The following is a 42,225-nucleotide window of genomic DNA, read 5'->3' as shown; positions in this document are numbered from 1 at the left end:
TTACCTATTACCTATTACCTATTACCTATTAACAATTAATTATTAAGTTATATGTCATCAGCTTCGATAATAAAAGATTAAGGTAGGCGATACTGGAATAAACCGGTCAATGATGTCGAAGTGTCTATTAATGAAGGTATTACTGATAGGAGTAAAGACAAAACGCGATCACAGCAAATTGATTATCAAAGTAATATAAGCAAACTTTATATAAATAAAAATATAATTTATTTGAAACTTGATGCAGCTAACAAGATGCAACTAACTCTTATGCTGTTGTTATTATTCATGTTATAAGTAACCATGTATAATATTGATGCCCTCTAATTATGTCTACAATGTTTCAATGTTGTTTTGTTTGAATATCGCTTTGTTTGAAAATCAATGTATTTGAAATTAATTAAACGTAAATCGATATTTTTGAAGTTAACTATATAGTGTTTCGACAATACCAGTTGATAAATACAAGGAATGTGTGATGAAAGGCCAAGGAAGGAAAATATGTTATTAGTTATTGCAATGGCCGATGCTTATGGAGCCGGATTTGAATTTACTGAAACCGATTATATTGAAGAAAAGCATTGTCTTACAGAATATCATCGTCCTTGGCTAGATAACCGCCCTGCGGGTTCTTATACCGATGATACTCAGATGACGATAGCAATTTGTGAGTTAATGCTCAACGAGCAAAACGTATGGAACGAGTTATTAGTTGCTGAGTATTTTTTAAAGGTCTTTAAACGTGACCCAAGACAAACTTACTCAGATAACTTCTACCACTTTTTATTAAAAACAAAGTCCGCGGCTGAATTCATTGACACTATCTATGCAGATAGTGTGCGCAACGGTTCAGCCATGCGCTCGGTTCCATTAGGCTTAATAAAAGACAAAACCGAGATGTTAGAAAAAGCGCGAATACAAGCTGCTGTTACGCATAACACTCATGAAGGAATTATAGCCTCTCAAGCCGTCGCATTAGCTGTTTATTATTTTGTTAACAAACTAGGTAATAAACATGGTCTGTTTGAGTATGTCTGTTTACAGACCAATGAGTTTTTTATTGAAGATAAAGTCGATCGAACTGAATGTAATGCTATTGATACTATCGACGCAGTATTAACTGTATTATCTCAATCTAATTCCCTTTCAGAAGTTTTAGATAAAGCGATAAGACTCGGGGGAGATACCGACAGCGTTGCTTCTATTGCCTGTGGTATTGCATTTTTCAGTGATGAATATGATAAAGATTTGCCTGAGTTTCTATCACGAGACCTTGAAGACGGCCCGTTTGGTAAAAACTATTTAATACAATTAAACCAACAACTTTTGTCATGTTATTTGCCTTAGCTGCTATCCAAAAACTAAATAACCCCGAAAAACTAAACCAACAAAGATAAAACTGATGTTACTGATGTTAAATTTAAGCAATTAAAGTAACTGAAAATGACAGTCAATTCAGGCTAATGATAAAACTTGTATTTATTCGTAATATTTTATACTCATAAGACTTTTGTATAAGAAAGCAAGTTACAGGGGTTAATGTAAACCAAAATTTAATTTCGATGTCTACTTGATGGCTGGTCTTTATTTATGTCTTTTTTACTCAATAAACTTTTTAAAGATCATAAAGATAACACTGAGCCATTGGACATTACTGTTATATAGTGACGGGTCGGCTTGACTAATTATCTCACCGCCCTTACTCAGATAAATTCTTATATTTAATACTTCATATAAAAAAGGATAACGATGGCAGGATTAAGTTTATTAGCGTTACTAGACGATATTGTTGCAGTATTAGACGATGTTGCATTAATGAGCAAAGTTGCGGCTAAAAAAACAGCAGGTGTTTTAGGCGATGATCTTGCTTTAAACGCGCAACAAGTTTCAGGTGTAAAAGCCGATAGAGAGCTCCCCGTGGTTTGGGCGGTTGCTAAAGGTTCTTTAATAAATAAAGCCATTATCGTACCTGTTGCATTGCTACTCAGTGCTTTTTTCCCTTCAGCGATCACTATTTTACTGGTGATGGGGGGATTATATTTATGCTTTGAAGGTTTTGAAAAAATAGCACATTCTTTGTTTGCTCCCAATCAAAAAAAAGAAATAAATCAGCAAGTTAAACAACAACGTATCAAAGCAAATGCGGATAAAAATATTGACCTCGTTGCTCTAGAAAAAGATAAAATTAAAGGGGCAATACGCACAGACTTTATTTTATCAGCTGAAATCGTAGTAATTGCATTAGGTACTATTGCCGGTGCAGACATATTAACTCGCGTATTGGTGCTGATTGCTTTAGCCATTGGTTTAACTGTTTTTGTTTATGGTTTAGTAGCTGCGATCGTCAAACTCGATGACTTAGGCCTATATTTGCTTAAAAATGCAAATACTGAAAATGAAAACACGTTAAAAACGATACTAGGTAATTTTCTATTAGCTTTTGCTCCGTTATTAATGAAATTTCTAGTCATTGTAGGCACCATCGCGATGTTTTTAGTAGGCGGTGGCATTCTCGTTCATAACATCTCTTTCATCGCAGATCTTGTTCAGCATATTGAGCATTACTTTTTTTCTCTCAGTTATCTCTTTGAATATATTGCCCCAACCATATTAACAGGGCTAGTCGGTATTGTTGCGGGTGGTGTATGTTTATTATTACTAACGTTAGCTTCAAAATTACTATTATTATTAACTAAAAAATAATGAGTCAATAATGAGAACCTTACGTTATTTTCACAAAGCGCCATTACGCGTTTTGCGTATCGAAAAACTATCGCTTAGATTAAAAACTAGGCGTGCAATGATTAAGCTAAAGATTGCTTTAGCCCAGGAAAAACAAGAAACGATCTTGATGTTAACCACCTATAAAAATTATACACAAGGCCTAGCGAGCAAAGCTGAGATGAAAATGGCCAATGAGCAAATGGTTAATGTATTAAAAGGATTAGGTTTAGGGGTGTTTGCTATTTTACCGTTTGCCCCTATCACCATCCCAATTATTATAAAGTTAGGTCGATTAGTCGGTGTTGAAGTAATGCCAAGTGCTTTTATTGATAAGAAACAAATTGTTAAAAAACAAATGGTTAAGAAGGAAATTGATAAAAAATAATAAATGAGCAGCGATCTAGAGACACTTATTTTTAAAGTTCATATCTTAAAATTAAAAAGGCCAATTAGTGGCCTTTTTATATTTACAGAAACGATGCCTCAACAGAGAAAACTATTCAGAGAAATATTCAGAGAAATATTCAGAAAGTTATACCTCATCAGATAGTTAATTATAACTTGTAGGTATTCATATCAACTTGGTAATCTAATAAGGGTTCAACGACTTTTCCGTTAAACATACCTTCAAAAATAGCTTTAAGTGCATTGTCTTCATTGACCGACTCTCCCTTAAAATAAGTATGATCGGTACCAATACCATTTACATCGGTAACATCGATGTACGCCGCATTGGGGCTATTTAGTTTTTTGAGATACGAACCTAATCGCGCTTTTTGTTCTTTACCCGGTTTGATGCGTGATGCTCTCAGTGCTGAATCATTTTCATTGATCACAACATAAACTCTTTTCCTTACATCAAGCTTTTCTACCCAATTAGCATGGTCTTTATTATTAGTATCAGCAGCAACCAAGCAAATATTGTCAAACACCAATCCTGATGTTTGGTTTTCACTGGTTGAAAGCGTGTGTTTCAAAACGTAGTTTCCCATACTGTGACAGAGTAAATTGATTGTAACAGAGCAGTCAGATGCCATTAATTTGGTAAAAAGAGAAGCTTCTGCGTTTGGGTTATTAGGATGTTTTCTAAACGCCTCTTTTTGTCGCCTAAGTTGTAAAGAATGCGTCAGTAATAAATGCAGTTGTTGAATAATGCCAATGGTGCGATTAAGTGCACCAGCTGAAACTCGTGCATCAGATTTGTCACTAAGGTATGCGCCGGTACCGGAAATAACACCTCCTCCATTCGCAGGCCAAGTAAATGGCACAACAATTACATTATATAAAGATTCAATCTCATAAGCGGCTTTTAAAACATCCTCGACATCATTGTTATAACCATGTACAAAAAATAAAATAGACTTTTGCTTTGTGCTAGCACGTTCAAAGAGTTCGCAGGCGACCTCAAGGCTGGCATACCATTCCTTGTCAGTATCAATATCAAGATGATATTTTGATTTTAGTTGTTTGACTTTGCTGGCCGTCAGTTGGTCATCAAGCGGCTCTACTTTCCATCCATTTTCTAATTTATCGACCCTAACTAAACGCAATTCATTAGGTCCTTTTACATTAGGAGATTTACCAAAACATCTCAAATTGCTTGCTTTAGATAGTTTACGATTAGTAATTAAGTACATAACACTCTCCTTATGATTGTCTCTAATTAAACTAATATCTTGCAAACAAAAAGAGCTGGCTCATATCTTCATTAAATAACTATTTTTGACTATCATCTGCATTATGTAGTCACTGTACACATGATATGATTTTTCAACCTCTTTATAACAACTCCGACGTTCTAAATATGTCATTGACGAATCACTGTCTGCATTGAAAACCTACACCTATCAATCATCAAGTGCAGGTTACCAAGTCACATATAAATAATTTATTAGTGATTTTATTTATACATTTAATGCTTTCTCTTCAAAACAATACTTAAATAGGTAGAAAATACGATTAGCTAAAGATCGCTAAAGTGCGGTCATTTATTAATAGTTAGGGTCATTTGAATAAATTGAATTGAGTGAGTAAAAAGTAAATCATGATTAAAGACCATGGAAAGATTAATTTGTTAATGTATAATGAACGAGTGTTCTATTATTAATTTAAGAAATCAATATGAGTAAAAATGCTAAGTTTGATCGTACAGAGGTTATTGAAAAAGCGACTAATTTGTACTGGGAAAAAGGTTACCATGGTACATCTATGCGTAACTTACAAACGGCTATTGATCTACGTCCAGGTAGCATATACGCGACTTTTGGTAGCAAAGACAATTTATTCAAAGAAGCAATACATCACTACGCTGCAAAAACAGGTAACTTATTACAAGATTGTTTAGATCAATCTGCAACACCATTAACAGGTCTAAAATTATTCATTAAGAAACTTATTATAGATAATCTAGATGGCAAACCTAGTTGTATGTGCATGATTGTGAAGTCGCTGTCTGAATTAACTGAAAATGATAATAAAGAGCTTTTAGATGAAGTAAAAGAAATACTCTCTAATATAGAAAATAGACTGGCGGGTATTATTACAGATGCTATTGATGCCGATGAGTTAGACAAAAGCAAAGATGCAATGGAGCTTGCAAGTTATCTGCAAGTTCAAATCATAGGTTTAAGAACTTATGCTCAGCTAAACAATAATAAAGAAATAGTTAACAAGTTTATTGATGAAATATTTGTGGGCGCACCTTTCCATTAATATGCACATAAACTTTTAAACGACATTTAAGCCCGTTTGGTGATGAAACGGGCTTTTTATATTAAGTTATTTATCTTTTTAACTTCTCCAAATAAATTGAACTACATTGAACTACCTTGAATCACTTTAAACTGCCTTGAACAAACTCAAATAGCTAATCCCCTTTTAACCTAAACTAATAGCCTAAAGCCAATCTATTTCTCTTGTGTTCATCAGCATTTTTATAATTATTGAAATAATGATACGAATTAAAATGCTAATTAAACGATAAACAAACACATTTTGAACGTTTGTTCAGAAATCACTTGAACAGTCGTTCATTGTTGTTTATAGTATCTTCACTTAAGAGAATTAACTTCTCATTAGAAACTAATTTCAATAATGATTGATCACTAGAGAGAGTAAAAGAATGAGCGAATTTAAAATCCATACAGTAGAAACAGCTCCAGCAGACAGCAAAGCAATTCTTGAAGGTGCGGTTAAACAAATGGGCGTTGTGCCTAACCTTTTTGGTACGATGGCTGAATCTCCAAATCTTTTAAAAGCCTACACACAATTACATGAATTATTTGCAAGTACTTCATTTAATGCAGAAGAGTTAACGGTTGTATGGCAAACAATAAATGTTGAACATGAATGTCATTACTGTGTCCCTGCACACACTGCAATCGCACATTCAATGAAAGTAGATACTGCCATTACAGAAGCTTTACGTAATGACACTGCTTTACCAACTGCAAAACTGCAAGCGTTAAAAGACTTCACATTAAGCATGGTACGTGACCGCGGTAATGTGCCAGCAGCAGCAATGGAAGCATTCTTCGCAGCAGGTTACGGTCAACAACAAGTATTAGAAGTTATTCTTGGTTTATCTCAAAAAGTGATCAGTAACTATGTCAACCATGTTGCTCAAACACCTGTAGATACAATGTTTGAATCATTTGCTTGGAAGAAGTAATTACAAACGTGATAACGGTTTGAAACTTAGCAAACTATTGCTTTAGTTTTAGGGTACTTGTTGATATCAACAAGTACCCTTTTTTTATAGCTGAATATAATTAGGACTTTTATTAGCTCCTGTAAATAATATCGATTCATACATTGCATCGATACCCATACAATTTTTATACTGATAAGTAAGTCAGTAATAATTAATTCTTCGAACCATCGGACGTAAACCTCTATTCCCTCCCTACTTCGCTTAATATCGATATATTGTTAAACACACTTGTAAATATGAATACACAGTCAAGGGGCGGTATCTAAATTGCGAAGGTAAGCTTACTTCTATCTATTCAACTGATTAAGGGGCGACAGATAATTTTAACTAATTGATTAGTTTATTATTATTGGTAGAGTGTGACTCATTAAATATAGATTGAGCTTTGAGCTGGCATGGTTATTTAATTTAAATTGAAAAAACAGTCATCAATGTATTAATGATATTGTCATGGTTAATACGTTACTATCAAATGAAACAGTACTTAGATTCAAATAATAAAAATGAAGGTTTATGATAAAAAACAATAAGCCAATGAAGATAACATTGGCACATATCAATGATACACACTCTTACTTTGAACCCCAGGCATTGCAATTACAACTGAATATCGACGGGGAAAAGCTCTCTCCCTATGTTAGTAATGGTGGCTTTTCACGCATTGCTACACGAGTTAAACAACTTAAAGCTAACGCACTAGCAGATAAGCGAGATTTTCTATTTGTGCATGCCGGTGATTGTTTTCAAGGCACACTGTATTTCTCTTTGTTCAAAGGTAAAGCAAATGCCGATATGCTCAATGCATTAGGTATTGATATGATGACGATTGGTAACCATGAATTAGATATGGGCAACGAACCTGTTGCGACCTTTCTGGATCGGATCACGTTTCCATTGTTAGCGGGTAACTGGGACTTATCGAACGAATTAACCACTAAATCTCATCAGTTAAATGGTCGGTCAAACTTACTTTCTTATCAACCAGAGGATCAGACTGCACGCTGGATCACGCGTATTGTAGATGGCGAGCCGATTGCAATATTTGGACTTTCAATCGATAAGATGGCAGATATTGCCAATGTAGACCTAGATACGCCCTTTGTTGATGCTTACCAAACAGCTATTAATACTGTTAAATCGATTCAAGCAACCGGTATTAATAAAATCATATTATTAAGTCATCTAGGTTTTGAGGGCGATTGTGATTTAGCAGATAAAGTAGATGGTATTAGTTTAATTGTAGGTGGTCACACTCATGTATTACAAGGTGATTTCAGTACTTTAGGGTTTAAAAAAGAGTCTGAATACGGTTTAAAAATTAATGATACTTATATTGTTCAAGCAGGATGTCATTCACAGGTACTTGGCCACTGTGAAATTGACTTTGCCGCCGACGGTTCTGTAACTGCTTTTAATGGTAAAAACGAGTTATTAATAGGTCGTCGCTTATGTATTGATAAAACCTTGTTGACCACACATGAGGATCAGCTCCATAACAAAGCCAGCCTTTATCTCGCGCAACATGAAAATGTGGTTGTGTGTAAAAAAGACCTACAACTGCAAAGTTTGCTACTTGATAAATATATCCCCAGAGTACGCGAGTTACAAAGTACAGTGATTGCAACTATCGCTGAGAGTATGCGTCATATTCGTATACCGGATGTGGAGGGAGGAAGCGAAATTGCGCCTTTAGTCGCTCAATCATTTGTGCATATGATGAATAACAATGGGCATCAAGTTGACTTTGCAATCCATAACGCAGGTGGCGTGAGATCCTCTTTAAATAGCGGTAATATTTCAGTAGCAGATATTGCAGGTAAATTGCTGCCTTTCGTTGTGCCTATTGGCGTTTATCGTATCAAAGGAAAATATATTGCTCAGGCCTTAGAGGGAGCTATTAATAATGCGATCAATAATGGAGTGATGGGAAGTGGTTCGGGAAGTTATCCTTATACTCATAACCTGAGTTTTCGCTATTATAATGAACGTCCAATGGGTCAACGTATTGCTAAACTAGTTATTTATACAAAAGAAAGCGGTTGGAAAAAGGTTGACCATGAGACCTTTTATTATGGCAGTTCTTCTGCTTATACAATGAAAGGTAAAGAAGGCTACGATGCATTGACCATGATGGAAGGTGAAGGAATTATTACCCAACATTCAATGGCAGACTGCTTTATCTATTTTATTAAAAATAGCACAAGCAGTCTGCTCCTTAAGTCTGTATCAAAAGAGCAGTAAAGAGCGACAATAAAGAAGATCAACTTCCTTTTTCATCTTTGCTTGCTCGGCAATTTATGGCTTAATTATTTACTGGGATTAATTTCAGTCAAAATAGTTAAGCTTTAATTGCAAGTGCAATACCACCGCATATGCCAGCATTATCACCTAACAGCGGAGGTACGATATAGTGATCAATATGCGTTAAAATTTCTGCTTTATGAACATAACCGTTCAACATTTCTTTCACTTTTTGTCTAATTAAAGGAAATAAATGGGCTTGTTTCATTACCCCTCCTCCCATAATTATCTTTTCTGGAGAGAGGATCAAAATATAATTAACCAGTGCTTGTGCTAGGTAATAAGCTTCCATTTCCCAAGCTTGATGTTCAGCGGGTAATGTATTTGCCAAATTACCCCAACGATTTTGAATAGCAGGGCCAGCGGCTAATCCTTCAAGACAATCACCATGAAATGGACAAGTGCCATGATAAGTATCGTCTTGATGCCTTTTTACAATAATATGCCCCATTTCAGGATGCAATAAACCATGCACCCTATTTCCTTCGATCACCGCACCAGCTCCAATTCCAGTACCAACAGTGATATACAATGAAGATGATAGCCCTTTTGCAGCCCCCCACTTTAACTCTCCAAGTGCGGCACCATTAACGTCGGTATCAAAACCGATGGGTATATCAAAATGTTGTTTCAATACGCCTATTAAGTTGTAGTCACTCCAATGTGGCTTGGGCGTTTTTGTAATGTATCCATAGGTAGGAGAATCAATATTGGGATCAATTGGTCCAAAAGAACCCACACCTAATGCTTGTATAGGTTTATCTTTAAAAAAAGAGATCACTTGCGTAAGTGTCTCGTCTGGGGTTGATGTTGGAATGGTCACTTTTTCTAAAATACGACCTTCTTCACTACCTATTGCACAAACAAATTTTGTGCCACCTGCTTCTATTGCACCAAATAACGGCATGACAACCTCTTCTGTTTTGTATTCAATTTGATTTTTATTTAGCTATTATTTATCTTTTACTTTTTAATTTAATACGAATATCTGGTTGGTGATTATTGACTATCAACTATTAACCATTGAATATTGAAACATAGACTCTTCGTCTAGTCACCTAACCTACCTCTAAACTTGAACAGTGCACCTAATCTGAGCTATAACGCTGACTTTTTTATCGTTAATCAGAAAAAATTAACATTATAAATTTAATTTCTATGATGAAACTACATTTAACGAATATTTAACTAGGATACAATTTGAAAAATTATCAGTTACTATTCCTTAAATAACAACTGATTACATTAACAAACTCCCGTGATACTACAAGCTTAAGCTCGATTAATACTTTGCAGTAACATGCGCATTTTAGATGTTTTTATTACAAGGGTTTCACATGATTTCCGTCGCGTTAGTTGATGATCATCTTATGGTACGTTCAGGCTTTGCCCAATTATTGAGTGTTGAAGCAGATATAGAAGTACATAGCCAACATGGTTGTGCTTTAGATGCTTATCAAGCACTCGCAAATACTAAATTAGATGTTGCTGTTATTGATATTTCAATGCCCGATGAAAGTGGCCTGGTGTTATTAGGAAAGTTACGCAAAGTACAACCAAATTTTAAAGCGATTATTTTATCTATTTATGACTCAGCCTCCTTTGTAAGCCAAGCTATTGAAGCAGGAGCCTGCGGTTATTTATCGAAACGTTGTGGTCCAGGGGAATTAGTTGCGGCTATTAGAACGGTGGCTAAAGGTGACCGTTATTTATGCGCGGATGCATTATTTAATTTAAGTAATGCAGCATCAACACCATCACCATTGAATGTGTTAACAAAGCGAGAAACAGAAGTATTCAACCACCTTATTCAAGGTAAAGATGTGAAGCATATTGGTAATGAGCTTTTCATTAGCCATAAAACTATACACGTACATCGAGCGAATATTCTTAGTAAGTTAGACCTTCAAAATAATGTTGACCTTATTCGTTTTGCACTTCGGCATAAACTATTGGCAGAATAAGCAAATGGCTATTAAGTCCCCTTTACCTGAAAGCAAACAAGATGTTTTCAATCATTACATTATTGGTGAACACAGCCTCTCTAAGCTCGCTTTTGTTTATATATTTAGCTTTTTAATTTATAGCATTAGCTGGTTTTGTTTATGGAACATTAGCCGTTACTTATCAGCGGATATTTTATTAGCGGGTTTATTGCTGCCAACAGGGTTAAAACTAATCACATTCACCCTTGCCCCTCGTAGCATGTGGCACCTTTTTATAATTAGTGAACTGTTCATTGTTACTAGTTTGCTTTATCTCTTGAGCGAAAATGAACACGAAAATTTATTATTCATGTTTGTTTTTTTACCCTACATCATTGCCATACCGTTTAGCCACTATTGGAAGTATTTAGATACTTATTGGCAAAAGTTGCTTGCGCTATCTGCTCTTACTATTCTTTACAGTTTACTTTGTGGCTTAGCCATTTTACTGCTTGTGACCCCCTTAAATTTACCCTTTAGTTATGTATTTTCAGCGACCATGTCCGCATTAACTGGTGGGATTTTACTCGCTCCATTTTTGTACCTGCTTTATGACTATCTTCAACATAAAATATGGTTACCATTAAGTCCGATTCTGGTTCATCAAGAGATCCGCCTACGGCCGTCTGCCATCATCTGGGGAATAGGCTTTTTTAGTATCGGGCTGATTGCTGAATTAACGCTATTAGAAACAATGAAACCCTTGGTGCTGTTAATTATATTACTACCAAATATCTTTATGGCCTATAAATACGGTTGGCAAGGTGGCGTTTTAGCGGGTGTAATTAACAGCATACTATTAACCACCGCGAGACAGATCACAGGTACCTTTGAATCAGATCAAGAGTTACAAATTTTTATGACTAGCCAAGCATTAGTTGGATTAGGTTTAGGGATCGCAATCAGTAGGCAGTTTTTATTATCTGAGCAACTACATCGTGTTAACTCTGATTTAGCAATGGAGCTTTCTAACAAGCAACAGTTAACACAGCAACTCGTGCAAGCGGAAGAAAATATTCGCAAGTCTGTGGCTCGTGAATTACATGATGAAATTGGCCAAAATATTACAGCGATTCAAATCCAGGCGATGCTTGCTGGCAAAGTGAGTCAGGATAAAAATAGTCAAGATATCGCAACGACTATTAACACGTTAGCATTAAGAATACACAGCTCTACAAGGCAGCTATTGACTCAGTTGCGCCCTCATTCCCTTGATGAATTAGGCTTAGAAGATGCCATTAGGCAGCTGAGTGCAGAGATGCGCTTTGCAGATAGGCATATCGATTTTAAACTAAACTTTGGTTTATCGGCTACTAAGCTTGATGATATTACCGCCGTTACGCTATACCGTATCGTGCAAGAATTATTAAACAATGTCAGTAAACATGCGCAGGCAAGTGAAGTGCAGTTAAGTTTACTGCCCGGTGAAGTGTTTACCTTAGAATTACGAGACAATGGGATAGGTCTCCCCGATGACTGGCAAAGTAATGGACAAGGTCTTAAAGGCATTAAAGAACGGACCAGTGCATTGGGGGGGGAAATAAGAATACAAACCCGAGAAGCAAAAGCAGCTGAACTTCAACAACCGACAATAAGGTTAACAAACCTAGCAACCTCTTACCCTGGCACGCTAATAGTCATTCATTTACCCGTCAAAGCCTTTTCCACCGCAGACTAAAATGACAACAACTAAAGCTATTAATAATGAGCTAATAGACCGTAAAGTAGACAACTAATATGTTACCTAGACCACAACTTTTCGCCTTACACAGCAAAACTAGGAATTTTTCTTAGACATTTAAAAACTAGTCTCACTCTTTCACCAACACCATTGAGTACCATCGTTTTCAGTTAGGAGAATTTACACATGATGGGTTTTTTAACCTCTGAGCAACCCGCTAAAACGATAACTAATCAAGTACAGATTAATGCCACTTATCAATACTGGCGATTGCACTTAATGTTATCTATGTACCTCGGTTACGGCATGTTTTATTTTACGCGTAAAAGTTTGAACTTTGCGATGCCAGCTTTACTTTCCGACCTTGGGTTAGCACATTCTGATATCGGTTTTTTAGGGACACTTTTTTATATTACTTACGGCCTATCTAAATTTTTTTCCGGGATGGTCAGTGATCAATCAAAGCCTAGTTATTTTATGGGATTGGGGTTGATCGCAACGGGCATGATTAATATTGCCTTTGGCTTGAGTTCATCGTTATTCATGTTTGCCACATTGTGGGTAGCGAATGCGTTTTTTCAAGGTTGGGGATGGCCACCTTGTGCCAAGCTATTAACCACTTGGTACTCTCGTTCTGAACGTGGTTTTTGGTGGTCGATTTGGAATACATGCCACAATTTAAGTGGCGCGTTGATCCCCATCGTTATTGGATTTATAGCGGTCTCCTGGGGATGGCGTTATGGGTTCATTATTCCAGGGAGTGCGGCGATATTAGTTGGTATTGTTTTATGTTTCAGAATGCAGGACAAACCGACCAGTTTAGGGCTACCCAGTGTCGGTGAGTGGCGAAATGATGCACTTGAAAAACAACACGAACAAGAAGGTAAAGGATTAAATTTTAAAAAAATTCTGACTGTTTATGTATTAGGTAATAAGTATATTTGGATTTTATGCAGTTCTTATTTTTTGGTTTATATCGTACGTACCGCTATTAATGATTGGGGAAACCTTTATTTAATGCAACGACATGGTTTTGAACTTTTTTCAGCGAATGCGGCTGTCTCCATGTTTGAAATAGGCGGCTTTCTTGGTTCATTATTTGGAGGTTGGGGATCAGACCGATTTTTCCGTGGCAACCGCGCTCCGATGATTTTGATTTTTGCTTTGGGTATTTTTGCTTCTGTTTCTGCCCTGTGGTTAACACCTGTAGATAATTTTGTGGTGCTATCTGGATGCTTTTTTTCCATTGGTTTCTTTGTGTTTGGCCCTCAAATGATGATTGGAATGGCCGCAGCAGAATGTTCACACAAAGATGTAGCAGGGACAGCAACAGGGTTTGTAGGATTATTCGGGTATCTAGGCGCAGCACTTGCTAGCTACCCGCTTGCATTAATTATTGAACGATTTAATTGGGAAGGTTTTTTCAGTGTAATTACGTTATCAGCAGCTTGTATTGGCTTACTGATCTTACCTTTTGTAAAAGCACAGGATGTGCGAGATAACGCGAATGGCTAGTCATTTTTTTGATCTTAGTTGCTAATACTTGTGCTTTCTCACTAATAAAAATCAGATTGTTTTAACACCATTATTCATATTTGTATTAGCAGAATAGTTGAACGGAATAACGAGACTAAATGCTTTGGCATTATTTATTCAAGAAGTGAAATATTAGTTTTTTATCAAAAAAAGGAAGGGAAGAATATGAAAATTAGCACTCAACGTACATTATTAGCCGCTTGTGTTTTAGGCTCCACAATGACCATTGCACCACAAGCCGTTGCTGAAGGTCGACTGGTTGTTTACTGCAGTGCAACCAATGCAATGTGTTCTGCAGAAACCAAAGCATTCTCTGAAAAATATGATGTTAAAACCTCATTTGTACGCAACGGCTCTGGTAGTACATTTGCTAAAATTGAAGCAGAGAAAAAGAACCCTCGTGCCGATGTTTGGTATGGTGGTACGCTAGATCCACAATCTCAAGCAGGTGAAATGGATTTACTGCAACCTTATAAATCTCCGCAGCTTGAGTTCATTATGGATCAATACAAAGATCCAGCTAAGCGTAAAGGTAATTACTCATCTGCCGTTTATATGGGTATTCTTGGTTTTGGTGTGAATACTGAACGTCTTGCAGAGAAAGGGTTAGAAATCCCACGTTGTTGGAGTGACCTGACTAAGCCAGAGTACAAAGATGAAATTCAAATTTCTGATCCACAAAGTTCAGGCACTGCCTACACTGCATTAGCAACCTTTATCCAACTTTGGACTGAAGATAAAGCGTTTGATTACTTCAAAGCATTAGATAAAAACATCTCTCAATACACTAAATCAGGTGTAACACCATCTCGTAACTCCGCGCGTGGTGAAATCGCAATCGGTGTAGGCTTCTTACATGACTATTCACTTGAACAATCTAAAGGTGCACCACTGGAGCTTATTTCTCCTTGTGAAGGAACAGGTTATGAAATTGGTGGTGTGAGTATTATTAAAGGTGCTCGTAACCTAGATAATGCAAAACTTTTTGTCGATTATGTATTATCAAAAGAAGGCCAGGAATTAGCTTGGAACAAAGGTCAATCTTTCCAAATTTTAACCAATACAACGGCAGAGCAATCACCTAATGCACTGGACCCTAAAAAACTAACCTTAATTAATTACGATATGAATAAATACGGATCATCTAGTGAGCGTAAACGTTTAATCGATAAATGGGTAAACCAAGTAAAAATGGGTGAATAACCTGCACTTAGATGAGCAGTATTAGTACTGCTCATTTCTCTTAACATTTTATGTTAATTCTACTCTCAATCATGATTACAAATTACATTTCCACTTGCAGTGAGCAGATAGGGAATACTTAATCTAACAAATTGATTAAAAATAACTTTTTATTAACTCGGTACTTTACAATGAATGATATAACAGATAAATCATCTACCCGTCACCGGCCAACTCCTGAACATCGAGATCCTATTTTTTACTGGGTTTTAGTGCTACTTGCCGGCTTTATATTCCTACCCAGTTTTTCACTCGATTATGGGGTGTTCGATTCCACTTTTGAAGAAATTAACATGGCCATGGGCTGGAGCTCAGCTAATATTTCTTGGTTATGGTTTATCTTACCGCTCGGTTTATTACTTCGTCCTCGTAAAATCCAAAATAAATATGCCAAAAAACAACACTGGTTTGATATTGTTTTTTCTATTTTATGTATGTTTATAACATTACTTTCGTCTTGGTATACTGAACAAGGTTTAGGTTACTCCACGATTGTTTTATTCATTGGCCTTGGCGCAGTCATGACTCTCGCCTTTTCACGAATGGAATATCTTGGTGGCGATGTATTTATTATTGCTTCACTCATTTCCATCATTATATTGATCTCTACTTTTATCATTTATCCAAGTATTGCCATTTTTGTACCGATGTTTCAGGATGATGCGGGTAATTTTGTACTGTTCCAGTTCCTTGAAATACTTACTAAATCGCACATTATACAAATTATATTAAACTCGGTTATGTTAGGCACATCAGTTGGTATCGGAGCCACTTTTTTTGGCCTCATTTTTGCCATTTATACTACGCGTATTGCAAAACGTTCTGCTTTTATAGCGCGCATATTTTCTATTCTACCGATTGTTACTCCACCCTTTGTTGTAGGTTTGGGCGTAACACTAATGTTAGGTCGTTCTGGTTACATTACCGAATTAATGGTCGACTGGTTCGGCTTGGAACAAACTAACTGGTTATATGGTTTTACTGGTATTTGGATGGCTCAAGTACTTGCTTTTGCACCTATGTCTTTCATGATCATTGACGGTGCAATGAAATCTTTACACCCTTCATTAGAAGAAGCTTCATATACATTACGTGCTAACCGTTACCAAACCTTTTTTCAAATTGTGATGCCATTATTAAAACCTGCATTGGCTAACTCCTTTTTAATCATCTTTGTACAATCGCTGGCTGACTTTAGTAATCCCTTAGTACTGGGCGGTAGTTTCGATGTTTTAGCAACGCAGATTTATTTCTACATTGCAGGTGCGCAACTTGATTATGCATCGGCGAGTACATTAGGTGCAATTTTACTATTATTCTCTTTAGCTATTTTTGTCGTGCAGTATCTATGGATTGGTAAACGTTCATACGTGACTATTTCAGGTAAGTCTTACCGTGGTGATGTTCAGCCACTACCACCATCGTTGAAACTAGGTGTATCAGGTCTCCTGTATTTTTGGATGGCCTTTAACGTACTCCTTTATGGCAGCATCTTTTATGGCAGCTTTACTGTTAACTGGGGTGTCGATTACAGTCTTACATTTAATAACTATATCAACCTATTTGGTATGGGGATGAGTGAAGGAGCTTGGCCTTCTTTAATTACTACCATGACTTATGCTGGTATTGCCGCACCAATCACCGCTTTCTTCGGTTTATTGATTGCATACATAGTGGTTAGACAACAATTCCGTGGCAAAAAAGTCATTGAGTTCTCAACCATGCTTTGTTTTGCTGTACCTGGAACAGTTGCTGGTGTGTCTTACATATTAGCCTTTAATGATGCCCCTATTTATTTGACGGGAACGGCCGCTATTGTGGTGATCTCAATGGTGATGAGGAATGTCCCCGTTGGGATTCGTTCTGGTATAGCAGGACTCGGACAATTGGATAAATCATTGGATGAAGCCTCATTAAGTTTACGTGCTAATTCTTTAAAAACGATTACCCATATTCTATTACCGTTATTAAAACCAGCTATTTTATCGACACTGATTTATAGCTTTGTGCGTGCAATGACCACAGTAAGCGCCATTATATTCTTAGTTACACCGGAAACTCGTGTTGCCACTTCTTATATTTTGAATCGCGTTGAAGATGGTGAATACGGTATCGCTATTTCCTACGGGTCAGTGCTGATCGTGGTGATGCTAGCAATTATTTTGATTTTTGACTTCCTTGTTGGTGATACTCGTGTATCTCGTTCTAAAGCAACCAACCAAGAATAATGACTGGAGTAACGACTAATGGAAAACAGTAAAATGGAAAATGAAAACTTTGTAGTATTAAAAAATATTTGCAAAAAATTTGACGATAAAGAAGTCATCGGTAACTTAGACCTAGAGATCAAAAAAGGCAGTTTAGTCACCTTATTAGGTCCTTCTGGTTGCGGGAAAACGACGGTGTTGCGTTTAGTGGCCGGTCTAGAAAAGCCCACCAGCGGTCAAATATTTATTGATGGCGAGGATGTCACCAATACTTCGATTCAACAACGTGATATCTGTATGGTGTTTCAGTCCTATGCATTGTTTCCGCACTTATCATTACACCAAAATGTTGCCTATGGATTAAAGATGTTAGGTATCTCTAAAGCTGAAACTAAACAACGTGTTGACGAAGCATTAAAATTAGTCGATTTAGAAGGCTTTGGTGAGCGTTATGTGGATCAAATATCGGGTGGTCAACAACAACGTGTGGCACTTGCCCGTGCGTTAGTATTAAAACCCAAAGTATTGTTGTTTGATGAACCACTCAGTAATTTAGATGCGAATTTACGCCGTAGCATGCGTGAAACTATTCGTGAACTGCAGCAACGTTTTAATATTACTTCTTTGTATGTAACGCATGACCAAACCGAAGCGTTTGCCGTGTCGGATACCGTGATAGTGATGAAAGATGGCGAAATTATGCAGCAAGGTTCTCCTACTGAGCTTTATAAAAATCCAGCGTCAATGTTTATGGCAAACTTTATGGGTGAAGCTAATATCTTCCCTGGTCAGTTTGATGGCGAACAAATTAATATTAATGGTTACAAGACCCCTGCCGATCCGACCATGGTTGAAGGTTTTAAAAGTGGAAACTATTTAATTGGTGTTAGGCCAGAAGCTATTCTTTTAACTAATCAAGGTGATGAAAGTCAACGTTGCCAAGTAAATAAGGTTGCTTATATGGGGGCGATGTACGAAGTGAGTGTGACTTGGCAAGACCATGAAATATTATTGCAGCTTAACTCTTCGCAATTCAATGCGTCTTTAGCTGAGCGTGCTTTTTTAACAATTAATCCCACTGGCTTATTTTTATTGCCTGCCGATGCTAAATAGTTAGATTATAAAATATAAAAAGGCCAAGTAGGAGGTTATCTTACTTAGCCTTTTATAGTACTTCTATAGTACGTACGCCCACTCGACGCCTAAGCTTTAAACCTATTTTGGTTTTTTAGCTAATACTGCATCAATATCTGCAGCTGAATGACGCTCAGGAACTTGTTCCCACTCCTCACCCCAAGAACGATTTATGATACGTCCCCTTTGCACACCTTCACGCGCTTCAAGCAGTTTAGCCCAACGTAAAACGTGCGTGTAAGTGTCAACTTGTAAAAATTCTGCAGCATCATATAAATTACCAAGTACTAAATTTCCGTACCATGGCCATATTGCGATATCAGCAATCGTAAACTCTTCGCCCGCTACATAGGTATTGTTAGCAAGTTGTTTATCTAAAACGTCTAATTGACGTTTAGCTTCCATCGCAAAACGATTGATCGGGTATTCAAATTTTTCATCTGCATAAGCATAAAAATGACCAAAGCCACCACCTAAGAAAGGAGCTGAACCCTGCGCCCAAAATAACCAATTAAAAGTCGTTGTTCTCGCTGCCCCTTGTGTTGGTAAAAAGTGTCCAAATTTCTCTGCTAAATGAACCAAAATTGAAGCAGATTCAAAAACATTAACAGACTGAGCGCCCGATTTATCCACCAGCGCTGGAATTTTAGAGTTAGGATTTACACCTACAAATCCTGAAGAGAATTGTTCGCCTTCACCGATATTGGTCAAGTAAGCATCATACTCAGCTTCTTTAACACCTGCGGCTAGTAACTCTTCAAGAAGAATAGTGATTTTTTGTCCGTTAGGCGTGCCTAATGAATAAAGTTGCAGCGAATGATTACCTACAGGCAATACTTTTTCATGAGTTGCGCCAGAAACAGGACGATTAATGCTCGCCCATTTATTACCACCCGCGGTGTTTTCAACCCAAACTTTAGGCGGTGTATATTGTTCGGTCATATTAATTCCTTAGCAATGTAATGATTAAACCTTAGGATAGTTTGATGGGAAAAATGCCCGTTTAGCATCCTCATCAAACTCTTTCTTAAATGTGATGTCTTTACCCATTTCTCTAGCTCGTGCAGCTGCTGGACGACTATTAATACTATCAAACCAACGTTTAAGATTAGGGTAAGGTGTTAGCCCTTCTTCACCCAATACAACGGCCGCTTTATCAATCCAGCCCCAAGCTGAAACATCAGCAATAGTATACTCTTCGCCAACAATAAATTCACGACCCGCTAAATGTGTATCTAATACTTCATAATGACGTTGTGCTTCGCGTAAATAACGGTTAACTGCATAATCATTACCTTCAGGTGCAGCATGACGGAAATGAACACATTGACCAGAATATGGACCAAGACCAGAAGCAATAAACATTAACCAAGACAGCATTTCAGCACGATCACCTGGTTGGCCAGCTAATTTTCCAGTCTTTTCAGATAAGTACATCAAAATCGCATTTGAATCAAAAACACGTGTGCCATCATCTTCAATAGCAGGTGCTTTTGCATTTGGATTTATTTGGCGATATTCAGAAGTATGTTGCTCTCCTTTTAAAGTATCAAGTGCAACTAACTCAAAGGGAAGGCCAGTTTCTTCTAAAAATAAAGCCACTTTCATCGGATTTGGTGTTTGGTGAAAATAAAACTTGATCATGTCATGCTCCTTTTTATGAGCATAATATTGAAACACAGATAGAACGATCGTTCAATACAATTTAAAAGATTATTAAAAATTAATATTGAAAGTGATACATTTAACATTAACTGTATAAATAAACAGTTAAGTAAGAATGCAATGAAAAGCGGATAATCACATTAACCTACTGATTTAGTATAATTTGTTCAATTAATAAACATTAATGCTTCAAATATGTGTTAAATGTTTGAGAGTTTACTATTAAAATCAAAATTACCCATTTAACTGTATGTATATACAGTCATCATTGCAATTTATGACGAGAGTAATATATGGCATTAATTACTAGGTATTAATGATTAGTTAGTAGGTATTGAACATTGGTAACTAGGAATTGAATGTTAGACATTAACAGTGATATTTATTAACACTAGGATTTGATATTAACCGCTATTACCCTTTTAGGTGATAGCGGTTAAGTTATAGGAGTTAGGTTATGAAGGTTAAATCAATGAACTTTAAATTGAAGCAGCAACAGTCTCATCTTCAGTTCGAGATAAACGATAGTTAATCAAGCAAACCACCACGATGATCGCAATCCCGGCTATATTGATGTAAAGATAAGGCACTAACATAGTAAAACCAGCAATCAATAATAATCCACGCGCAAGCAACGGTAGCTTAGTGGCTAAACGCCCTTCTATAGTGCCAGCAAATGCAACGATTAAACCAATGGTTAATACGATAGCAATAACAAAGTCGACATTTTGACCATCCATCCAAATCAATCCAGAAAAAGCCATCATAATAGGGATAATGAAAAACCCTTGTGCTAACTTAAATGCTTGAACTGCGGATCGCATCGGCGAAGTATTAGCGATACCTGCAGCGGCAAAGGCTGCCAATGCAATAGGTGGCGTTACATTAGAGGTTTGCGATAGCCAAAATACAATCATGTGCGCCGCTAATAAACCTACACCTAACTCAGTTAAGCTTGGCACCGCCATAATAGATAAAACGATATAAGCTGCGGTTACTGGTAATCCCATTCCAAGGATCACCGCTGCGATTGCAATCAAGCCCAATACAGACCATAAGTAACCGCCTGACAATGCCATCAAGAACTGTGTAAATTGTAAACCAATTCCTGTTTGTCCTACCACACCGACTACAATACCCGCAGTACCACAGGCTACAGAAATAGGTAATGCTAATAAAGCCCCTTCCTTCATGCCTTCAAAGAAGACTCCTACGGTGATACGGCTATGTTTTCTACACGTGGCAGCCACCAAAATAGCAACACAGCCCGAAATACCGACCAAAATAGGAGAATAACTCATTAACAGTAAGCTAGTGATTAAAATTAATGGCACCAGGAAATGCCAACCATTTTTTAACACTACGGAAATCTTTTCAGTTATTTCCATGCCTTGTAAGCCTAATTTACACGCCATTAGATGAACATAAAGCAAGGTACAAGCAAAGTATAAAATAGCAGGAGCAATCGATACTAATAATATTTCACTGTAAGGTATCCCCGTAAACTGAGCCATTACAAACGCGCCCGCTCCCATAACAGGTGGCATGATTTGACCACCGGTAGATGCAGCCGCTTCAATACCTGCCGCTTGTTCTGGTTTATAGCCTAACTTTTTCATCATCGGTATGGTTAATGCGCCTGTAGTCACAGTATTAGCAATAGCAGATCCTGAAATTGAACCTAACGCGGCTGAAGCAATAACACTCGCTTTTGCCGGACCACCACGATATTTACCTGCAATCGAGAATGATGCGTCGATAAAGAATTTACCGGCTCCAGTGACCTGTAAAAAAGCACCAAACAATACAAAAATAAAGACCACACCGGCAGCAATTGCAAGTGGTGCGCCATAAACACCATTGGTTGAATAGATATGGAATCTAATGATCTCCTCAATCGCAAAGCCTTTGCTTGCCACTGACCCAGGTAGGTAATTACCAAAAATCGCATAAACTAAAAATAATGCAGCGATAAACACCATGACTAGACCAACCGTTCGTCTTGTTGCTTCCAGTAATAATACTAAAATTATTAAACCGGATATCTGGTCAAGTGTGGTTAGGCCATCTAATAAGAATGAAATATCATCATAATCAAAGGCAACAATATGGTAAGAAGCCCAAGCTATTGCGGCAATAAAGATGAAGTCTATGACTCGTCCAATTAGGTATAACCCTGTCGAACGTTGTGATTTAATCAGTGGTAGGGTAAAAAACACTAGGATTAATACCCAACTTAAGTGAATAGGTCTAAATATGGTAGCGGCTAAGTCAGCTGTTATTCCTTGCCATATTTGAAAGATTGATAATGATATAGCTGCTAGTGCAGCAATTAATACTATTTTGTCTGAAATCCATTTACACGTAGTAGTAGATTCACTCATGCTATTCTCCACAGGGTCACCAAATATTATTAGATTTATAGATTGGTTCTTGATTACGTTAATGATTAAATCAAGTTAAAAGACTGATGTTAAAAGTTGTACTTACCGTTAATTGTTGCTTGTTACATGTAATCTATTTATTGTTTTACACAAAATAAAACGGCTAATAAATGCCTATTAACCGTTTTATTAATTATTCTCTCAAAGATTATTCACGTTGAACTTGTTCTTTAAGCGAAATCTATCGAGATTATTGCATTTGTTCTTTTAAGTATTTAAGTGAACCGGGGTGTAAATCAATCCCTTTTAATTTGTTCATGTTTTCTAATGTAGTGAATTTAGTCACACTGATCACTTGATTAATTTTACTCATATTTTCAAAAGCAACTTTAGTCATTTTGTAAGCTAAATCAGTATCTAAGTTTTTATTAACCACTAAGATGTTCCACACTGCTGGTGCATTAAATGCGTTTACACCTTTATAACTACCAGCAGGTACTTCGATTTCTTGGTAAGAAGCATTACTTGCTGTGACTGCTTTCAGTTCTTCAGGCGTAAAAGATAAAATACGAATGTTGTGAGTAAAAGCAAGCTCTGTAATAGCACCTACGCCAATACTACCTACGATAGCACCAGCATCAATTTGTCCTGCAGAGATTGCACTGGTAGTCGCAGTGTAGTTAAGTGACTGCGCATCAATATCTTTTTCCGTAATACCCAAAGCAGCAAGAATATTAGTTGAACTTACACGTGTACCTGAACCCGGCGCACCTAGTGAAATACGCTTACCTTTAAGGTCTTGAATAGATTGAATTTTAGAATCTGCAGGCACAATAAACTGCACAACATTTGGATATAAAGCAAACAGTACAGAGACATCCATTTTACGTGGGAAAGGTTTAACACCCTCATGCGCTTGTAGCACAACATTACCCATGGCAATACCTGCAAGCTGCTTGTTTGTTGACACTTTGATAGTATTTTCAACAGATGCTGCCGTTACTTCCGCACGCATATCAAAGTCTTCTATATTTTCACTCCAGATTTTAGCCAGTATGCCACCGAGAGGATAATAGGTGCCACTTTGACTACCCGTACCGATGGTGTAGTTTTCCGCCATCGCATTGAATGAAAATAAACACGCTAATCCAATTATTCCGTTTTTAAAAATTTTCTGCATTTTAATTTTCTGCATTTTATTAATCCCTTTTAGTCTATTTGTATCTTGTTATCAATTTGTTATAGATGTGTAACCCGCAAAAGATTACCACTTAACTGTAACTACACAATGGTGTCATGTCACAAAGTTGTGGTTAGTACTGTTAGGCGCTTAGCTTTCTCAATAGATAATACAAAAATCGCACAAATTGAGCATTAAAAAGTCAGTTAAGGTGATTAGAAATGAGTAGTAATCGAAACAGTGAAGGTGAATGCAGTAAGCGGGAATACAGTAAAGCTGAATACAGCAAAACTCAGAGTTATTGACAGGAACTGGTTGGAACAAAGAGCGCATTACAGTGCGGCGTATTGCGTCACTATGGCAAGTATGTCAGGGTGAGTTAATCGTTATCAGTTAGTTGAATAAAGGAAGTTAAATAAAGCATATTCTATAAAGTAAACACAATAAAACGAGTAGCCTTGCTATTCAAAGCAAATGCAGTGCTAACACTTTATCTATCTCATTAACATTTGCATTTGGTTTGATGTAGTCACCGCAAGCCAACACTTAAATAACGACTTAACTGTGCTTAATTACTTTTCCCAATCCGGTATTTCACCATAGTATTGTTTACAATAATCGATAAAAGCACGAATTTTAGGCGCCACTTGACGCGAACTTGGATAAATAGCCCATATCGCCGTTTCAGTAATAAGTGGGTAATCTTCTAAAATTTGAATAAGCTTTTTGTCTTGCAGTTGTTTAAAAGCAATCCATTTAGAACAAACAGTAATGCCTAAGCCATTAACACATGCGTCACGAATCGCTTCCCCATTGTCTGCACTTAAACTCCCTTTCGCCTTAATAGCAATATCGCCATTTTTCCCTTTGAATGTCCAATGATCTAACCCCATTAAAGTAAGGCATTGATGATCTTTTAAATCCTCTGGAGAACTTGGCATACCATATTTTGCAAGGTAGTCAGGTGATGCACATAAAATACGGCTGTCTGAGGTTAATTTTCTTGCAATTAAACTAGAATCTTTAAGTTTTGAATTGCGTATAGCAATGTCAAAGCCACCTTCTACCAAATCAACAATAGAATCTGATAACTTTAAATTAATATTCAGTGAGGGATGAAGCTCAATAAAACCTGTCAAAGCTGGAATTAAATGCATACGACCAAATGAAGCAGGTGCAGTTAAACGTAGTGTGCCTTGTAAAGCATTCGCTTCAAAACCTAAGGCTGCATGTGCAGAAACAACACTGGCAATAACATCTTCCGCATAGGGTAAAAAGGCTTTACCTTCTTCTGTTAATGACACTTTACGTGTTGTTCTGTGCACTAACCTTACTTGTAAGCTTTCTTCTAACTTATTCATATGATTACTAGCCACCGCGGCTGATAACCCCAATGCTTGCCCAGCCAGACTAATATTATTTGTTGCTGCTACACGTAAAAAAAGTTTCAAATGTTCAATATTCATAGGCCCTACCATTATCAACAAAAAATATAAAGTGATTCTCTATGTTGCTATATTATCAAATTTGATGATAAATCATATACTGTTTGCACTTAATAAACGGAGACAAAATACAATGAAAGAAATGATACTTAATAATTACGGTGATCAAGCCATTTTTGAAGCAGTTAATATCGACAAACCAACAGTTAAAGAAGGTCATGTTGTATTAAAAGTCGCCGCTACGAGTATTAACACGGTTGATACCATGATTAAATTAATGGGTTCTGATTTACCATTATCCCCTGCTCTCCCTGCGGTATTAGGAATGGACTTTGCAGGAACAGTAGAAGAAGTTGGTGCAGGTGTGACTAACGTTAAAGTAGGCGATGAAGTCTATGGATGTGCTGGAGGTTTAGCTGATTTACAAGGTGCACTTGCAGAATACATGCTTGCAGATGCTAACTTAATCGCATTAAAACCTAAAAACTTAACGATACGTGAAGCTGCGGCTATTCCACTTGTTGGTATTACTGCCTATGAAGGTTTAATGCGTGCACAAATTAGCCAAGGTAAAAAAGTACTTGTTCATGGTGGTTCTGGTGGTGTTGGTCATATTGGTATTCAATTTGCTAAATATTTAGGGGCTGACGTTTATGCAACGGGTGGCGGTGATAAGCAATTAGCTTTAATTAAAAAATTAGGCGCAACAGCAATTAACTACAAAACAGAAAAAGTAGAAGATTATGTTGCTGCGCATACTGAAGGTAATGGTTTTGATATTATCTTAGATACAGTTGGCGGCCTTAATATGCTCAATTCATTTGATGCTGCTGCAATCAATGCACAAGTTTCAACCACAACATCAATGTTAGAAATAGATTTAACCACAGCACATCTTAAAGGGTTATCTTTACACGTTGTATTTATGTTGATCCCAATGCTGCATAACAAAAAGCGAGCAGAACATGGGCAGATATTAAATAAAATAACAGAAATAGTTGAAGCTGGTGGTATGACGCCTGTATTAGATGAAAATCAATTTTCATTTGAACAAGTCGGCGATGCTTATGCTCGTTTATCAAGTGGTGCAGGTATGGGTAAAGTCGTTGTAGAGGTTTAATTTTTTTCATAAATGACTGAATACTTATGGACAATTCCTTACAACTTATGGATTGTCCGACGAAAAAGCTAGGTGTTAATGGCTAGCTTTTAATACCATTAATTTAGATTTATACGATATACAAATGACTCAATCAATGAGCAAGTTGGAGTAACGAATATGCCAAAAACAATCTTATTAACAGGTGCTAGCGATGGTATCGGATTAGAAACCGCGAAAAAACTAGCTGTTTTAGGTCATCACTTGATCATTCATGGCCGCAACAAAACTAAAATAGAATCTGTCAAATCAAAGTTAATGGCCCTGCCTAATGTATCGAGAATTGATACTGTCATTGCAGATTTATCAGATCTTCGACAAGTAACTACTTTTGCTAAAAAAATCATCAGTGATTATACAAAATTAGATATCTTAATTAATAATGCCGGTCTATTTAAAGTAGCGAATCCTCTCACTGCAGAAGGATTAGATGCACGCTTTGTTGTTAACACCATTGCCCCCTACTTATTAACGCAATTGCTGACTCCGTTACTTGGTAAAGATGGGCGTGTTGTCAACTTATCGTCTGCAGCGCAAGCACCTGTTAATATGCAAGCATTAATAGGAGACGTTAGATTAGAAGATATGCAAGCCTATGCACAAAGTAAATTGGGTATTAGATTATGGTCTGCTGCTATTGCTTTAATTGAACAAGCTCCCACTTGTATTTCAGTGAATCCAGGCTCATTACTAGCAAGTAAAATGGTTAAAGAAGGCTTTGGCATTGACGGTAATGATTTAAGTATCGGCGCAGATATTTTAGTCCGTGTTGCACTTGATGAAGAGATGCTACTACATAATGGAGAGTACTTTGATAATGATGCGGGTAGATTCAGCGCCGATATTCATGAAACAGAACTAAACAGAATGGCGAAACAACTTGTGAGTACAATGGATAAAATGGTCGAAGACTACCAAGTTTAAATCACTGTTATTAAACATTTATATTATTAAACATTAATCTTAATATTGCACTTTATAGGTGTTCTATTGTCGTCAAGGTACAAAATGTGGTGATAGAATCATTTATTCGACCTTATTAATTCGATTATATTCACTAAATAAGAATAAGGTCGATGGTTCTGTTGCTGATTTTAAGAGACTGTAATAAAAACTGTGTAACTGCTTATTTATAATCCTACTATTTGGTAAAGAATACGCAGTTATGGATCAGATGCAATTAGAAGCGTTCGCTCGCGAAGCCGCTAAATCATTAAAAACCATATAGCTTTGAATTATTTATTTTTTTGAGTGTTAAGTTTAAGTACTTTTCTTAATTTAATATTAAGAATATTGATTAATATGCAGCTCTCTCTAATATGGTAACTCTTTTTGCGCCATTTTTAATATTAATAAGTTTGGGTAATAACATTACCTAGTCCATAATTGCATCTTATATCACTTTATTTTTAGAGGAATATTGATGAGCATTTCCATACCATTAAAAGTTTACTGTTATACATTCCTCATTCATCGACTTAAAAGCCACTCATAGCCATTATGCAGACTTCACTTCTAAAAAATCTAATTTCAACCGTTGATACCGCGGCAAATGTTGCTAAGCAAAAAATATTCATTATTGGGTTACCACGTACGGGTACAACCAGTATTAGTGTCGCCATGCTGGAGCTTGGTTTTAAAGTTGCACACACCGCGTTTACCAAACACACCTTTGAATTAGCAGATGTTATATCTGATGCCCCGTGTTTTTCTGATTATCAACAATTAGATACACTGTTTCCCGGTTCAAAGTTTATCTATTTAGAAAGAGAGTTATCGCAATGGATCCCTTCCATGCAACGTTTATTAGTAAAAATGGCACCTCACTTATTAACTAAAACCGGTCACTTTAGTCCCGTTTTAAAACGGGCTTTTAATATTTCCTTTGGTGAAAATCATCAATTAAGGGGGTCAGAAAAGCATCTTACAGAATGTTACTTATGTCATCAAAAACAGGTTCACCAATATTTTGAAGGCAGTAAAAATTTATTGACCATTAATTTGAGTCATGAAAATAGTTATATCGAGCTTTGTACTTTTCTTTCATTGGATTACAAAGATGGCTCCAAATTTCCACACCTGAACAGAGGATCACAAGTAGCCAATTGGAAAGCCTACAAACATACCAGTAAAGTGAGCAGTTTCAGCGCTGGAAAAGAGCATCGACAATTCTTTGATTACATTAACAATGATTGATTACATTGATTAAGGCTGATGTCCTTGTACATCCACATTTAAATCTTAATTAAGAACGCTACAATTAGTTATAGTAAGTTATAAAAAGTGCTAAATAGCGACACCTTCAAATACTACATCTTCAAGTAAAAGGCTTTCGTTAACTCAATAAATTCTTTTGAATAAGCTTGGCCATCATGAATAACAAGTTCATTTTTTAGCCATTCTGGCGTTAACATTGCTGAATTTAATCCCCGTTTCTTTAATGAATTTTCATTTAATCGATCTGTTTTTAGTAAATCTAGTTTATCTGAAACGGATAAATTTAAAGTACCTTTAGTTGTCGACTGTTTTGTTAATTCAATTAAAACACGGATAGCCGGTTTACTGCTTGTGGTTTTAACGTAAGTTAATCGCGTTAACGATAGCTTCAAAAAATGTTCTGCATCTGTGTTTTGTAATAAATTGATAAAACTGAGCCCTTCTTCTTTTGGTAATACAAAGTTTGCTGTGCCTTGTTCTGTTAATAACAGCGCACAGTAACTTAAAAGATTGTTGTGTGATAAAGCAGAAGTATGTCTCGCTACCGCACGTTGAGAATTAATAGATTGCGCCCCATTATTAAAATATGGCGGATTACAAATAATCGCATCGAAGTTCGAGTGCGCTGTCACTTCATATGTAAAGTCTTGGATTGATTGATGATGAATGCTTAAACGGCTTGCCCATGGACAATTAATTGCATTTTCCTGTGCCGCTTTAAATGCATTTTTTTCAATTTCGACAGCGCTAATATCTGCAAGAGTGTTTCGTTGTGCACACATAATGGCCAATAACCCGGTACCGCATCCAATATCTAGGATCTTTTTAGCTGAGTTTATATTTGCCCACGCACCTAACAAAATGGCATCGGTACTCACCGGCATTCCACATTGATATGCATTGATATGAAATTGTTTAAAGGTAAAGTCTTTCGCCATTTATTTATTATCCTATTGGCACAATGCCATTTACCATCGGTTATTAATTTGTCATAAACTTGTCGTGCTTAAGTATTCATTTTAATCGGTGCTTATTATAATGACCATGAGCCATTTTGACATGATAAGTTTTATAGTATCTGCTATCATCTTGGCTTTATTATTCCCAGCAGATTTATCTGCTCACTTTGACTTTTTATAGGATATTTTCATGAGTCTTGCCGACAAAGTATTAGCTGTAAACAACGATTTACCTATTCGTACAGACCAGCCAGTCCACAGTGGTAAAGTGCGTTCAGTTTATTGGTTAACAACTGAAGATAGCAAACGTTTAATTGAAGAAAAAGGCTACAATGTAGCAGCAGACGCGCCTCTAGCAATTATGGTTATCAGTGACCGTATTTCTGCATTTGACTGTATTTGGCACGGTGAAGGTGGTATGAATGGTGTTCCTGGAAAAGGGGCTGCACTTAATGCAATCTCTAATCACTGGTTTAAACTATTTAAAGAACAAGGTTTAGCAGACAGCCACATTTTAGATATCCCACACCCCTTCGTTTGGATTGTACAAAAAGCACGACCAATAATGATCGAAGCGATTGCTCGCCAATATATTACTGGTTCAATGTGGCGAGCTTACGAAAAAGGTGAGCGTGAATTTTGTGGCATTCAAATAGCCGATGGGTTATCTAACAATACAAAATTACCTGAATTACTGATCACTCCTTCTACTAAAGGGATTTTAAAAGGTATTCCAGGTGTTCAAGAAGCTGATGATGTTAATATTACACGTCATAACATTGAAGATAATTTTCAAGCATTTAATTTTACTTGTGCAGACCATATCAACGACTACGAGAAACTTTTAAAAGAAGGTTTTGATTTGATTAGTGCAGAATTAGCTAAGCTTGATCAAATTTTTGTTGATACAAAATTTGAATTTGGTTACGTAACAGATAAATCAGGTAACGAAAAATTAATTTACATGGATGAAGTTGGGACACCTGATTCATCGCGTATTTGGGATGGTGCTGCTTACCGAGACGGTAAAATTGTTGAAAACTCTAAAGAAGACTTCCGTCAATTATTACTTAAGCATTTCCCAGATCCAGATATTTTATTAAATAAAGAGCGTATGCCTGAACGTTTTGCATTGGCAAAAGATAATGCGTTACCTGAATCTGTATTAATGCAAATATCTGAAACTTACACAGGTATTGCAGAAAAGATCATTGGTAAAGAAATTGTACTTTCAGAGAATCCAAAACAAGAAATCATCGATATTCTTCGTGAGCAATACAATCTAATCGACTAATACTAGCTAATCTACTAGTAAAGGTTAATATCAAAGCAGAACTAGGTTCTGCTTTTTTTATCGCTATCGTTTGGAGAAATGATTATGTCTACTGGGTGGGTTATTTTTATTGTGGTGATTGTCTTAGGGATCATCCTTAGCAATATTTTATTGTTAAAACAAAGCGCTAATATGAAACTACCAGATAGTGTAGTGAAAGCGATCAAAGATAAAAAAGAAAAAGAAGCATTAGAGCAACAGAAACAACTTGAAGAAGAACAGGCTCAACAACAAAAAAATCAGGATAACAAATAGCGTTAAAAGTTATAAGATAAATAGTGTTATCAGAAATAACATATTTAAAGAGCTACAGTGCATAAAAATAAAAAAAGCCTAACTCGTGATAAGTCAGGCTCTAAATTTTTAAATACAACTTTTATAAAGGTTTAGTCTGAATATCATTTTCTAAAATAACACTGCGAATATTATCAGTGATACTTAAATATAACTCAGTCACTTCCTGGTCAGATAATTGTTTTTTATCAGCGTTTAACCACGTTAAAGATGTATCCCCACCGGTTAATTCACCTAATTGAACAAAGTACTCACCTTCCTCCAAGTTAATTGGATTCAAGTTTCTTTTCTGCCAATATTGTGCATCTTGAGATTCAAATTTAACGAGGAAGTAACCTAGATTCTTATCATTATCAACAGGACTAAAGCTCATTAACTGCAATAATGCAGGCAGTTTACGCCATACTTCTGTAAATTCTGCATCAATAATCCAAGCCGTTTGATGACTTTCATCAAAACCAAGTTTAATCGGTAAAGGCTTATTGTCAGCCGAGATTAACGCTTCAGATTCTTGCTTCAAGTAGGCAAAATTTAGCATGTCATTGATAAAGCGAATTTCTATACTACGTTTATTGCGGCCTTCTAAAATTTCTTTAACCGGCTCATTATCGTTTGACTGTTGGTAACTTGTTGCGTCAACAGATAAAGAAATACTTCGCCCATCTCCGCCTTCCGCTAATTGTAATTGATAAGCACCTTCTTCACGCACTGTATTCTTGCTTAAACTGCCATAACTACGTTGGTTAACAACAAGGCCTGTATCAATGCTTAGTGCTGTTCTATCTGCAACGACATTCTTAGCATCTTTAGATGCTAAATATTGTAGTGCTAAGTCCCACACTTTTTGTTCAATATTGGTTTCTTGTTTAAATGCATTAAACCAAACTTTACTCTGGGTAAGATCAGGATCCAGTAAAACACCATCAAGTACAGCCATCAATTGACTTGGAGGGCGAACATCTACATCTTTACCACTTAATCCTAGCTTTTCTTGCTGCGTTGAAAGTGCTTGAATATCAAAAGTAGAACGATTTTCTAATGTTGAAAAATTTCCGTTATCAAATTTTTCAATGAGTGTCGCTTGTAGATAATCATCATTACCTTCCGCTTGTGTTCTAGTATCAAACCTAGCACAGCTAGTGATCGCTGAACTTAGGATCACCAAACTAGCAATTTTAGTCAGTACGTTGTTTTTTATCATGACAGTAATTTTGCTTCTATTAAGGCATTTCGAACAATACCCTGATACTGCTCAGATAATGTTGTTAATGGTAAACGTAACGTAGGAGTAGGAATTAAACCTAGCTCCGCACAGGCCCATTTAACTGGAATTGGGTTTGCTTCATGATAAAGGTTGGTATGAATAGGCATTAATTGAGCATTGATAGCTTGTGCTTTTTCAACTTCACCAGCCAGCGCATGTTCGCACATTTCAGCCATTTCAACGGGAGCAATATTGGTTGATACAGAAATGACTCCATGACCACCTTGTAACATAAAGTCACACCCTGTTGCATCATCTCCACTATAAAGTACAAAATCCTCAGGCAAAATTGCTTTTAATTCAGCAAGGCGTTGTAAGTCACCGGTTGCTTCTTTAATACCAATAATATTTGGAATTTTAGCTAAACGCGCAACTGTTTCAGGCAACATATCGACGGAAGTTCTGCCAGGTACGTTATATAGGATTTGTGGTAATTCACACGATTCAGCAATCGCTTTAAAGTGAAGGTATAAACCTTCTTGAGTTGGTTTATTGTAATAAGGAGTTACATTTAAACCTGCAACAATGCCACTATTAGTAAATAATTTGCTTAATGCAATTGCTTCCGATGTTGAATTAGCCCCATTACCTGCAATAACAGGAATTCGACCCGCAGCATAAGCGATAGTACGTTCAACAACTTTAACATGGTCATCAACACTAAAAGTTGCTGACTCACCAGATGTCCCTACAGCAACTATGGCTGCAGTTTTTGATTTAATATGGAACTCTACAAGTTCTTTTAATGCATTATAATCAATTTCGCCGGTCTCATCCATTGGGGTTACGAGTGCTACGATACTACCTGTTAACATGTAAATGCTCCTTTTATTGAGCGTCTAATGTTACTTTTGCAAGCCTTTAAAAACAAGAAGAAAAATCAACTGATTACTTCTCTGAGCGAATATTTATAACATTGTTGCAGATGCTCACCTTTTTCTACGTTAATCACATGATAATTGCGCTAATATCAAACGCATAGTCTTTGCTGTCCAACAATCTTCACGTATCATTAGTAAACATTTCGTAGAATATTTATTAAAGAGGAAAAACCGAATATGCAAGCAGATATATTTGATGTAACCGTGCAAGATTTTCAAACTATAATTGCGCAAGGTTCAGTAAATAAACCTGTGCTGGCTGTTTTTTGGTCAAGCCAATGTACTATCTGCGGTGCTTTGTTACCTTTGCTTGAGCAACTACAAAGAGAACATGCTAATGGCTTTACACTCGCCAAAATAAACTGCGAGACAGAGCAACAAATTGTGCAGCATTTTGAAATTAAAAGTGTGCCAACGGTATATATGTTTGTAAATGGACAAGGAGTTGATGGCTTTGCTGGAGAGCAAACGACCGACTTTATAAATAACTTCATCAAGAAACATCTGCCCGACCCAGCACTGGCATTGCTAGGTGATGCACAAACACTATTTGCTCAAGGTAAATTAGGTGAGGCGAAAGCAACCATTATACAAGCACAAAAGCTAAGCCCTGAAGATAACCAAATTAAACTTGCAACGGCACAAATTTATTTAGCCTTGGGTGAATTTGAAAATGCAAAACCTATTTTAGCGGCTATTCCTATGGCAGATCAAAATATGATTTATCATAATCTGATGTCAGAGTTACAACTCGCAGAACAATCAGCACAAACGCCAGAAATAACCGCATTGGAAAATGCGTTAATGGATGCTGCGGATAAACAACCGATTCAATACCAACTTGCTATTCAATACCATCAAGCCAAACGTTTTAGTGAAGCACTTGCTCTTTTATATAGCTTGTTATGTCACGACTTAGGCTATGAAAATGGCGATGCTAAAAAAAACATGTTAGATATTTTAGCCTCCGTAGATGATGCAGCTTTGGTTTCAGAATACCGTCGTAAACTTTATAGTTTGTTGTATTAGCTATCAGTTTCGAAAGCTTCCAAGTTTAAATAAACGGATACTTAATAAAATTATAGTCTCAGATAGTATCCGTTTAAACAGTATCCACATAACTGGGCTCCAAACATTTCAAATTCTTATTTTACTTAGTAAAACCCGTGCGATATAAAAATGCTAAATTTGTATATTTTCACAGTTCCAGTGTTCATAAGATAAAGTATGAATCTAGCGCGCTAATTATTCAAAAACAGATCCTAAAATTGATTTAATGCGTATAGCAGCATAGATAAAAAATTTACTAGAGGCTGTAATGAACATATTCATATTAGATAAAGATATTAAACAGTGCGCTCAATACCATTGCGATCAACACGTTGTAAAAATGATCTTAGAAAGTGTACAACTACTTTGTACTGCATTAAATAAAAAAGGATTTGTTACCCCTTATAAGTCGACACACATTAAACATCCCAGTGTATTATGGGTAGAGGAGTCATACGACAATTTTATTTGGTTACGCGATTTAAGCGTCGCTTTAAATGATGAGTATAAGTATCGTTATAATAAACAACACGACCATAAGTCGATCGCCGTTTTACCAATTATTGAGCAATATACTTTTCCTGCTATCGGTTTAACTCCCTTTCCCCAAGCAATGCCAGACATTTATAAAGTCGAAGGTAATGCTGTCGAGGCTTACCGACAATTTTATCGTGGTGATAAAGCAAAGTTTGCAAAGTGGACTAAACGCGCTGTGCCAGATTGGTTTGAAAGCATTTAAATGTTAACTGTTTATAGTTAACATTATGTAAATTAACTAAATTAACTAAATTAACTAAATTAAATAAAGGTTACATTGATATATTGCGCCAAATTCTGTTGTTCAATATTCTCTAAATAGGGAATTTCAGCAAGTAGTGGCGCGTTAATGAAATCTGTTAAAGTGCCAATATTTTGCTGCACATAGGGCATTTCCGCTTGTAGATGATTGGCAATCCAACCAGCTATATTTAGCCCACTTTGTAGAATGCTCTGAGCAGTTAATAACGCATGGTTTAAACATCCTAGTTTTAAACCCACCACTAAAATAACCGGCATTTCATTTGCAACGACCCATTCTGAAAATAACTGATGCTTATTAATTGGCAAGTGCCACCCACCCGCACCTTCTACAAATAAGCATTGAGGCAACTGCTGTTGTAAGAATGTTAAACCTTGATCTACCGTACTGAGATTAATACGCTGATTAGTTTCACTGGCGGCAATATGTGGGGCGATAGGTTGCTGGTAAGCAATCGGATTAACCGCGGTATAGTCTACTTGTAAGCTACTATTTTGCTGTAAAATTAACGCGTCGTCATTACGTAACCCTTGTTCAGTTTGACTACAACCTGCCGATATAGGTTTATAGGCCAAGGTGCTTTTACCTTGTTCATTAGCCGCTTGCAATAATGCTTTGGTACAAATAGTTTTACCCACGTCTGTATCTGTTCCGGTGATAAAATACGTAGTAGAAGCAAGTTTTGTGTTGATCCTAGCAAGCGTACTGAGGTCAGTTTTTGATCGTGTTGCGTCTAAAGTAAATTGTGGCATTGTTTACTCATTTTTTAAAAGGTTGTTAAGAAGCGATGCTAGCAATATCGGCATTAGCTTATTTTTGTGCAACAATATAACAAACTTGATAACTCAAATTATAATAATCGTCTTGGTCTTTAAATGGTTGATAACCAAGTTCTAATTGCTTTAATAATTGCCTATTTGATGTTTGCTTGGTGTCTCTATCATGTACATGATTAGCCCCAATCCCTTTTAGCGCCTTGAGCACACTAATAACATCTGTGTATTTTTTAATACGTGTTTCTGTGAAGATATTAACTCGCTGATAACCGGCTAGTTTTACAGCAATCAAAACCTGTTCTTTAGTTAAAAAGTGATTAACGTGTACCGCGCTATCAACACTTTTCCAAGCTTGTTGAAGTTCAAAGAGTGATCCATCAAGTAAGGTAGAAAAACATAAGTTGCCACCGTTGTTAAGGGCTTGATTAGTTTGTTGTAATGATAAACTTAGTTGCTCACTCCACTGTAATACTAGGTTTGAAAAAATCAGATCAAATTGCCCTGTGGTAAACGGCTGAGCATCAATATCCCCTTCTATATAACAACATTGAGATAGTTTTCTTTGCGCAGTTTGTTGCAACATCTGTGGAGATAAATCAAAACAGGTAAGTAATGCTTTAATGCTCATATCACGTAATAAAGCAGAAAAATAACCCGTGCCACAACCTAAATCTAGTATCGAAGTAGATTGCTTGGCCGTAACAGGCATCAGGCCAAATAGATGGTGCCCTATCTCTCTTTGTAACTCTGCAAATTGATCGTAATGATCGGCCGCTTTTGAAAAAGAGGCTTTGACTGCTTCTTTGTTTATCGCCTTTTTACTTGTATTAGCTAAAACCATGTTTGCTTGATTAATAGAATCTTTTACAAACTGTCGTTTTACGCGTTTTTTATTAGAAGTTATTTGCATCAATAGCCTGTTTAATCTGTTTGACAAGTATTTCAATATCTTGTTTTAGATGCTGACTGGTAAGCGTTATTCTTAATCTAGCACTGCCTTTGGCGACTGTTGGCGGTCGTATCGCCGTTGTCCAAAAGCCTTTATCTTTTAAGTATTGACTAACCGCTAAGGCAGTATCGCTCGATCCAATTAATACCGGTTGAATAGCAGTATTTGAAGGCATTAAAGGAATTTCGTAGTGTGCAGATAAGTGCTTAAAGTAACGAATTAATTCACATAACTGGTCACGACGCCACTGCTGTGTTTGTGCTAAATGAGCAGCCTGGCCAATGCAATACACCATTGCCGGCGGTAAACCTGTTGTGTAAATATAAGGTTTTGAAAAGTTATTAATATAATCGATAAGTTGCGATGAACCAGAGACAAAAGCGCCACCCACACCTAGGGCTTTACCGAAAGTGGCCATATAAATATTTACATCGCTGTTATCAAGCTGCTGGTCAACAACCGTACCTTTACCCTCTTTACCTAATACGCCTAAACCGTGTGCATCATCAATCATTAACCAAGCTTTATGCGCGCTGCATTGTTGTTTAAGTGCGTTGATAGGGGCACTATCGCCATCCATACTAAATACCCCTTCTGAAATAACGAGCTTGTTTTCGGTTTGTTGGTGGGTATTTAAAATGCTGGCAAGGTGTTGCATATCATTATGCTTAAAACGTTGCATTTTAGCAGCACTGATAGAGCCGGCTTCCATCAAAGAAGCATGATTTATTTTGTCTTGAACTAATAAATCATTTTTTGAGAGTAGTAATTTTATTAAAGCTTGATTCGCCGAGTACCCAGAGCTAAAAAGTGCAACTGCTTCTAACCCTAACCACTCTTGCAGTTGCTGCGTCACATCGTGATGCACTTTATTATACCCAGTCACCAAATAGGAACCACCGCTGCCAATACCAAATAAATCAGCACCTTTCTTCCAAGCATTAACCAATAACGGATCTGAAGCTAAGCCCAAATAGTCGTTGCTAGAAAAGTTAAGGTACTGTTTTCCGTTAACTTCAATATAACGTGCTTGCTTACCCGTGATTGGAACAGAAGCGCGGTGCAAGTGTTGCTGTTTACGCTGAGCAAGTTGCTCTGCAATAAAAGAAAAAGCCATGTTTATACTTTACTGGTTGCATCGTAAAATAATTCATCTTTCTCGCTATGTCGAATAATAGCGGCATCTACTGTTTTTTCGGCTTCGTAAGGCGATAGGTTTATCTCTTCTTTATTGATACCTAACTTATTAAACAAACGCATATCAGAGTTTTCATCTGGATTTGCAGTCGTTAGTAATTTGCAACCATAGAAAATAGAGTTAGCACCGGCCATAAAACATAATGCCTGTGTTTGTTCAGACATATCTTCCCGACCCGCTGATAAACGAACATGCGATTTAGGCATCAAAATACGCGCGATAGCAATGGTTTTAATAAACTCAAAATCATCAAGATCTTCTACACTATCCAATGGTGTGCCTTTCACTTTCACTAGCTTATTAATCGGTACACTTTCAGGTTGTACGGGTAAATTAGCTAATTGTACTAATAAGCCTGAACGATCTTTGCCTTCTTCACCTAAACCAACAATACCGCCGCTACATACTTTCATACCGGCACTACGAACGTTGTCCAAAGTATCTAACCTTTCTTGGTAGCTACGTGTAGTAATAATTTCACCGTAATATTCAGGTGAAGTATCTAAGTTATGATTGTAATAATCTAAACCGGCGTTGGAGAGTTGTTGTGCTTGATTATCATCTAACATACCTAAGGTCATGCAAGACTCTAAGCCTAACGATTTAACCTCTTTAATCATTTCTACTAGATAAGGCATATCGCGTTGTTTTGGGTTTTTCCATGCAGCGCCCATACAAAAGCGAGTAGATCCCGTCGCTTTTGCATCTTTAGCAGCCTTGATCACTTTTTCGACTTCCATTAACGTTTCTTTTTCAAGACCCGTATCATAACGTGCACTTTGCGGACAGTACTTACAATCTTCAGGGCAAGCACCGGTTTTTATCGATAATAAAGTACTAACTTGAACTTGGTTATTAGGAAAATGAGCACGATGTATTGTTTGTGCTTGAAACATTAAATCCATGAAAGGTAATGCATATAACGCATTCACTTCTGCAACAGACCAATCGTGTCGAATTTGTGTTTCATTAACCATGTTACTTGAAATAGCATTGTGCATTGTTATAACCCTGTGCAGAAAAATATTTGGTTAGTTTAATGTTGAAAGTTACACTGTCAACTTTAAAGCTTACTTTTACTTTACATGTGGTCACAAAATGAACGATAAACAGATAAATAAGCAAGAAATCGACTTATCTTATGATAAACAGCATATTTGGCATCCTTATACTTCGATGACAGCACCTATTCCATGTTATCCCGTAGACAGTGCAAACGGATGTACTATTTCACTAACGTCAGGTGAAGTATTAGTTGATGGTATGTCATCTTGGTGGGCTTGTTTGTTTGGTTATAATGTTAAAGAATTAAACGAAGCAGCCACCCAACAACTCGCAAAAATGTCACATGTGATGTTTGGCGGCCTAACTCATCAACCTGCTGTTGAGCTTGCAAAAACATTAGTAGAGATCACTCCAAAGGGGCTAGAAAAAGTATTCTTTAGCGATTCAGGTAGTGTTGCTGTGGAAGTCGCTATGAAAATGGCACTACAATATTGGCAATCACTCGGACAAAATAAAACTAAATTTATTGCACTTAAAAAAGGCTATCACGGCGATACCTTTGCAGCGATGAGTGTGACTGATCCTGAAGGTTCGATGCATGAACTATATCAAGATTTTGTTGCTAAAAACTACTTTACTGAGCAACCCAGTATTAACTTTGACCAACCTTGGCAACAAAGTGCAATGGACGATCTTTCTACTCTTTTAGCAGAAAATCATCAACACATCGCAGCTTTAATTCTCGAGCCTATTGTCCAAGGTGCTGGCGGCATGCACTTTTACCATCCTAATTATCTCAAAGCAGCAAGATCTTTATGTGATCAATACGGGGTGCTGCTGATCGCCGATGAAATTGCAACGGGGTTTGGTCGAACCGGTAAACTATTTGCTTGTGAACACGCAGACATCAGCCCTGACATTCTATGTCTAGGCAAGGCTATCACTGGTGGATATATGAGTTTTGCTGCAACGCTTGCTACTACAAAAGTTGCCACAACGATTAGTGAAGGTAAAGCCGGAGTATTTATGCACGGACCTACTTTCATGGGAAATGCTTTAGCTTGTTCGGTTGCCAACGCCAACCTTAAAAAACTCTTAAGCACAGATTGGCAACAATTAGTTTTCTCTATTTCGTCACAATTAAATAGTCAGCTTTTACGCTGTGAACAATTACCAAGTGTTAATAAGGTGCGCGTATTAGGTGCAATTGGTGTGGTTGAATTGCACCGAGCTGTTGATATGGTTAACATTCAAAAACAGTTTGTAAACTTAGGCGTTTGGATCCGCCCCTTTGGTAAGCTTATTTATGTGATGCCACCTTACGTAGCATCCAAGCAGCAAATTAATAAACTATGTGATGCTATTTACCAAGTATGTAAAAAAATCGATGAGTAAAAATATTATTAGCTTTAACTTTTCTCTTCGTCTTGTGTTTATCAATAATTAAACACCATTAAGAGAATAAAAGCTTGTAGTTATCGAAGCAGACTATTTAATGCGCTTTTATAGGGTAATAGTGGCATTAATATAGAATGAGAGACTTGTATCTAAAACTGGCCAAGGTAATATAAGCAGCTATCAATATTTTTAGTATAAAACAGTTAAGACTGTGATTATGGAGCACTATTTAAGATGTCAAAAACACCCATTGTTGATATTTTCAACAGCAAATTTGCATTAGGCAGCCAAGTGACAGTAAAAGGTTGGATCCGAACTCGTCGTGATTCAAAAGCTGGCATCTCTTTTCTAAACATTTATGACGGTTCATGCTTCGATCCAATTCAAGCTGTTGTACCTGCTGAATTAGAAAATTATACTACCGACGTATTAAATTTATCGGCAGGTTGTAGTGTTGCGGTCACTGGTGAGTTAGTTGAAAGCCCAGGAAAAGGCCAGCAGTTTGAATTACAAGCAACATCAGTGGTTGTTCATGGTTTTGTACAAGACCCAGATACTTACCCAATGTCAGCTAAACGTCATAGTATTGAATATATGCGTGAGCATGCACACCTTCGCCCGCGTACTAATATGTTTGGTGCAGTTACGCGTGTACGTAACTGTTTATCTCATGCAATTCATAATTTCTTTTATGAGCGAGGATTTAATTGGATCAGTACGCCGATCATCACAGGTAGTGACTGTGAAGGTGCTGGTGAAATGTTCCAAGTAAGTACTTTAGATCTAGAAAATTTACCACGTGATGCTGAAGGCAAGATTGATTACAAAAAAGATTTCTTCGGTAAAGAAACGTTTCTAACCGTGTCTGGACAATTAAACGCAGAAACTTATGCTTGTGCGTTAAGTAATGTCTACACTTTTGGTCCAACTTTCCGTGCCGAAAACTCAAACACTACACGTCACTTAGCTGAATTCTGGATGGTAGAACCTGAAATTGCTTTTGCTGACTTATCAGATGCAGCGCAATTAGCTGAAGATATGTTGAAATATGTATTCAATGCAGTGTTAACAGAGCGTGCCGATGACATGGCCTTTTTTGCTGAGCGAGTAGATAAAGAAGCAATCACACGTTTACAAAATATGGTTAACTCTGAATTTGTACGTATGGATTACACAGACGCGATTGATATTCTACAAAAATGCGATAAAACCTTTGAATATCCTGTTGAATGGGGCGTAGATTTACAATCTGAACATGAACGTTACCTTGCTGAAGAACATGTTGGTGCGCCAATTATTCTACAAAATTACCCGAAAGATATTAAAGCTTTCTACATGAAATTAAACGCTGATGGTAAAACGGTAGCAGCAATGGATGTATTAGCACCGGGGATTGGTGAAATCATTGGTGGTAGTCAACGTGAAGAAGACTTAGTAGCTTTAGATAAACGTCTTGAAGAGATGGGATTAGATAAAGAAGATTACAGCTGGTACCGTGATTTACGTAAATACGGCACGGTTCCTCATGCTGGATTCGGACTTGGTTTTGAGCGTTTAGTGTCGTACGTAACGGGTGTTCAAAATATCCGTGACGTTATTGCATTCCCACGTGCTCCAGGCAGCGCTGAATTCTAAATTACGTCAGTAATTTGTTCTAGTAAAAAATCAAACCAGCTTAACGGCTGGTTTTTTTACAGCTAAAATAAATCTATTAGTAATATAGTAAGCCAGTAAACCAGTAACCCAG

At 36.8% G+C, this 42,225-nt stretch carries 35 protein-coding genes; 21 read left to right on the top strand and 14 right to left on the bottom strand.

Annotation, left to right across the window (positions count from 1 at the left end; translation table 11 throughout):
* Positions 1 to 501: 501 nt before the first annotated feature.
* The 3 genes from H5084_RS15820 (at position 502) to H5084_RS15810 (ending at position 3,109) form a co-directional block, all read left to right on the top strand.
* Positions 502 to 1,347, top strand: coding sequence for an ADP-ribosylglycohydrolase family protein (locus tag H5084_RS15820; protein WP_182691425.1), 846 nt, complete (start codon positions 502 to 504; stop codon positions 1,345 to 1,347).
* 402 nt (positions 1,348 to 1,749) lie between these two features.
* Positions 1,750 to 2,703 carry a DUF808 domain-containing protein gene (locus H5084_RS15815; protein ID WP_182691423.1) on the top strand — a complete coding sequence of 318 codons (954 nt, stop codon included), beginning with the start codon at positions 1,750 to 1,752 and terminating at the stop codon, positions 2,701 to 2,703.
* 10 nt (positions 2,704 to 2,713) lie between these two features.
* Positions 2,714 to 3,109 (top strand): hypothetical protein, encoded by a 396-nt coding sequence (locus tag H5084_RS15810; RefSeq protein ID WP_182691421.1) that lies wholly within the window; start codon positions 2,714 to 2,716, stop codon positions 3,107 to 3,109.
* A 169-nt stretch (positions 3,110 to 3,278) separates the two neighbouring features.
* Here H5084_RS15810 and H5084_RS15805 read toward each other — a convergent pair whose 3' ends face one another.
* Positions 3,279 to 4,361, bottom strand: coding sequence for an alpha/beta hydrolase (locus H5084_RS15805; protein ID WP_182691419.1), 1,083 nt, complete (start codon positions 4,359 to 4,361; stop codon positions 3,279 to 3,281).
* Positions 4,362 to 4,845: 484 nt separating this feature from the next.
* Here H5084_RS15805 and H5084_RS15800 point away from each other — a divergent pair, with 484 nt between their 5' ends.
* From H5084_RS15800 to H5084_RS15790, 3 genes are all read left to right on the top strand, one after another.
* Positions 4,846 to 5,436: a TetR/AcrR family transcriptional regulator gene (locus tag H5084_RS15800; protein ID WP_182691417.1), complete on the top strand. Its 591-nt coding sequence runs from the start codon at positions 4,846 to 4,848 to the stop codon at positions 5,434 to 5,436.
* Between the two features lie 409 nt (positions 5,437 to 5,845).
* Positions 5,846 to 6,394, top strand: coding sequence for a carboxymuconolactone decarboxylase family protein (locus tag H5084_RS15795; protein ID WP_182691415.1), 549 nt, complete (start codon positions 5,846 to 5,848; stop codon positions 6,392 to 6,394).
* Between the two features lie 555 nt (positions 6,395 to 6,949).
* Complete coding sequence (locus tag H5084_RS15790) at positions 6,950 to 8,677, top strand: bifunctional UDP-sugar hydrolase/5'-nucleotidase (protein ID WP_182691412.1); 1,728 nt, start codon at positions 6,950 to 6,952, stop codon at positions 8,675 to 8,677.
* 97 nt (positions 8,678 to 8,774) lie between these two features.
* On the opposite strand, the gene H5084_RS15785 is transcribed toward H5084_RS15790, so the two are convergent.
* On the bottom strand, positions 8,775 to 9,644 hold the full coding sequence (locus H5084_RS15785) for an ROK family protein (protein WP_028870176.1): 870 nt from the start codon (positions 9,642 to 9,644) through the stop codon (positions 8,775 to 8,777).
* Positions 9,645 to 10,074: 430 nt separating this feature from the next.
* Between H5084_RS15785 and H5084_RS15780 the strand changes: the two genes are divergently transcribed.
* The 6 genes from H5084_RS15780 (at position 10,075) to fbpC (ending at position 18,501) form a co-directional block, all read left to right on the top strand.
* Positions 10,075 to 10,701, top strand: a complete 627-nt coding sequence (locus H5084_RS15780; protein WP_028870175.1) for a response regulator — start codon at positions 10,075 to 10,077, stop codon at positions 10,699 to 10,701.
* A gap of 4 nt (positions 10,702 to 10,705) precedes the next feature.
* A complete protein-coding gene (locus tag H5084_RS15775; RefSeq protein WP_182691410.1) occupies positions 10,706 to 12,400 on the top strand; it encodes an MASE1 domain-containing protein in 1,695 nt (564 codons plus the stop codon).
* 189 nt (positions 12,401 to 12,589) lie between these two features.
* Positions 12,590 to 13,918 carry an MFS transporter gene (locus H5084_RS15770; protein ID WP_037072235.1) on the top strand — a complete coding sequence of 443 codons (1,329 nt, stop codon included), beginning with the start codon at positions 12,590 to 12,592 and terminating at the stop codon, positions 13,916 to 13,918.
* Between the two features lie 186 nt (positions 13,919 to 14,104).
* Positions 14,105 to 15,142, top strand: a complete 1,038-nt coding sequence (locus tag H5084_RS15765) for an ABC transporter substrate-binding protein (protein WP_028870172.1) — start codon at positions 14,105 to 14,107, stop codon at positions 15,140 to 15,142.
* A 170-nt stretch (positions 15,143 to 15,312) separates the two neighbouring features.
* Positions 15,313 to 17,409 (top strand): iron ABC transporter permease, encoded by a 2,097-nt coding sequence (locus tag H5084_RS15760; protein WP_182691408.1) that lies wholly within the window; start codon positions 15,313 to 15,315, stop codon positions 17,407 to 17,409.
* Between the two features lie 18 nt (positions 17,410 to 17,427).
* Positions 17,428 to 18,501 carry a ferric ABC transporter ATP-binding protein gene (gene fbpC, locus H5084_RS15755; protein ID WP_211235694.1) on the top strand — a complete coding sequence of 358 codons (1,074 nt, stop codon included), beginning with the start codon at positions 17,428 to 17,430 and terminating at the stop codon, positions 18,499 to 18,501.
* 102 nt (positions 18,502 to 18,603) lie between these two features.
* Here the strand turns inward: fbpC and yghU are convergent, their stop codons facing one another.
* The 5 genes from yghU to H5084_RS15730 all read right to left on the bottom strand — a co-directional run bounded on the left by yghU (position 18,604) and on the right by H5084_RS15730 (position 25,217).
* Positions 18,604 to 19,464 carry a glutathione-dependent disulfide-bond oxidoreductase gene (yghU, locus tag H5084_RS15750; RefSeq protein ID WP_182691406.1) on the bottom strand — a complete coding sequence of 287 codons (861 nt, stop codon included), beginning with the start codon at positions 19,462 to 19,464 and terminating at the stop codon, positions 18,604 to 18,606.
* Positions 19,465 to 19,488: 24 nt separating this feature from the next.
* Complete coding sequence (locus H5084_RS15745; RefSeq protein WP_182691404.1) at positions 19,489 to 20,166, bottom strand: glutathione S-transferase family protein; 678 nt, start codon at positions 20,164 to 20,166, stop codon at positions 19,489 to 19,491.
* 500 nt (positions 20,167 to 20,666) lie between these two features.
* The gene (locus H5084_RS15740; protein ID WP_182691402.1) at positions 20,667 to 22,571 is read right to left on the bottom strand and encodes a TRAP transporter fused permease subunit; all 1,905 of its coding nucleotides are present in this window, start codon (positions 22,569 to 22,571) and stop codon (positions 20,667 to 20,669) included.
* Positions 22,572 to 22,821: 250 nt separating this feature from the next.
* On the bottom strand, positions 22,822 to 23,766 hold the full coding sequence (locus H5084_RS15735) for a TAXI family TRAP transporter solute-binding subunit (RefSeq protein ID WP_245600454.1): 945 nt from the start codon (positions 23,764 to 23,766) through the stop codon (positions 22,822 to 22,824).
* Between the two features lie 557 nt (positions 23,767 to 24,323).
* Positions 24,324 to 25,217: a LysR family transcriptional regulator gene (locus tag H5084_RS15730; protein WP_182691400.1), complete on the bottom strand. Its 894-nt coding sequence runs from the start codon at positions 25,215 to 25,217 to the stop codon at positions 24,324 to 24,326.
* A 112-nt stretch (positions 25,218 to 25,329) separates the two neighbouring features.
* On the opposite strand from H5084_RS15730, the gene H5084_RS15725 reads away from it, so the two are divergent.
* The 3 genes from H5084_RS15725 (at position 25,330) to H5084_RS15715 (ending at position 28,551) form a co-directional block, all read left to right on the top strand.
* Entirely contained in the window at positions 25,330 to 26,316 is a 987-nt protein-coding gene (locus tag H5084_RS15725; protein ID WP_182691398.1) for a zinc-dependent alcohol dehydrogenase family protein, read from the top strand.
* A gap of 159 nt (positions 26,317 to 26,475) precedes the next feature.
* A complete protein-coding gene (locus tag H5084_RS15720) occupies positions 26,476 to 27,279 on the top strand; it encodes an SDR family NAD(P)-dependent oxidoreductase (protein ID WP_182691396.1) in 804 nt (267 codons plus the stop codon).
* Between the two features lie 576 nt (positions 27,280 to 27,855).
* Complete coding sequence (locus H5084_RS15715) at positions 27,856 to 28,551, top strand: sulfotransferase family protein (RefSeq protein WP_182691395.1); 696 nt, start codon at positions 27,856 to 27,858, stop codon at positions 28,549 to 28,551.
* Between the two features lie 113 nt (positions 28,552 to 28,664).
* Here the strand turns inward: H5084_RS15715 and H5084_RS15710 are convergent, their stop codons facing one another.
* Complete coding sequence (locus tag H5084_RS15710; RefSeq protein ID WP_182691393.1) at positions 28,665 to 29,510, bottom strand: tRNA1(Val) (adenine(37)-N6)-methyltransferase; 846 nt, start codon at positions 29,508 to 29,510, stop codon at positions 28,665 to 28,667.
* Positions 29,511 to 29,721: 211 nt separating this feature from the next.
* On the opposite strand from H5084_RS15710, the gene H5084_RS15705 reads away from it, so the two are divergent.
* Positions 29,722 to 30,825, top strand: coding sequence for a phosphoribosylaminoimidazolesuccinocarboxamide synthase (locus tag H5084_RS15705; protein WP_182691391.1), 1,104 nt, complete (start codon positions 29,722 to 29,724; stop codon positions 30,823 to 30,825).
* 84 nt (positions 30,826 to 30,909) lie between these two features.
* Positions 30,910 to 31,119, top strand: coding sequence for a DUF2897 family protein (locus H5084_RS15700; protein WP_037072231.1), 210 nt, complete (start codon positions 30,910 to 30,912; stop codon positions 31,117 to 31,119).
* 121 nt (positions 31,120 to 31,240) lie between these two features.
* On the opposite strand, the gene bamC is transcribed toward H5084_RS15700, so the two are convergent.
* The gene (bamC, locus tag H5084_RS15695; protein ID WP_182691389.1) at positions 31,241 to 32,359 is read right to left on the bottom strand and encodes an outer membrane protein assembly factor BamC; all 1,119 of its coding nucleotides are present in this window, start codon (positions 32,357 to 32,359) and stop codon (positions 31,241 to 31,243) included.
* Positions 32,356 to 33,237 (bottom strand): 4-hydroxy-tetrahydrodipicolinate synthase, encoded by an 882-nt coding sequence (gene dapA / locus H5084_RS15690; RefSeq protein ID WP_182691387.1) that lies wholly within the window; start codon positions 33,235 to 33,237, stop codon positions 32,356 to 32,358. The genes bamC and dapA overlap by 4 nt, the downstream gene beginning before the upstream one ends.
* A 243-nt stretch (positions 33,238 to 33,480) precedes the next feature.
* On the opposite strand from dapA, the gene H5084_RS15685 reads away from it, so the two are divergent.
* Together H5084_RS15685 and H5084_RS15680 are read left to right on the top strand one after the other, a co-directional pair.
* Positions 33,481 to 34,332: a tetratricopeptide repeat protein gene (locus tag H5084_RS15685; protein ID WP_182691385.1), complete on the top strand. Its 852-nt coding sequence runs from the start codon at positions 33,481 to 33,483 to the stop codon at positions 34,330 to 34,332.
* A 289-nt stretch (positions 34,333 to 34,621) separates the two neighbouring features.
* Complete coding sequence (locus H5084_RS15680; RefSeq protein WP_182691382.1) at positions 34,622 to 35,092, top strand: pyrimidine dimer DNA glycosylase/endonuclease V; 471 nt, start codon at positions 34,622 to 34,624, stop codon at positions 35,090 to 35,092.
* Between the two features lie 59 nt (positions 35,093 to 35,151).
* Here the strand turns inward: H5084_RS15680 and bioD are convergent, their stop codons facing one another.
* From bioD to bioB, 4 genes are read right to left on the bottom strand one after another with little or no spacing between them, the layout of a single operon-like run.
* Entirely contained in the window at positions 35,152 to 35,904 is a 753-nt protein-coding gene (gene bioD / locus H5084_RS15675) for a dethiobiotin synthase (RefSeq protein ID WP_182691381.1), read from the bottom strand.
* A gap of 58 nt (positions 35,905 to 35,962) precedes the next feature.
* Positions 35,963 to 36,838 (bottom strand): malonyl-ACP O-methyltransferase BioC, encoded by an 876-nt coding sequence (gene bioC / locus H5084_RS15670; RefSeq protein WP_259396852.1) that lies wholly within the window; start codon positions 36,836 to 36,838, stop codon positions 35,963 to 35,965.
* The gene (gene bioF, locus H5084_RS15665) at positions 36,822 to 37,994 is read right to left on the bottom strand and encodes an 8-amino-7-oxononanoate synthase (protein WP_182691379.1); all 1,173 of its coding nucleotides are present in this window, start codon (positions 37,992 to 37,994) and stop codon (positions 36,822 to 36,824) included. Before bioF ends, bioC begins: the two co-directional genes overlap by 17 nt.
* Before the next feature lie 2 nt (positions 37,995 to 37,996).
* Positions 37,997 to 39,052: a biotin synthase BioB gene (gene bioB, locus H5084_RS15660; RefSeq protein WP_182691427.1), complete on the bottom strand. Its 1,056-nt coding sequence runs from the start codon at positions 39,050 to 39,052 to the stop codon at positions 37,997 to 37,999.
* A 121-nt stretch (positions 39,053 to 39,173) separates the two neighbouring features.
* On the opposite strand from bioB, the gene bioA reads away from it, so the two are divergent.
* Together bioA and asnS are read left to right on the top strand one after the other, a co-directional pair.
* Positions 39,174 to 40,475, top strand: coding sequence for an adenosylmethionine--8-amino-7-oxononanoate transaminase (gene bioA, locus H5084_RS15655; RefSeq protein WP_182691377.1), 1,302 nt, complete (start codon positions 39,174 to 39,176; stop codon positions 40,473 to 40,475).
* 237 nt (positions 40,476 to 40,712) lie between these two features.
* Positions 40,713 to 42,113 (top strand): asparagine--tRNA ligase, encoded by a 1,401-nt coding sequence (gene asnS, locus H5084_RS15650; protein WP_028870153.1) that lies wholly within the window; start codon positions 40,713 to 40,715, stop codon positions 42,111 to 42,113.
* Positions 42,114 to 42,225: the final 112 nt, after the last annotated feature.

The sequence above is a fragment of the Psychromonas sp. SR45-3 genome (assembly GCF_014163575.1).
GTDB lineage: Bacteria > Pseudomonadota > Gammaproteobacteria > Enterobacterales > Psychromonadaceae > Psychromonas > Psychromonas arctica.
The sequence above is the reverse complement of the archived record's forward strand: the minus strand, read 5'-3'. Positions and strand labels throughout refer to the sequence as shown.

Excerpts from the sequence above, each read along its gene's own strand:
- H5084_RS15820 (WP_182691425.1), top strand. The coding sequence starts at position 502 with ATGTTATTAGTTATTGCAATGGCCGATGCTTATGGAGCCGGATTTGAA.
- H5084_RS15815 (WP_182691423.1), top strand. The coding sequence starts at position 1,750 with ATGGCAGGATTAAGTTTATTAGCGTTACTAGACGATATTGTTGCAGTA.
- H5084_RS15810 (WP_182691421.1), top strand. The coding sequence starts at position 2,714 with ATGAGAACCTTACGTTATTTTCACAAAGCGCCATTACGCGTTTTGCGT.
- H5084_RS15805 (WP_182691419.1), bottom strand. The coding sequence starts at position 4,361 with ATGTACTTAATTACTAATCGTAAACTATCTAAAGCAAGCAATTTGAGA.
- H5084_RS15800 (WP_182691417.1), top strand. The coding sequence starts at position 4,846 with ATGAGTAAAAATGCTAAGTTTGATCGTACAGAGGTTATTGAAAAAGCG.
- H5084_RS15795 (WP_182691415.1), top strand. The coding sequence starts at position 5,846 with ATGAGCGAATTTAAAATCCATACAGTAGAAACAGCTCCAGCAGACAGC.
- H5084_RS15790 (WP_182691412.1), top strand. The coding sequence starts at position 6,950 with ATGATAAAAAACAATAAGCCAATGAAGATAACATTGGCACATATCAAT.
- H5084_RS15785 (WP_028870176.1), bottom strand. The coding sequence starts at position 9,644 with ATGCCGTTATTTGGTGCAATAGAAGCAGGTGGCACAAAATTTGTTTGT.
- H5084_RS15780 (WP_028870175.1), top strand. The coding sequence starts at position 10,075 with ATGATTTCCGTCGCGTTAGTTGATGATCATCTTATGGTACGTTCAGGC.
- H5084_RS15775 (WP_182691410.1), top strand. The coding sequence starts at position 10,706 with ATGGCTATTAAGTCCCCTTTACCTGAAAGCAAACAAGATGTTTTCAAT.
- H5084_RS15770 (WP_037072235.1), top strand. The coding sequence starts at position 12,590 with ATGATGGGTTTTTTAACCTCTGAGCAACCCGCTAAAACGATAACTAAT.
- H5084_RS15765 (WP_028870172.1), top strand. The coding sequence starts at position 14,105 with ATGAAAATTAGCACTCAACGTACATTATTAGCCGCTTGTGTTTTAGGC.
- H5084_RS15760 (WP_182691408.1), top strand. The coding sequence starts at position 15,313 with ATGAATGATATAACAGATAAATCATCTACCCGTCACCGGCCAACTCCT.
- fbpC (WP_211235694.1), top strand. The coding sequence starts at position 17,428 with ATGGAAAACAGTAAAATGGAAAATGAAAACTTTGTAGTATTAAAAAAT.
- yghU (WP_182691406.1), bottom strand. The coding sequence starts at position 19,464 with ATGACCGAACAATATACACCGCCTAAAGTTTGGGTTGAAAACACCGCG.
- H5084_RS15745 (WP_182691404.1), bottom strand. The coding sequence starts at position 20,166 with ATGATCAAGTTTTATTTTCACCAAACACCAAATCCGATGAAAGTGGCT.
- H5084_RS15740 (WP_182691402.1), bottom strand. The coding sequence starts at position 22,571 with ATGAGTGAATCTACTACTACGTGTAAATGGATTTCAGACAAAATAGTA.
- H5084_RS15735 (WP_245600454.1), bottom strand. The coding sequence starts at position 23,766 with ATGCAGAAAATTAAAATGCAGAAAATTTTTAAAAACGGAATAATTGGA.
- H5084_RS15730 (WP_182691400.1), bottom strand. The coding sequence starts at position 25,217 with ATGAATATTGAACATTTGAAACTTTTTTTACGTGTAGCAGCAACAAAT.
- H5084_RS15725 (WP_182691398.1), top strand. The coding sequence starts at position 25,330 with ATGAAAGAAATGATACTTAATAATTACGGTGATCAAGCCATTTTTGAA.
- H5084_RS15720 (WP_182691396.1), top strand. The coding sequence starts at position 26,476 with ATGCCAAAAACAATCTTATTAACAGGTGCTAGCGATGGTATCGGATTA.
- H5084_RS15715 (WP_182691395.1), top strand. The coding sequence starts at position 27,856 with ATGCAGACTTCACTTCTAAAAAATCTAATTTCAACCGTTGATACCGCG.
- H5084_RS15710 (WP_182691393.1), bottom strand. The coding sequence starts at position 29,510 with ATGGCGAAAGACTTTACCTTTAAACAATTTCATATCAATGCATATCAA.
- H5084_RS15705 (WP_182691391.1), top strand. The coding sequence starts at position 29,722 with ATGAGTCTTGCCGACAAAGTATTAGCTGTAAACAACGATTTACCTATT.
- H5084_RS15700 (WP_037072231.1), top strand. The coding sequence starts at position 30,910 with ATGTCTACTGGGTGGGTTATTTTTATTGTGGTGATTGTCTTAGGGATC.
- bamC (WP_182691389.1), bottom strand. The coding sequence starts at position 32,359 with ATGATAAAAAACAACGTACTGACTAAAATTGCTAGTTTGGTGATCCTA.
- dapA (WP_182691387.1), bottom strand. The coding sequence starts at position 33,237 with ATGTTAACAGGTAGTATCGTAGCACTCGTAACCCCAATGGATGAGACC.
- H5084_RS15685 (WP_182691385.1), top strand. The coding sequence starts at position 33,481 with ATGCAAGCAGATATATTTGATGTAACCGTGCAAGATTTTCAAACTATA.
- H5084_RS15680 (WP_182691382.1), top strand. The coding sequence starts at position 34,622 with ATGAACATATTCATATTAGATAAAGATATTAAACAGTGCGCTCAATAC.
- bioD (WP_182691381.1), bottom strand. The coding sequence starts at position 35,904 with ATGCCACAATTTACTTTAGACGCAACACGATCAAAAACTGACCTCAGT.
- bioC (WP_259396852.1), bottom strand. The coding sequence starts at position 36,838 with ATGCAAATAACTTCTAATAAAAAACGCGTAAAACGACAGTTTGTAAAA.
- bioF (WP_182691379.1), bottom strand. The coding sequence starts at position 37,994 with ATGGCTTTTTCTTTTATTGCAGAGCAACTTGCTCAGCGTAAACAGCAA.
- bioB (WP_182691427.1), bottom strand. The coding sequence starts at position 39,052 with ATGGTTAATGAAACACAAATTCGACACGATTGGTCTGTTGCAGAAGTG.
- bioA (WP_182691377.1), top strand. The coding sequence starts at position 39,174 with ATGAACGATAAACAGATAAATAAGCAAGAAATCGACTTATCTTATGAT.
- asnS (WP_028870153.1), top strand. The coding sequence starts at position 40,713 with ATGTCAAAAACACCCATTGTTGATATTTTCAACAGCAAATTTGCATTA.